At 52.7% G+C, this 57,671-nt stretch carries 42 protein-coding genes (2 of these 42 cut by a window edge); 14 read left to right on the top strand and 28 right to left on the bottom strand.

What is annotated here, in order from left to right:
* The 3 genes from LX87_RS02305 to LX87_RS02295 form a co-directional block, all read right to left on the bottom strand.
* A protein-coding gene (locus LX87_RS02305) for an NAD-dependent epimerase/dehydratase family protein (protein WP_111626550.1) crosses the window boundary here: on the bottom strand, positions 1-109 show its 5' end (the start). Its footprint begins 596 nt before the window's first position; 109 of the gene's 705 nt are visible here — the first part of the coding sequence; it begins with the start codon at positions 107-109; its stop codon lies beyond the left edge, outside the window.
* Positions 106-681, bottom strand: coding sequence for a TetR/AcrR family transcriptional regulator (locus LX87_RS02300; protein WP_111626549.1), 576 nt, complete (start codon positions 679-681; stop codon positions 106-108). Before LX87_RS02300 ends, LX87_RS02305 begins: the two co-directional genes overlap by 4 nt.
* A gap of 547 nt (positions 682-1,228) precedes the next feature.
* Positions 1,229-1,552 carry a thioredoxin family protein gene (locus LX87_RS02295; RefSeq protein WP_111626548.1) on the bottom strand — a complete coding sequence of 108 codons (324 nt, stop codon included), beginning with the start codon at positions 1,550-1,552 and terminating at the stop codon, positions 1,229-1,231.
* 198 nt (positions 1,553-1,750) lie between these two features.
* Here LX87_RS02295 and LX87_RS02290 point away from each other — a divergent pair, with 198 nt between their 5' ends.
* Complete coding sequence (locus LX87_RS02290; protein WP_111626547.1) at positions 1,751-2,971, top strand: PAS domain-containing sensor histidine kinase; 1,221 nt, start codon at positions 1,751-1,753, stop codon at positions 2,969-2,971.
* Positions 2,949-4,004 carry a response regulator gene (locus tag LX87_RS02285; protein WP_111626546.1) on the top strand — a complete coding sequence of 352 codons (1,056 nt, stop codon included), beginning with the start codon at positions 2,949-2,951 and terminating at the stop codon, positions 4,002-4,004. Before LX87_RS02290 ends, LX87_RS02285 begins: the two co-directional genes overlap by 23 nt.
* 68 nt (positions 4,005-4,072) lie before the next feature.
* Here the strand turns inward: LX87_RS02285 and LX87_RS02280 are convergent, their stop codons facing one another.
* From LX87_RS02280 to LX87_RS02235, 10 genes are all read right to left on the bottom strand, one after another.
* On the bottom strand, positions 4,073-4,975 hold the full coding sequence (locus LX87_RS02280; protein WP_229310520.1) for an SMP-30/gluconolactonase/LRE family protein: 903 nt from the start codon (positions 4,973-4,975) through the stop codon (positions 4,073-4,075).
* 63 nt (positions 4,976-5,038) lie between these two features.
* Entirely contained in the window at positions 5,039-6,145 is a 1,107-nt protein-coding gene (locus tag LX87_RS02275) for a bile acid:sodium symporter family protein (protein ID WP_211325262.1), read from the bottom strand.
* A 118-nt stretch (positions 6,146-6,263) separates the two neighbouring features.
* Positions 6,264-7,544: an amidohydrolase/deacetylase family metallohydrolase gene (locus tag LX87_RS02270; RefSeq protein WP_111626543.1), complete on the bottom strand. Its 1,281-nt coding sequence runs from the start codon at positions 7,542-7,544 to the stop codon at positions 6,264-6,266.
* 33 nt (positions 7,545-7,577) lie between these two features.
* Positions 7,578-9,041 carry a PQQ-dependent sugar dehydrogenase gene (locus LX87_RS02265; RefSeq protein ID WP_111626542.1) on the bottom strand — a complete coding sequence of 488 codons (1,464 nt, stop codon included), beginning with the start codon at positions 9,039-9,041 and terminating at the stop codon, positions 7,578-7,580.
* A complete protein-coding gene (locus LX87_RS02260; protein WP_111626541.1) occupies positions 9,038-9,478 on the bottom strand; it encodes a c-type cytochrome in 441 nt (146 codons plus the stop codon). The genes LX87_RS02265 and LX87_RS02260 overlap by 4 nt, the downstream gene beginning before the upstream one ends.
* Before the next feature lie 94 nt (positions 9,479-9,572).
* Entirely contained in the window at positions 9,573-11,321 is a 1,749-nt protein-coding gene (locus LX87_RS02255; protein WP_111626540.1) for a PQQ-dependent sugar dehydrogenase, read from the bottom strand.
* A 35-nt stretch (positions 11,322-11,356) separates the two neighbouring features.
* Positions 11,357-12,613, bottom strand: a complete 1,257-nt coding sequence (locus LX87_RS02250) for an amidohydrolase/deacetylase family metallohydrolase (RefSeq protein WP_111626539.1) — start codon at positions 12,611-12,613, stop codon at positions 11,357-11,359.
* A 4-nt stretch (positions 12,614-12,617) separates the two neighbouring features.
* Positions 12,618-13,838 carry an aminotransferase class V-fold PLP-dependent enzyme gene (locus LX87_RS02245; RefSeq protein WP_111626538.1) on the bottom strand — a complete coding sequence of 407 codons (1,221 nt, stop codon included), beginning with the start codon at positions 13,836-13,838 and terminating at the stop codon, positions 12,618-12,620.
* Between the two features lie 70 nt (positions 13,839-13,908).
* Positions 13,909-14,373 carry a RidA family protein gene (locus LX87_RS02240; RefSeq protein WP_111626537.1) on the bottom strand — a complete coding sequence of 155 codons (465 nt, stop codon included), beginning with the start codon at positions 14,371-14,373 and terminating at the stop codon, positions 13,909-13,911.
* A 123-nt stretch (positions 14,374-14,496) separates the two neighbouring features.
* A complete protein-coding gene (locus tag LX87_RS02235) occupies positions 14,497-15,621 on the bottom strand; it encodes a FecR family protein (RefSeq protein ID WP_111626536.1) in 1,125 nt (374 codons plus the stop codon).
* A gap of 600 nt (positions 15,622-16,221) precedes the next feature.
* Between LX87_RS02235 and LX87_RS02225 the strand changes: the two genes are divergently transcribed.
* Positions 16,222-16,971: a ThuA domain-containing protein gene (locus tag LX87_RS02225; protein ID WP_111626534.1), complete on the top strand. Its 750-nt coding sequence runs from the start codon at positions 16,222-16,224 to the stop codon at positions 16,969-16,971.
* A gap of 35 nt (positions 16,972-17,006) precedes the next feature.
* Positions 17,007-18,236, top strand: coding sequence for a heparan-alpha-glucosaminide N-acetyltransferase domain-containing protein (locus tag LX87_RS02220; protein WP_111626533.1), 1,230 nt, complete (start codon positions 17,007-17,009; stop codon positions 18,234-18,236).
* Positions 18,237-18,314: 78 nt separating this feature from the next.
* Here the strand turns inward: LX87_RS02220 and LX87_RS02215 are convergent, their stop codons facing one another.
* Entirely contained in the window at positions 18,315-19,940 is a 1,626-nt protein-coding gene (locus tag LX87_RS02215) for a S8 family peptidase (RefSeq protein ID WP_111626532.1), read from the bottom strand.
* A 345-nt stretch (positions 19,941-20,285) separates the two neighbouring features.
* Here LX87_RS02215 and LX87_RS02210 point away from each other — a divergent pair, with 345 nt between their 5' ends.
* The 5 genes from LX87_RS02210 to LX87_RS02185 all read left to right on the top strand — a co-directional run bounded on the left by LX87_RS02210 (position 20,286) and on the right by LX87_RS02185 (position 24,480).
* Positions 20,286-20,636 carry a nuclear transport factor 2 family protein gene (locus LX87_RS02210; RefSeq protein ID WP_111626531.1) on the top strand — a complete coding sequence of 117 codons (351 nt, stop codon included), beginning with the start codon at positions 20,286-20,288 and terminating at the stop codon, positions 20,634-20,636.
* Between the two features lie 26 nt (positions 20,637-20,662).
* Positions 20,663-21,142, top strand: a complete 480-nt coding sequence (locus LX87_RS02205) for a DoxX family protein (RefSeq protein ID WP_111626530.1) — start codon at positions 20,663-20,665, stop codon at positions 21,140-21,142.
* 284 nt (positions 21,143-21,426) lie between these two features.
* Positions 21,427-21,939, top strand: a complete 513-nt coding sequence (locus LX87_RS02200; RefSeq protein WP_310587878.1) for a Crp/Fnr family transcriptional regulator — start codon at positions 21,427-21,429, stop codon at positions 21,937-21,939.
* A 186-nt stretch (positions 21,940-22,125) separates the two neighbouring features.
* Complete coding sequence (locus LX87_RS02195; RefSeq protein WP_111627449.1) at positions 22,126-22,317, top strand: cold-shock protein; 192 nt, start codon at positions 22,126-22,128, stop codon at positions 22,315-22,317.
* Positions 22,318-22,581: 264 nt separating this feature from the next.
* Positions 22,582-24,480 carry a histidinol-phosphatase gene (locus tag LX87_RS02185; protein WP_229310519.1) on the top strand — a complete coding sequence of 633 codons (1,899 nt, stop codon included), beginning with the start codon at positions 22,582-22,584 and terminating at the stop codon, positions 24,478-24,480.
* A gap of 48 nt (positions 24,481-24,528) precedes the next feature.
* Here the strand turns inward: LX87_RS02185 and LX87_RS02180 are convergent, their stop codons facing one another.
* A complete protein-coding gene (locus LX87_RS02180; protein ID WP_111626526.1) occupies positions 24,529-24,936 on the bottom strand; it encodes a DUF4332 domain-containing protein in 408 nt (135 codons plus the stop codon).
* 218 nt (positions 24,937-25,154) lie between these two features.
* On the opposite strand from LX87_RS02180, the gene LX87_RS02175 reads away from it, so the two are divergent.
* Positions 25,155-26,561, top strand: a complete 1,407-nt coding sequence (locus LX87_RS02175) for a cellulase family glycosylhydrolase (RefSeq protein WP_111626525.1) — start codon at positions 25,155-25,157, stop codon at positions 26,559-26,561.
* An 85-nt stretch (positions 26,562-26,646) separates the two neighbouring features.
* Here LX87_RS02175 and LX87_RS02170 read toward each other — a convergent pair whose 3' ends face one another.
* On the bottom strand, positions 26,647-27,771 hold the full coding sequence (locus LX87_RS02170) for a hypothetical protein (protein ID WP_146624414.1): 1,125 nt from the start codon (positions 27,769-27,771) through the stop codon (positions 26,647-26,649).
* Between the two features lie 384 nt (positions 27,772-28,155).
* Here LX87_RS02170 and LX87_RS02165 point away from each other — a divergent pair, with 384 nt between their 5' ends.
* From LX87_RS02165 to LX87_RS02155, 3 genes are read left to right on the top strand one after another with little or no spacing between them, the layout of a single operon-like run.
* A complete protein-coding gene (locus LX87_RS02165) occupies positions 28,156-29,601 on the top strand; it encodes a type I restriction-modification system subunit M (protein ID WP_111626523.1) in 1,446 nt (481 codons plus the stop codon).
* A gap of 20 nt (positions 29,602-29,621) precedes the next feature.
* Positions 29,622-31,151 (top strand): restriction endonuclease subunit S, encoded by a 1,530-nt coding sequence (locus tag LX87_RS02160; protein ID WP_170139292.1) that lies wholly within the window; start codon positions 29,622-29,624, stop codon positions 31,149-31,151.
* Entirely contained in the window at positions 31,148-32,626 is a 1,479-nt protein-coding gene (locus tag LX87_RS02155; protein ID WP_111626521.1) for a restriction system-associated AAA family ATPase, read from the top strand. Before LX87_RS02160 ends, LX87_RS02155 begins: the two co-directional genes overlap by 4 nt.
* Before the next feature lie 103 nt (positions 32,627-32,729).
* Here LX87_RS02155 and LX87_RS02150 read toward each other — a convergent pair whose 3' ends face one another.
* The 9 genes from LX87_RS02150 to LX87_RS02110 form a co-directional block, all read right to left on the bottom strand.
* A complete protein-coding gene (locus tag LX87_RS02150) occupies positions 32,730-33,854 on the bottom strand; it encodes a hypothetical protein (RefSeq protein WP_111626520.1) in 1,125 nt (374 codons plus the stop codon).
* A 296-nt stretch (positions 33,855-34,150) separates the two neighbouring features.
* Positions 34,151-36,085, bottom strand: a complete 1,935-nt coding sequence (locus tag LX87_RS02145; RefSeq protein ID WP_229310518.1) for a glycoside hydrolase family 2 protein — start codon at positions 36,083-36,085, stop codon at positions 34,151-34,153.
* Positions 36,086-36,143: 58 nt separating this feature from the next.
* On the bottom strand, positions 36,144-38,636 hold the full coding sequence (locus tag LX87_RS02140) for a glutaminase family protein (RefSeq protein ID WP_111626519.1): 2,493 nt from the start codon (positions 38,634-38,636) through the stop codon (positions 36,144-36,146).
* Positions 38,637-38,663: 27 nt separating this feature from the next.
* On the bottom strand, positions 38,664-39,761 hold the full coding sequence (locus LX87_RS02135; RefSeq protein ID WP_111626518.1) for a family 43 glycosylhydrolase: 1,098 nt from the start codon (positions 39,759-39,761) through the stop codon (positions 38,664-38,666).
* 23 nt (positions 39,762-39,784) lie between these two features.
* The gene (locus LX87_RS02130; protein ID WP_111626517.1) at positions 39,785-40,483 is read right to left on the bottom strand and encodes a DUF3823 domain-containing protein; all 699 of its coding nucleotides are present in this window, start codon (positions 40,481-40,483) and stop codon (positions 39,785-39,787) included.
* 12 nt (positions 40,484-40,495) lie between these two features.
* Complete coding sequence (locus LX87_RS02125; protein WP_111626516.1) at positions 40,496-42,370, bottom strand: RagB/SusD family nutrient uptake outer membrane protein; 1,875 nt, start codon at positions 42,368-42,370, stop codon at positions 40,496-40,498.
* Positions 42,371-42,388: 18 nt separating this feature from the next.
* Positions 42,389-45,901, bottom strand: a complete 3,513-nt coding sequence (locus tag LX87_RS02120; protein WP_229310517.1) for a SusC/RagA family TonB-linked outer membrane protein — start codon at positions 45,899-45,901, stop codon at positions 42,389-42,391.
* Positions 45,902-45,915: 14 nt separating this feature from the next.
* Positions 45,916-46,929 (bottom strand): FecR family protein, encoded by a 1,014-nt coding sequence (locus LX87_RS02115; RefSeq protein WP_111626515.1) that lies wholly within the window; start codon positions 46,927-46,929, stop codon positions 45,916-45,918.
* Positions 46,930-46,986: 57 nt separating this feature from the next.
* A complete protein-coding gene (locus LX87_RS02110; protein WP_111626514.1) occupies positions 46,987-47,643 on the bottom strand; it encodes an RNA polymerase sigma-70 factor in 657 nt (218 codons plus the stop codon).
* Positions 47,644-48,074: 431 nt separating this feature from the next.
* Between LX87_RS02110 and LX87_RS02105 the strand changes: the two genes are divergently transcribed.
* On the top strand, positions 48,075-50,462 hold the full coding sequence (locus LX87_RS02105) for a M1 family metallopeptidase (RefSeq protein ID WP_374755108.1): 2,388 nt from the start codon (positions 48,075-48,077) through the stop codon (positions 50,460-50,462).
* A 149-nt stretch (positions 50,463-50,611) separates the two neighbouring features.
* Here LX87_RS02105 and LX87_RS02100 read toward each other — a convergent pair whose 3' ends face one another.
* The 3 genes from LX87_RS02100 to LX87_RS02090 form a co-directional block, all read right to left on the bottom strand.
* Positions 50,612-53,923, bottom strand: a complete 3,312-nt coding sequence (locus LX87_RS02100) for a VCBS repeat-containing protein (RefSeq protein WP_170139291.1) — start codon at positions 53,921-53,923, stop codon at positions 50,612-50,614.
* A 70-nt stretch (positions 53,924-53,993) separates the two neighbouring features.
* Positions 53,994-55,559, bottom strand: coding sequence for a RagB/SusD family nutrient uptake outer membrane protein (locus LX87_RS02095; protein ID WP_111626511.1), 1,566 nt, complete (start codon positions 55,557-55,559; stop codon positions 53,994-53,996).
* 31 nt (positions 55,560-55,590) lie between these two features.
* On the bottom strand, positions 55,591-57,671 hold the 3' portion of the coding sequence (locus tag LX87_RS02090; RefSeq protein WP_111626510.1) for a SusC/RagA family TonB-linked outer membrane protein. It continues 979 nt past the right edge of the window; only the last 2,081 of its 3,060 coding nucleotides appear in the window; its start codon lies beyond the right edge, outside the window; its stop codon occupies positions 55,591-55,593.

The following is a 57,671-nucleotide window of genomic DNA, read 5'->3' as shown; positions in this document are numbered from 1 at the left end:
TAAGCAGGACGGCTTCGACCGCCGGATGTTGCAGGCATTCGTGCATCACCCCCTCACCGACCATACCGGTTGCGCCGGTAATAATTGCTCGTATTCCCGTTGTTGTCATGGTAGTTCAGGGTTTGCGACCGTTGCCCAGGTCAATTCAAAAACGTCGTCAATTAGTTTACGTTGCTCATCAGGCGATACCGTTTTCTCCACCAGATACTGGTGAATTCCGCTAATCTGGCTGGCGGTCAGGGTAGCAATCAGGTCTACGGGCAGTGGTTTGAGCCAATTCGCGTTCCGGGCTTCCTGAAGCAACTCCATATGCACTTCACTTTGTCGGCGGCTTTCTTCTTCCGAAACCAGATTCAGGTGCGGGGAAAACCGAAACTGCTGAATAAAATAAAAAGCGTCGCCGTTGTGCAGCGCCCATTCAACCGACCCGACGAAAAGCCGCCTGAATTTTTCCTTACTGGTGGAAGCCGTATTGATTTGACGTACCAGAAACTGATTCAATTCGCCCCTGATGGATGTATACAGGGCAACGACTAAATCATCTTTGGTTTTAAAATAGTGGAAAAGGGTTCCGTTGGAAACGCCTGCTTCGCTGGCAATTTTGCTGGTGGGCGTTCCGTGAAAACCATACGTTACAAAAAGCCGCAGGGCCGTTGCTAAAATCTTTTCGGGTTTGTCCATCGGGTCTGATTGACTAATCGCTCCACAATGTAACTAAAATTGTTACTCAAAAGGCAAATTTTAGTTACATAAAGTTAAAAGTCTTTTAAGTCGTTTTAACTGATCGCATCACCGTTTGCCGAATACAAGGCCCGTTACGGTATTCTGTACGCATAAAACGAAACAGGAGCAATGGGGTACATTGCTCCTGTTTCGTATAAAATCTGCGCACTAATCGTCGGATTGGTTGAAATGCAACAAAATCACAATCCTGCTTTGACGATTCTAATTCAATTCTAATCTTTTCTTAAGCTCATTCTTAAGTTTCAGTCTTTAATTGCTACTTATTACCACAGAGTAATCTGCCATAGAAATTGGTAACAAGTCCCTTGACTGACAAAAACTGAGCTAACTGATAGATTATGTGTTGAGTGCGTTTGAGTAAGATGGTAGCTGGGAACCCTGCCGGAGCGATTAGACCTCTGGCAGGGTTTTGTTTTCCAGCGCCTTTACAACGTTTCCGGCCCATAGGTCAAAACAGGCACGACAACGATTATGAGAAGCTATTTTACCACTCTGCCGCTTCCCGTAGACGCTCGGTTAAGAGCTGCATTAAGTCCTGGAAATCCAGCAGGCCATTATGCCGCCAGATCTCGTTACCCTGTTTCAACAGGATAAACGACGGGAGTTGTTGCACCCCGAAGCTTCGAACCACCTCAGGATGAACAACCTGGTCTACACGGGTAATCCGAACGACATCTCCCAGTTCAGCAGCGACCCGTTCCAACAGACGGTTGACCACGACTTGCTGCGTGAGCGAATCCGGTACGAATACCAGCAAAACCGCAGTTTTAGCGGGGACGATGAGTGGCCGAAAAAAAATCGTTTCCATAAAACAGTTTATTAGTGTACGGTTGGGCGAATGCCAGTCCCGTAACGCTGTGTAAAATTGCACCTTTCAGAAGCCATTCAATATGACATCCATTGGCCCATTACCTGATATTTATCAGGCATCACCTACTTTTTCAGGCGTACTTTGCGGACAAATTCCGGTATACACTTTTCTTTGTAGCAAATCGGAAAACGCTGTATGATTACAAACCTTTTTCCCGCTGTTTTTGCCAATGCAACCATCGGCATCATTCTCTCCGATAGTCACGGACGCATGATCTCGGTGAGTCAGTTTGCGCAGAAACTGTTTGGGTATACCGAAGCTGAAATGGTAGGGCAAACTATTGAGATGCTGGTGCCCGAGACGCTCATTAACCTCCATAAAAATCTACGTAAGTCGTTTAATGACCACCCGGAAGTGCGTCCGATGGGGCACGGTCGTGGCGACCTGTACGCCAAACGCAAAGACGGTTCATTGTTCCCGGCCGAAATCAGCCTGAGCTATTTCCACCAGGATCAGGTACTTTACATTGTGGCCTACATCATTGATAAAACGTACAAGGTAGAAGCCGAACGGGCGCTCATCGAGCAGAAAAACCGTATCGAGCAACTAAACGCCGAACTGGAACAGAAAGTAGCCGACCGCACCAATGCGCTGATGGTGACACTGCACCAACTGGAGCTGTCGAAGGATGAACTCTCCAAAGCCCTGGCAACCGAGCGCGAACTGGGCGAGCTCAAATCCCGGTTTGTGTCAATGGCATCGCACGAATTCCGGACCCCCCTGAGCGCCATCCTGACCTCTGCCGATTTGCTGAATAAATACACCACCACCGAGCAGCAGGAGAAACGCAACCGCCACATCCAGCGCATCAAAGCGTCGGTTAACCATCTCAACGACATCCTCGAAGAGTTTCTGTCGGTGGGCAAGCTGGAAGAAGGTAAAATTGAAGCCTCATATTCGTTATTCGACCTCAGCGACCTGGTGACCAGCATCGTTGCCGACATACAGGGAATGCTGAAACCAGGGCAGACCATTCAGCTCGAACAGGATTGCCCCGGAAAAGTCTGGCTTGATAAATCGCTTATCCGTAAAATCGTCGTCAACCTTCTCTCAAACGCCATCAAATACTCCGACGAAAACAAACCCATCCGGCTCACAACCTGGTGCCGCGATGAGGGCGTCCGGATTTCGATTCAGGATCAGGGTATCGGCATGTCCGAAGACGATCAAAAGCACTTGTTTGAACGGTTTTACCGGGCCAAAAACGCCACCGCCATTCAGGGTACGGGGTTGGGATTGCACATTGTTGCCCAATACCTCGCGTTGCTAAACGGTACCATTGATTTTCGGAGTCAGCTTAATCAGGGAACCACTGTAACCATCTCCTTCCGTTATGAAAATAATCCTGCTCATTGAAGATAATCCCGACATCCGGGAAAATACCGCCGAAATTCTGGAACTCGCCAACTACCGCGTTCTGACGGCAGAGAATGGGAAAATTGGTGTTGAAAAAGCCCTGGAAACCAAACCGGATCTGGTGATTTGCGACATCATGATGCCGGTACTCGACGGCTACGGGGTACTCCACATTTTCAATAAAAATCCGGACTTGGCAGACGTTCCCTTTATTTTTCTGACCGCCAAAACCGAGCGGGCTGACTTCCGCCGGGGCATGGAAATGGGCGCCGACGACTACCTGACCAAACCATTCGAGGAAATTGAATTGCTGAATGCTGTGGAGGGGCGGCTTAAACGCTTTAATCAGATGCGACCGGCCTACGAGCCAACGAAAGACGGTTTGGGACAATTTCTGGACGATGCCCACACCCTAACCGGCATCGATTCGCTTCTGGTGGACCGTAAGGGACACCTCATCAAGAAAAAGCAATTTGTGTATTCGGAGGGCGACGAACCGACGCGGCTGTATTTCGTCCAGGCAGGTCGCGTCAAAACGTTCAAAACCAATCCGGATGGCAAGGAATTCATTACGGGTTTATATTTGCCGGGCGATTTTTTCGGTTACGTAAGCCTGCTGGAACAAACCGACCAGACCGACTCGGCAGTTGCGTTGGAAGACACCGAGCTGGTGTATATCCCGAAGGAAACCTTTATCGACCTGGTTTCTCGCGACAGTGAGGTTGCCCGGCGGTTTGTTCAGCTACTGGCCAACCGAATCACGGACCGCGAGGAGCAACTGCTGGCAATGGCCTACAACTCGCTGCGTCGGCGGGTGGCCGATACGCTGCTCCGTCTGCACAACAGTCTGCAAAGCAACGACAATCAGCCGGTTATTCATTTCTCGCGCGATGATCTGGCCGCGATGGTCGGCACGGCCACCGAATCACTGATCCGGACGCTGAGCGAGTTTAAAAGTGACGGATTGATTGATATCAGCGGTACCAGCATCCGGATACTCCAGCCCGAAAAACTGAAGCGTGCACGGTGGTAACTCCTCGCTGCCATCCAACAAAAAAGCCCACGGTTTACACGGTGGGCTTTTTTGTTCGTCAGAGTATATTATTTCTTCTGTATTTTCCACTCCCGACCCGGCTTATCAACCCGGAAGCTTTCAAGATTGCCCTGATCCTGGAGCGTGACGTAGGCAGTGCGACCGTCTTTGCCACCAAAACAGATGTTTGTGGGCCGTTTGCCGATTAACTGCACTTCCTGTATCACCTTGCCCTCGGGCGAAACTTTAGCAATTGTTCCCTTGCCAAACCGGGTGATGTACAGATTACCGTCCACGTCGCAGCGCATACCATCCATACCGAAGTCCGGGAACTCGATCAGCAGGCGTTTGTTACTCACCTGACCGCTGGCCGACAAGTCGTATACCCAGACCTTCCGCTGGTTGGACTCATTGACATACAGCCGCTTGTCGTCGGGACTCACTTCAATACCGTTCGTTGTGCCCATGTTAGCTTCCAGCAGCGTTACCTTGCCGTCGGTGTCGATGCGCCAGATGTTGCCCGTGTTGTTTTTCCAGCTTGGATCACTCGCATACAGCCGGTCTTTGCCGTCGATGGCAATGTCGTTGGGCTGGTTCATACGCGGTTCATTGGCAAAAACGCTCACGTTTTTGGTACCCGCAGCCACTTTCAGGATGTTGTGTTTGGGGTAGTCGGCAATAAACATATCGCCCTTTTTGTTAAAGCGAATGCCGTTGCCAACGCTGCCTTCGGGGAGTTCAACAAACACACTGGCTTCACCGCCCGGGGTGATCTGCCCGATGGTGCCCTGCTTAGCAAAATTGACGGCGTAAACCGTCCCGGACTTATCCACCGCCGGACCTTCAACACCGGACGTAAAACCGTTGGCGGGCGTAAAAACGGCGGATTTAAATAGATCTTCGGCGTTATGAGACGACATCAGAACCAAACCGGTTAGTGAGGTGGCAATGGCAAGCGTAACTTTATTCATTCGCATAGGCTTAATTAAAATTCTGCCCCACAGGATGCGGGGCAGAACATATGTTGTAGGGAATTAATGACGTCGGTATTCCATTTCCGTAACGGCTTCCCGCTCCTCTTTCGGCATACGGCTGTGCCACCAGGATGCCAGAATGGAACCTGTAATGTTCATCAACGGTCCAAAGATGGCCGGAGCCAGACCCACTGTGGCCAGTTTGCCCATTTCTTTAGCAATGCCGGAAGCTAGCCCACCGTTCTGCATTCCGACCTCAATCGCCATCGTGCGGCAATCGCGCTCGTTCATTCTAAAGAGACGGCCGGACCAGTAGCCCAGGATATACCCCGACAGATTATGAATCAGCACCAGACCCAGCAGCAGCGGTCCGATGGTCAGTAGGCTATCCCGGCCCGCTGCGGTGATGATGACAATGATAAACGCAATGCCGAACATCGATACAAACGGCATCAGATTGTCCAGCCAGGCAGCCTTACCGCTGAGAAACTTGTTAAACAGCAGCCCCGCACCGATAGGAATGATCACCATCTTGGCGATGTCAATCATCATGTCCAGGGTGTCGATTTCGACGAAGGCCCCCGCCAGCAGTTTCATCAGAACCGGCGTAATAAAAGGAGCCAGCATGGTTGATACGGCGGTAATGGTAATCGACAGGGCCAGATTAGCTTTGGCCAGATACGAAATTACGTTGGAGGCCATGCCGTTGGGCGAGCAACCGATCAGAATAATACCGGCAGCAATCTCGGGTGGCAGTCCGCTGACGCTGGCCAGCAAATAGCCGATGCTGGGCATGATAATAAAGTGGCTGATTACCCCAATCAAAACGCCTTTCGGCATCCGGATAACGCCCACAAAATCGTCGAAGCTCATGGACGTTCCCATTCCGAACATAATGAGCTGAATTAGCGGGGTAATTAACGAACTAAATTTAAAGTTTCCGGCGGAAACGAAGTACTGTGGGTAATACAAAGCCGTTGTAACAGCTGCAAAGATGACGACGGTATACGAAAAGCCTTTCAGGTTTTTATAGCCCCGAAAGCCAATTGAAACGGCCAGAAAGAAGGCAATCAGGAAAGGGCCAGCCATTGGCAGATTGCCGCTGACCATGAGGGCCAATGCTACCAGCAGACAAACCCCCGCCAGTCCCAGAATTAGTTTATACATGGTAATTTCTCAGAAGGTTTAGGAAATACATTCCCAAATATAAGAGTTTTATGACATGGGGCCTAGGGCTTCGGAGGTGGGTTGACCGACGCGTTCCAAAGCCCTGGACTCCCTGCCATTATTGCGGACGCTGACGAACGATAACCGGGTCAGCAATGCCGTTCAGGTCGTATACAATCCGGCCTTTGCGGATGGTCATCTCACAAGTCAGCTTTTGTTTTCCTTCAATTTTATGACCCGTGTAATCGAAGAAGCCGAAATGGCCCACATCCCGAACCGCAAATTTACCATCCACCAGATCCAGCACCGCCACATCGGCTTCGGTACCTTCTGTCAGGCTGCCCAGTTCGGACCGTTTGATGGCCTGCGCCGGTGCCCAGGTGCTGGCTTTGATGACACTTTTCAAGTCCATGCCCATTGCCAGAAATTTCGACATCACGTTCAGCATGTCTTTCATGGCGTTGTTCATGCTACCCGTGTGAATATCCGTGCTGATCGTGTTCGGAAAGAAACCTTCTTTCAGGGCCGGAATGGCCTGCGAGAACGCAAAGCTGATACCGCCGTAGCCTACGTCGAAAATGATGCCCTTTTTCTGAGCTTCCCACACAAACGGTTTTACTTTGCTGGTAGCTACGTCTACGATAGGCTCCCGGGTGCCTAACTGCCCAAAGCAGTGGGTGAAAATGTCGCCCGGACGCAGGTGTTTCAGGTACAGTTCCTGAATGGAAAGCGTTGGCTGGCTGCCACCGAAGTCGATCATAACGGGTTTGTTAGCCAGCTTTCCGGCTTCGACAGCCCGGTCGGTCGGCGTCCAGTTATAGCCGTTGAAGTGCGCCAGTTTAACGCCCACCACCAGCTCGGGGTATTTCTTCGCCATGTCTGCCGTGGCTTTCGGGTCCATGTCCTCAATGTTCTGCTCGAACTTGCCACCCCGCATGCCGCTTCCAACAATGTTGAGCAGAGCCAGCACCCGCGTTTGGGAGGCATCGATGGTTTGCTTCTTGAACGCTTCGAAATCGCGCCAGCCGGAGCAACCCGCATCAACAATGGTCGTTACCCCGTTGCGGAACGTAAAAACGTCGGGCGGCAGGGCGTTCGGGCCGTTGCTGTACGTCTGGTTCATGTTGGTCCCAAAAAAGACGTGCGTGTGAATGTCAATCAGGCCCGGCGTCACGTATAAGCCCTTGGCGTTGACCACCTGCCGGGCACCGGTTGCGTCGATGGATTTAGCCACCTTGGCAATCTTTCCGTCCTGAATGGCGACATCCATAACGGCGTCGATGTTATTTTTCGGGTCAATGACGTGACCGTTCTTGATCACAATGTGGTAGGGCTGCGCCAGCGCCAGTTCACTGAAGGCTACGCAGAGTGCAAACGCAAAAAGAAATAGTTTCTTCATGGGTATTGGGTTAGTTTAATGAAAGCATAGTGCTCATTTCCGGGCTTCTTTCCTGCGGCTTTTCTTCGCCATTTTTGAATCTGCTGGCAGCGTAATTTTCCAGATGTTTCCGCCTTTACCACCATACTCGATGATGTACACGGTATTATCCACCAGCACCGCGTCGGTCGGCTCCGTAAAACCATCGACAAGGCGGGTGGTCTTAACCGTATAATTATCGGTGGTTTTGTTGTAGGTCATATCCAGGTGCAGCAGGTCGCGGCCCTGTTTTTTCAGCGGGTGAACAAGGGTCGAATTCCGGCGCGGCCCCGAATACCGGATCACAAAACCGTCGCCCTTGAAATCGTCGGCCAGTGCTTTTTTGGTGTCGAAAAACAAACCCAGTGGCGAACTGTGCGCGTTAAACGTGCCAACGCCCACGCCCGTTGAATCGCCGTCCATCACCAGACCGGTGGCGCGGTCACGGTATTCGTTGGCGTCCGGCCCCATGTTCAGCACCGGGCCGGTAAACTTGACACCCGCCGGTTTTTTCGGAAAATCCGGGTCATTGCGAAAATACCGCATCAGCCACGCGTGGGCAAACTTGCTCATGAACGGATCTTTCTCCGGGTCGGGCTGCCAGTCGGGATACTGCTGCGGGTTGTCGATACCGCCCCCCATCACCCACGGAAAACCGTAGTGATGCCCCTTCCGTACCCAGAACATATCTTCGGCGTGGTCGTAGTCGCCCGAATTAGAGACCGCAAACAGATTCCCGTTGCCATCGAATGCCATGTCGTAGGCGTTGCGGATGCCTTCGGCATAGATGTAACCGTCGGCTTTCAACTTGGCTTCGTCGTCGGGCAGTTCCAGATTTTTGACATTCACCGGAAACCGGAAGATTTTGGCCGTCAGGGCATTGTCGCGGGCGTTCGGGTACACACCGCCGTTGTCCTGCACTTCGCCGTGGTCGGTCCGGGCGCCGGTATTGACGTAGATATACTTTCCGTCAGGGCTGATTTCCAGAGCGTTCCAGCCGTGGTCGAAGGTCGTTTTGTTGGTTCCGTATTCAACGGTATTAAACACCACTGTCATCTCCGGCTTGTTGCCCGACGCCAGGTCGTAGCGCACCATCCGGCCTTTCGTGCCCTTGTTGTTGTTGACACTGATGTTACCGGCCAGAAAGAGCGTGTTTTTCAGAAAAGCCGCTCCCTGCAAGCGTGTAATACCGTGATCGGCTGCCGAAAACACTTTCTCGGCCACCGGCGGCTGGTCGTTCATTTTGACCCGAAACACATCGCCGGTAAACGTGGTGTAGTACAGATCGCCGGTTACCGGGTGCTGAATCAGCCGGACGGCTTCGGGTCCAACGGCCAGAAAATGCTCCACTTTGATGTCGGGCCGCAGGGCCGTGGGCGGAATCGGAGCGTCGGAGCCTTGCGCGTAGAGCAGTACCGGACAGCAGAGGGCCGTTGCCAGTACGCCGATTTGTTTCCGTAAAGAGGTTATGAATTTCATTTATGGTCGGTCTTGGGAGCGGATAATTTACGAAGATAAGCCACTAACTGCCAGCGCTGCTCTTCCGAAAAAACGTCTTGAAAGGGTGGCATGTTTCCCCGCCCGTTCGACAGCTTCCAGAACAGCGCGCCGTCGGTTTGGCCCTTTACGTCCGGGTCGTGAAAATTGGCAGGTTTGGCCCCCAGCGACCGGCCCGCAGCCCCATCGCCCAGCCCGGTTTCGCCGTGGCAGGATGAGCAGAACTCCATGAACAGTTCCTCCCCCTGCGCCAGCGTCAGCGGCTCGGTTGGGTAGTGGCTTTTCAGCGTATCGGCCCAGGTCGGCGCTTTCCAGCGGTCCTGTTTGGGCTCATCCGGCTTCAGATTAGCCGTGAAACCCATTACTCCGAGACAAACCAACGCAAAAAAACCGGCAATCAGTAAGGTATAGGCACGCATTTACAAATCAGATTAAGCGTAAGAAAGTCCGTGTACGGTTGATAATTGCCCCCGGTTCGAACCGGGGGCAATTGATCGGATCATTTACTTTTCTTTATTTCTTGTCTTTAATTGCTTTCCGGACGGTGCCGACTTCCTCGGCGGTAATGGCGCTGGCCGAATTGCCAAAGTTCTGCCGGATGAACGTCAGTACCTCGGCGATTTCGCCGTCCTTCAGGAAATCATGCTGCGGCATCACGTTGTTGTACGACTGACCTTTTACTTCAATCGGCCCCTCCAGCCCTTTCAGCAGAACTTCAATCAGGCGTTTTTTGTCGCCCACTACCCATTCCGATTCCGACAGGGGCGGAAAGCGCTGCGAATCGCCCAAACCGTTCCGCTGGTGACACGCCCGGCAATAAATTCCGTAGATTTTGCTGCCCAGTACGGGTTTGTCTTTATCCAGATTGTCCTTCACTTCGTCGGGCGTCCGGATGTGCGACATGGTTTTGCGTTTTTCCATCTGCGCCAGTTGCGCTGGGCCAAACTTCTTCTTGTCGCCTTTGTACGTTATTTTCCAGATTTTTCCTTTTTCGGTTTCGGCCAGGTACAGCGAGCCGTCGGGGCCCATCGCAATCCCCATGGGCCGGTACACCGCATCGCTCACGTTTACGATGGGATCAACGCCCGCAAAACCGTCGGCAAAAACCTCCCAATTTGAGGAAGGAACGCCTTTTTTGGACGGAACAAACGCAATGAAATACCCGGCCTGCGGATAGGGTGCCCGGTTGGTCGAACCGTGGAAGGCAATGAACGAACCGTTTTTGTACCGATCCGGAAACTGGTTGCCCTGGTAGAAAAGGATGTCGTTCGGTGCCCAGTGTCCCGGAAAACCGATAATGGGCTTCTCGTACGGACCTCCTTTGCCCACGTCTTCCCCGTCGCCACCGTACTCCGGATTCAGGACTTTTTTGCCCAGCATCTGGTCGTAATAGACGTACGGCCAGCCGCCATCCGTTCCCTCCTTAATCCGCAGAAATTCTTCCGAAGGCAATACCGCACTCTGCCAGGGCGAGTAAACACCGGCCCAGAGCATCAGCAGGTCGTCGCGACCGTGTTGCAGGGCGTACAGCGTCTGGTCGGCATGGTTCCAGTCCATCGCCACAACGCTCCGTAACCCGGTGGCATACCGGCGACCGTCTTTCTGGGTCTGCCCGATTTTGTTGGCGTCGAACTGCCAGATGCCGCCGTGATCTTCCAGCATCGCACAGGGCGTCATCCCCGGCGAACTCGGAATCCGGTTCCGCTCCTGGCAGGCGTTGGAAGGTGCGCCATAGGCGACGTAAATATGGCCTTTGTTGTCGAAGGTCAGCGGTTTGGCAATGTGTTCGTGCATCCCGTGCGGATGGTCGTCCTCCACAATGATTTCTTCGGGACTTTCCGGCACGAGTTTACCCGGCGTCAGTTTGTAGCGGTATACGAACAGTTCGGAGCTGAAATACAGGTAACCGTTGTGAATTCGCATCCCGGTCCCGTACGCCCGCTCACGGGCATGACCGCCAAACCGCTTGATAATGTCGGCCCGGCCATCGCCGTTGGTGTCACGCAGGGCAATTACCGACTCCCCCGGCTCCCGGACAAACCGGGCTTTTACGTATATATCACCGTTGGAGTTGACGGCTAGGTGCCTCGCCCGGCCGGGCAGACTATCCACCACAACCGTGGCTTCGAAGCCTTCGGGCAGGAACAGGCCGCCGTTTTTCGCCGTCTGAACCGGCAGATTGTTGGCCGTCTCATCGTGGGGAACAAAACCGACGACTGTCAGTAAAGCCAGCGCAAGGCTTTTTTTATAAAAGTTTGACATTCAAAAGATTCAGAAAGCTACAGTGAGAATTAGGATCAATTTTGACTTACCACAATCGGGTTCGCGATTCCGTTAAGATCGTACACAATTCTGCCACCTTTGATGGTCATTTCACACTCGAATTTTTTCTTACCTTCCATCCGGTAGCCGGTTTTATCGTAGAACCCGAAATTGCCTTCCCGCATGTTCAGAATGGCCACATCCGCAATAGCTCCAACCGACATATGGCCTAGAATTTCACGTTTGATGACCTGCGCCGGGGTCCACGTGCTGGCTTTGATCACATCCGCAACGGGAACGCCCATAACGACAAACTTGGACATCACGCTCAGCATGTCTTTCATCGAACCGTTCATACTGCCCGTGTGCAAGTCGGTACTGATCGTGGTCGGATAAAAACCGGCTTTGATGGCCGGAATGGCCTGCGTGTAATTGAAGCTGGCTCCGCCGTATCCCACGTCGAAAACAATGCCTTTTTTGCGGGCTTCCCAGACAAACGGTTTTACTTTCCCGCTGGCTTCGTCCACAATCGTTTCCCGAACATTGTTATCCAGCAGGGTATACGTATGCGTGAAAATGTCGCCAGCGCGTAGGTGTTTCATGAACAGTTCTTCCAGCGACAACGGCGGGTTGTGCATCCCGAAATCGACCATCACCGGCATATTCGCCAGTTTTCCGGCTTGTACGGCCCGATCGACGGGTGTCCAGGTGCCGCCCATATAGTGCGCCACTTTAAACCCGACCACATCGTTGGGGTTTCCCAGCGCCATGGCGGCCGCCATTTTGGGGTCCATATCGGTCGTGTCCTGTTCCCAGTCGCCCCCCCGCATACCTTCACCGACAATGTTCAGCAGCGACAGGACGCGGGTTTTCGATGAAAGAATAATGTTTTTCTTGAACGTCGGAAACGACTGCCAGCCCGCACCACCGGCATCAACGATGGTGGTTATGCCCACCCGAAACGTAAAACCGTCGGGCACGACGGCCGTCAGACCGTTGCTGAGGTAGTGGTTGGGTTCGGTGCCGAAATAAACGTGGCCGTGCAGGTCGATCAGACCGGGCGTGACGTACATGCCTTTGGCATTGACGACCTGTTTGCCCTGACGTGCGTCAATATTTTTAGCCACCAGCGCAATTTTGCCGTTGTTGATGGCCACATCCATCACCTCATTGATGTTGTTTTTCGGGTCGATGACCTGACCGCCTTTGATGACGATGCTGTACGTTTGGGCCTGCACCAGACTGCTGATGACACAGGCGATGAAAAGAGCGAAAAGTGATTTTTTTTGCATACTCTTACACGGCGGCTTTGGATAGTTCTTCTTTCAATCGGCTGGCTACGATTTTCTCCTGTCCGGGTTTGAGCATCCAGGTAGTCAGGCTAACACCGTTTTGTTCGCCAACAATCTCAATCGACGGATCACCATTGCGCAGGTTCTCCTGAAGAGATTTTGCCGTCAGATTCACTTTGGCAGGTTCCCAGGTAATCCGGAGGGTCGGCGTATGGTTACCCAGTTCGGGCCGGAAGGTTTCGGTTTTGACCCCGTTCACTTTTTTAACGGTATCGGAAATGTGCGCTACGCGGTCTTCCCACATCTGCCATTCTTTCTTCTGATCCAGCTTGACGAACCGATCAAGGGCTACGTACATACCCAGCACCTCCTCCTTGTTTACTTTCATGCCACGGCCAATGGTTGAGCCGCGGGGGGGCATACTCAGCCGGGCCGCGTCGATCAGGTGTTTCTTACCCATCAGCAAACCGGCGCTTTGCGGGCCACGCATGGCTTTTCCGCCCGAGACGCAAACCAGGTCAAAGCCCATATCGTTGAACTTCCAGAGGTTTTCGACTGGCGGCACGTCGGCGGCAATGTCGATCATCGTCGGGATGTTATGTTTTTTGGCCAGATTCAACCACTCCTGGTGCATGATTTTGCCTTTGTCCGACTGAATGTTCAGAAACCACATCAGGGCCGTTTTCTCGTTGATCGCCTTCTCCACGTCCTCAACGGTTTCTACAAACACTATTTTGCAACCGGTGTTTGTCAGCGCATGGGAGTAGCCGACATTGTGGCCTTTCTGAATAATCACTTCTGATTTCATGCCTGTTCCTTCCAGCAGCGGCAGGGCTTCCACTTTTTTCTGATCCATTCCGGTCAGAACACCCGCCAGCCCCAGCGTCATGGCCGAGAAGCAACCCGCCGTTACAACCGCCGATTCGGCATGGGTGATGGCGGCAATTTTTGCACCGACTTTGGTTTGCACCTCGTCGAGCATCATAAACTCTTTCGAAGCCGCCTGGATGGTTTCCATCACCTCGTCCGGCATCAGCGAACCCGTCATGGCGGTATAGGTTCCGGCGGCATTGATAAACGTCCGGATGCCGAGTTCCTTGGCCAGATTCCGGGGTGCCACAACGGTAGATGCCAACGCCGACTGAAGGGGAACGGCACTGCCTACCAAACCGCCCAGCAGCGGCATGGTTGATAATCGCTTGAGTATACTTCTTCTACTGATCATGTGAAGGGTTAGCTAAAAATGAGGACAACTCCCTCCCACGGTTACCGGGGAGGGAGTATGGAAACTCGGCTTAGATGTAGGCAATGCAATCCATTTCGACCAGCGAGTCGCCCGGAACACCACCATACACCGCTACGGTTGTCCGTACCGGCGGTTTGCTGCCAAACCGGCCTTTATAGACTTCGTTCATGCCTTTATAGTCGTTCAGATCGTGCAGGTACACGTTTACTTTCAGAACTTTCTCCATCGACGAACCGGCTTTTTTCAGTTCTTTTTCCAGTTCTTTCAGCACCTCATCCGTATGAACTTTGATGTCACCTTCCTTGTGGTAGCCTTTGCCAGCCACAAAAACCAGATTGCCCATCTTGGTAGAGCCAGAAAATAGCGGTACATCCTGTTCAGTAACGACGTTGAAGGCTTCCTTCTGCGGAGCAGCGACACTTGCTTCAGCTTTGGAGGCAGCCATACCAAGGCCCGTTACACCAGCTACAGAAGCGAAGAGTCGTTTTAAAAGGGATCGGCGTTGTGGTTTCATTAGAAAATTAAAGAATAGATGGATGAATAATAAACTTGTAATGTAAATTGTGAATTTCGGCTTTTTATACTCATTACCAGCCTACTTTTTAATAAAATCGCCTGGTAATCTGACACTTGTGCTTTAATTCTCACAACCTTTGCTGTCGATGATGATGTGGGCATCCAGTTGTTCGTACCGGGCGCTGATTGTATTACAGATTAAATCCAGTTTTTCAAAAAGCGGCTCATCGTCCAGCGAAGCCGTCAGATAGCAGGACTTCATTACTTCTTCATCGAAAACAATCTTGATTCCGTACGATTTTTCGAGGGTCGCAAACACCTCGGCAATGGGCGTTCCTTTAAAACGGAACGGCTGATTCTGGGCTGTTCCGTGCAGCAGGGCCGGTTCTTCAACCACACTCTTGATAATGCGCGTACTGGTTGGCGAAAAAACAATCTGCTGGTTGGGCGTCAGAACAATTCCTTCGAGCTTTGTATCTTCTTTATGCTGCGTTAAAGCGGTCTCGTTTCGGGCAAAAACCGACACTTTTCCGGTTTTAACTACCACTTTAACCTCCTTATCGTTTTCAAACGCCTGCACGGTAAAACTGGTCCCCAAAACTTTCGTTACGAGCCCTTTGGAATACACATAAAATGGCTTCGATGGATCTTTATGTACTTCAAAAAATGCTTCACCTGTCAGGTATACTTCACGGATACTTTCCTGAAAATTTTTCGGATAACTGATCCGCCCTCCCGACTTTAACAACAACGTACTCCCATCGGGCAGGCTTACTAAACGGGGTTTTATATCCTGATTACCTATCTCGATTAACGGCCTGGATGTCTGCGTTATCAATTCATTATAGGTTACGTCAACTTTGGTGCAGGGAGGATGAATACTATACCGCCAGAAAAGGCCGAGTATCACCAGAATACTGGCGGCAATTCCGTACTGCCAGGGTGCAAACCGAAGCCGCTTCACCACCGGCTCATGCTGGGTGTCGATTGATTGATGCAATCGCTGAATTTCGTACTGAATCTCCCGGTCTGAAATCGAAATCCGGTCATCAGGCGTTTGCGAGTAGGCATTATTGAGCGTGTTCAGCAGGTAGTAAGCTTTATCGACCAGTTCCTTTTTATCCGGATTTTCAACCAGCCAACCTTTCCAGAAATTGCTTGCAATGGGGTCATTAAACAGTTTCCAACGTTGAAAAGACAGATCTATCGCTAATTCTTCAGGCTCAAAATTCCGGTAATCCTGCATACGAAACGGTAATGCTTTGCTATTTGCCAGTAAAGATGCAAGACTGTGCGGCCAATACCCTATTTTCCAAAATTATATTTTGGTTCTCTTGAAAAAGCAGCTTATCAATCCAATCATCACCTACCTCTCTGGACTTGTATCCCGAAAAACAAATCCGTTTAAATACACTCTCTAAGGCGCCGACTAGATAACGAATTTCATCTTCTATCAATCAATTTATAAATTTCACGTTTGGCGAACGTACCAGCCAAAAGCCTCTAAAATCTACCTATAAGTTTGCAACGGGTTAGACGAAAAATTTAAAATAAGGCCCACTACCGCATCTACTAAAGAAAGTTATTGTGTTTTTTAGAATTTAAATGGTATACTTTTTCTGCAATGTACCTTTGCACAACGCGCCTATTCACTTAGTCCATTAGTTATGTTAACAAATAAACGATTACCTTACCGCCCATTTATTTGTAGAGGTATTTACCTTCAAAGTTTAAAGACAGGTTATATAACGTCACTTATGACATAAATTAACCAGAACGTTTACGTAACGAAAGCTCCTTACCTGTGAAAATACGACACTTAATTTCCGTAGTAATTTATAGTCTGATGGCGTTTACGCTTCTCATTCATACGGCGTGTGGTCAGAACAAAAAACCGGCTTTTCGGGTCCTGGCAATGGCCGAAAAAGGCGGGGGTGTCCACGCGCCTTTTGTGGCTGCGGCCAAAGAATGGCTTCAGAAGGTGGCTACGGAACAAAATTTCACTATTGATTACATCGAAAATACGGAGCCTATTAACGACGCCTTCCTGTCTAACTATCAGGTATTCATCCAACTGAATTACCCACCTTATAGGTGGACTGATGTGGCTAAGGCGGCTTTTAAAAAATACATCCGTGAGGGTAAAGGGGGCGGCTGGATCGGTTTTCACCACGCCACACTACTGGGCGAATTTGACGGGTATCCGATGTGGCCCTGGTTCTCGGAGTTTATGGGCGGCATCCGGTACAAGAATTATATTCCCGGTTTTGCCAAAGCGACGGTTCATGTAGAGGCCAAAGCGCACCCGGCCCTGAAAGGACTACCGCCCACCTTCGAAGTGGAAAAGGAAGAGTGGTATACCTACAACAAAAACCCGCGCCCAAACGTCAGGGTACTGGCAACCGTCGATGAATCGACTTATGAGCCCGACTCCGACATCAAAATGGGGGGCGACCATCCCGTCATCTGGTCGAATGAGAAAATGAAAGCCCGGAATATATACATCTTTATGGGCCATCATCCCGATTTGTTCAAAAACGAAGCCTTCAAAACCATCTTCCGAAATGCCATTCTCTGGGCGTCGGGCCACCAATAAACCTATCTCCATCACCCGCTGACCTAACTTTGACGATGACCAACAAGACCGAAACCGCATCCCCTGCAACCAACACCTTGAGCACTCCGAATCCGACGCGGGTTGACGCCATCGATATTCTACGGGCGCTGACGATGGTGCTGATGATTTTTGTTAATGATCTCTGGTCACTGGAAAACATTCCGGCCTGGCTTGAACACGTACCGAGCGGGGTAGACGGCATCGGTCTGTCCGATGTGGTTTTCCCGGCCTTTCTGTTCATCGTCGGTATGTCGCTGCCTTTTGCCATTGATAACCGGCGCAAAAAGGGCGATACGGACCGCCAACTGGTTGGACACGTGCTGCTTCGGTCGCTGGCGTTGCTAACGATGGGCGTTTTTCTGGTCAACGGTGAATCCATCCATGCAGCCGCAACGGGAATGTCACGGCTTTTGTGGAGCGTCCTTTCGTGTCTGTCGTTCATTCTGATCTGGAATTTATACCCGAAATCGGCCCCGAAAACCCTGGTCATGGGCTTGAAAACCGTTGGCTGGCTCACGCTGCTGACGCTGGCGTTTCTGTATCGCGGTGGGGAAGACGGCCAACTGACGCGCTTTGAAACGCACTGGTGGGGTATTCTGGGGCTAATTGGGTGGTCGTATCTGGCGGCTGCCCTGGTAACGGTTTTCGCCCGGAACCGGATCGGCATCCTGATCGCGGCCTGGGCCGGTTTTGCCCTGTTAAGCCTGATTGCACACGCGGACCTGCTTCCCGATGCCGTCAATTTTATTCCGGGAGCCATCCGCAACGGAACGCTGGTGGGCCTGAGCCTGGGCGGTGTGGTGATTGCTACCTTATTCCGGTATTACCGCAAAAAAGCCGATAACCGGCAGATGACGCTTCTTTTCCTCGCAACAGCGATTGTCCTGATCGGTTTATCGATGCTGACCCGACCGTATTGGGGATTGGCCAAATTGGGCGAAACGCCTGCCTGGCTGTTTCTGTGCAGTGCTTTTACGCTGCTCGCTTTTACGCTTATTTACTGGATTGCGGATGTGTGGGGCCAAAGCCGCTGGTTCAACTTCATCAAACCCGCCGGTACAGACACGCTGCTCTGCTACCTGATTCCCTATTTTGCCTACGCTACGACTCATTTTCTGGGCATCCATCTGCCACAACTTCTGCTGACGGGCGGTATTGGCCTGTTGAAGTCCTTTCTGTTTGCACTGCTCTGCGTCTGGATAACGCGTCTGCTGGGCAAAGCCGGAATCCGACTGAAGCTGTAACTACGGTTTTCGCTCAAACAAAAAAGGAGCACATAGCCTGATTCGCTAGTGCTCCTTTTACTAGTACTATTGAAACCGTCAGCCTTTTTTCTCAGCAGACGCAGCTTCTTCGGCCTGCGCCAGTTTGACGGCTTCGTACAGATTCACAATGGCTCCGGTTTTCGACAACTCCGTAAAATCCACCAGTTCGTCGGATTCGGGACGCAGCACCTTCCGATTCTGCACCACCGCCGATTTTTCGATGATTCGTTTCAGGTCCGCATACGTCAGTTTCGGAAAGTACGACTTCAACACCGCAGCAATACCGGTGACGACCGGAGCCGCCATGCTCGTACCGCTCAGGTTGTCGTAACCGTTCTTCGGCGTGGTCGAGTAAATTGACATACCGGGTGCAAACACATCCACGGTTTTACGGCCATAATTCGAGAAGGATGCTACCAGATGTTCGTCATTTTTCGCCGTAACGGCCCCCACCGTGATCAGATTCGGAATGGCCGAACCGTCCATAAACCGATCGGCCGGGAAGCTGGCCGTGGTGTCCAGCAATTTGTTGTCGTTACCGGCGGCATGAACCAGCAGAACACCTTTCGAGAGCGCATACCGCATGGCGTCGTCAACGGCTTTGCGCTGGGGCGATACGTCTTTACCGAAACTCATGTTAATGATTTGTGCCCCGTTATTAACCGCATACCGAATCGCATTGGCCACATCCTTGTCGCGTTCGTCGCCATCCGGAACGGCCCGAATGGCCATGATCTTCACCTGGTCGGCCACGCCCAGTACGCCGACGTTGTTGGTGCGGTCGGCGGCAATGATACCGGCAACGTGGGTGCCGTGCAGGGGGTCCGGTCCGGTTATGTCCGGGTTTCCGTAATTGGTTTGGGTCAGATCATCGGGGTTATCGCCAACAATAGAACGGCTTTCAAAATCCGGGTTATAGGCGTACTCGGCTTTGGCTTTGAGGTCTTCCAGTCCACGGGTTAGTTCATCCTGAATATCCTCGGCCTGCGCAAAGCCCTGAGCGGCTGTCATTTCATACAGGGCTGCGGCTGCTTTTTTCACAAAGTCGTTGTCCGTAGCCGGATTACGCAGGGTGGCCGTATCGAGTTTGGAAACGCCCAGCGCATTTTTCAACCCGCTGATGATGGTAACCAACTGGTTGCTAAAACTGCTATAGGATTGATATTGCTCTTGATATTCAGCACGTTTCTTCTCGACATCCTTTCTGTATTTTACAAACAGGTCGTATTCCTTCTGCTGGGCCGGTTTCAGTTCCGACCGCTTTTTACCCTCGTACAGCGGACGCAGCCGGACGTACTGCCGGGTTACTTCGGCGGTTTCGTACTGAACGTTGCGACCGTCTTTTCCACCAATAAAATTCCAGCCGTGTACATCATCAACGTAGCCGTTTTTATCGTCGTCAATACCGTTGCCGGGAATCTCTTTCGGGTTGGTCCACAAAATTCGTTTTAAATCCTCATGGGTAGAGTCGATGCCCCCGTCGATGACGGCAACAATGACCGGCGTCGGTTTGCGGTTGTTGAGCAGTTCGCGATAGGTTCGGTCGGTGCTAATCCCCCAAACACTGTCGGTCTTTGCATCCAGATGAAACCATTGGGAAGATTGAGCCAGGCTCAGGCTAGAACCGGCCAGGGTGATTGTATACAGACTCAGGAGTCGAAATACAAACGTTTTAAACGCCATAAAAAGAAATTTATCAGTTAACGATCTGTTAACAACCGAAATCAAATCTGTGTTCGTGTTGGTAACAGCCTATTATAACGAATCATGGGCAGATTGCCGTATGTTTCATTAAAAATTAGATTCTAATCTGGCAAATTCACCCAGTTGAGGGGATAAAAGCCTCTTTTCCAGAAAGCTGTAAAGGAGCCCAAAATTCTGCACTCCGCTTTTTTTAGCCGAAAGGCTTGTCCGTTGCCCGCTAAACTTAATCTAGTTCAATCATTTTTCTTAATCTACTTCATCGTTCCGGGCGGTGGGGCGGTGGTAGTTTTGCATCGATCAATAAATCACAAACCAACAAATACAATGGACAACTACTTAGAAAAACTCCTGAATCTGAACCGGTTGGTTCAGAACGGACACATTCTTCATGCTTTCGACACGTACTACCACGACGAGGTGGTGATGCAGGAAAACGAACAGGAGCCGACAGCTGGAAAAGCCGCCAATTTCGAGCGTGAAGCCGATTTTGAAGCCAAGGTTTCCAACTTTTCGGCGATTCCATTAAAAAGCGCTGCCTACGGTAATCATTCCTTTGTCGAGTGGCAGTACGACTATCACCATAGCGAGTGGGGCCATAAGCAGTATAAGCAGGTTTCGGTACAGGAGTGGAAGGACGGTCAGATCATCCGCGAAAAATTTTACTACGCCAATTAACAGAACCCATCCAAAAAGCACACGGTATGAGCACATTAAGTGTACCGGAGGAGCACCCTCCTTTCCCCTTGCGCTGGATAACGGCCACCAATAACGAGACGGCTCCGTTCGTTATCCGCACGGTTCTGGGAGCAATTTTGTTCCCGCACGGCGCTCAGAAACTTCTCGGCTGGTTCGGGGGCTACGGTTTCGAAGGCACCATGCGTTTCTTTACAGATGTTATGAAGTTGCCTTACCCGCTAGCCCTCGGCGTTATACTGATTGAATTCTTTATCCCTTTCTTCCTGCTGCTCGGCCTGACAACCCGGGTTGCGGCCCTGCTGGTCGGTATTCTGTTCACGGGCATCATCCTGATGGCGCATCTTCCTTTCGGCTTTTTCATGAATTGGGATGGCAATCAGGCGAGCGAAGGCTTCGAATACCACCTGCTTGTGCTGGGCATGGCTGGTTCGTTGCTGATCTCGGGCGGAGGCAGGTTTTCGGCTGACCACCGATTGTCAAAATAATGGCAGAACGGCTTCGGCCGGGTCAAATGATTCTGTAAACAACAAATACGATCTACTCCACATCCACATCATGCAGGCGTTTCATGAACGGCAATTTGGTGCATGAAGCGCGTAACTTCCAGACTTTTGTTTGTTACCTTAGCAAACAAAACGGGCAATCCGGTGGGGCCGGATTGCCCTTGTCTGATCGTATGCAACCGTTCGATACCGTATCAGCCCACGCGCGAATAGTTAGCCACGTTGAAAAGCTTATTTCTCTGACCGATGAAGAAAAGGCTTATTTTTTGAGCATTCTTAAACCACGGGTGCTGCGCCGAAAGCAGTTTTTGGTCCAGATGGGCGAGGTTTGCCGGTTCGAATCGTTTGTTACCAACGGTTGCCTGCGGGCATTTGCTATCGATCCCAAAGGCCAGGAACACAATGTGCTGTTTGCCCTGGAAGACTGGTGGATTTCCGATTTTCAAAGCCTGCTGACCGAACAGCCCGCCACTTTATACGTGGAAGCTCTGGAAGAAACGCAGGTACTGCAAATCGAAAAAAAGGACCTGGACAACTTGTTTATCCAGATACCGGCATTTGAACGATTTTTCCGGATTAAGTTGCAAAATGCCTTCATCGCGTTTCAAAACCGCATTTTTTCGACCATCAGCCAGACCGCCGAAGAACGGTATCTGGCTTTTTGTCAGCGGTATCCGCACATTGAGCAACGGGTTCCGCAGTATATGATCGCTTCGTACCTGGGCTTTACCCCCGAGTTTTTAAGCAAGATCCGCCGGGAGCTCGCTACGCGCCATTAATTTTCTTTTTGTCGGCCCAACAATCAATTTTTAAAGCGGGCGCTCACGAATAAACTTGTTCTACAGAAACCATCGGAGCGGGTGACAGCATGAGTGGGCGTTCCGGCGTTTTTCAAAATAAATAATGAAAATCATGCGGCCATGCCACAATTTTTTATTAATTTTGACTTTCTAAATTCAATTCTAATGCAAACAGGAACTGTTAAATTTTTCAATGAACTCAAAGGTTACGGGTTCATTACCCCTTCGGACTCAGACAAAGATATCTTTGTTCACGTATCAGGTTTGATCGATGAAATTCGCGAGAATGACAAAGTTCAATTCGAAGTAGAACAAGGTAAAAAAGGTCAGAACGCCGTTAACGTAGAAGTTATTTAATCGGAAGATATAATAATGAAGCGATGAAAGAACATGCCTCCTGGTATGTTCTTTTTTGTTTATAGGAATTGCAGAAAGCCGTACCGAAATACTTCGGTACGGCTTTCTGCTGGATAAGAATCCAGCCTTTGGGGATGGCATACCGTAAACTTTCGGTTAAGTCTGCGATCATTCGGTTAGAAACCGTCTTTTCGTCGCTTTTCCGTTTGCACCTCCTTTTAGTCCATTATGCGACTTGGTATACTTTCTCTACTTCTTCTATTGATGGCCCCGTTCGCTCAGGCCCAGAACTGGTACAAAGGCAACCTGCATACCCACTCGCTCTGGAGTGACGGCGACGATTATCCCGAAATGATCATGGACTGGTACAAAGCCAATGGCTATCATTTCATTGGCCTGTCGGACCATAACACGTTTCAGGAAGGCGAACGGTGGATCAAAGTACCCCGTGCGCCCGAACGTCGGCGGGGGTTTGAACGGTATCTGCGAACATTCGGCCCCGACTGGGTGAAGTACCAAACCGGCCCCAACGACTCCCTCAAAGTGCGCCTGAAACCTCTGAGCGAATACCGTAGCTACTTTGAAGAACCCGGCAAGTTCCTGATTCTGAAAAGCGAAGAGGTTTCGACCGGCTACCAGGGCAAACCCATTCACATCAACATGACCAATGTGCAGAACCTGCTGCGCCCCCTGCCGGGCAACAGTGTGGCCGAGGTGATGCAGAACAACATCGACGCTGTGGTGGCGCAACGGCGGCAGACCGGGCAACCAATGTTTCCGCACATCAACCATCCTAATTTTCATTACGCCATTACGGCCAGCGACCTGATGCAACTGCGGCACGAACGGTTTTTTGAAGTGTTCAACGGCCACCCGCAGGTGCATAATTACGGCGACAGCACCCGTGAAGGCACCGAGTCCATGTGGGACAAAATTAACCTGCATTTTCTCAAACAGGGCCGTCCGCTTATGCTCGGGCTGGCTACCGACGACAGCCATAATTACCACTTTTTCGGACCTACGTTCAGCAATTCGGGTCGGGCCTGGGTTATGGTCAACGCCCCTGATCTGAAGCCCAATACCATCATTGAAGCCCTGGAAGCTGGACGGTTTTACGCCACGACCGGCATCACGCTCGAAAGCCTCACGCAAACGGCTAGTACGCTGGCGTTCAAAATCAAAGCGGAGCCGGATGTGAACTATAAAATTCAGTTTATCGGTATCCGCAAAGGTGGTGAAAAAGCAGAAATCCTCCGCGAAGTGACAGGCACGGAAGCCCGGTATGATATAACCGATGAATGGCTGGTCCGCGCCAAAATTATCTCGAACAAACCCAAATACAATCCCTTTGAACCGGGTGATGTCGAAACCGGCTGGACGCAACCCATCGCCCGGTTACAGACCCCGCAGCCGCTCGCCAGTGTGGTGCCCCTGCCCAATGGCCACGCCCATAATGATTACGAACAATCCCGGCCGCTCTGGGATGCCCTCGACCACGGCTTTACGAGCGTAGAAGCGGATGTTTACGTGCAGAACGACACCCTGTATGTTGCCCACAACCGCCCGGCTTTCTGGAATGCGGATCGAACGCTCGAAAATCTGTACTTACGTCCGCTGGCTGAGCGAATTAGGCAGAATAAGGGCAAAGTCTATCCGAATTATAATGGACCGGTGTACCTGATGATCGACTTCAAAACCGGCGCCGACAGTACCTACCGAGCCCTGGAGAACCTGTTGCAGCGGTATCGTTCCATCCTGACATCCTGCCGGGGAAACCGTTGTCAGCCGGGTGCTGTAACGGTTTTTATCTCCGGAAACCGCCCGATTGAAACGCTGAAAAAGGCCAAGGAACGGTTAGCTGGTCTCGACGGTCGGCCCGCCGATCTGGGCAAGGGCATCAGCCCGGAACTGATGCCGGTCGTGAGCGATTCATACGGTAATCAACTCAACTGGCGTGGACAAGGACCGATGCCCGATGACCAGTTTCAGAAGTTGAAACAATTGGTTCAGCGGGTACATAAAGAAGGAAAGAAGTTACGGCTTTGGGCCTGCCCGGAAGACCCGGCGGTCTGGGCTAAATTACGGGAAGCCGGTGCCGATTTCCTCAGCACCGACCAACTGGAACTCGTGCGGGATTTTTTGTTAACCAAAGGGAAGCCTTAACGGAGAAGCCTTCACCTAATACTAAAATCCGTATTGGTTTTTGATCAATTAATATTCCAAACCGGCGGGCAATTCCTTGGCCGTGTGGATAAAGCTGGTGATTTGATCCAGGGATGGCGGGCGCGGAGTCAGTTGCCGGACCTGATTAATTTCATTGACTTTCGCATACAGGTTTTCAGGCGAGCGATGCGACAATTCCCTGACCGTATCGACCCCGGCTTCTTCGAGAAGGTCACTGTAAACGCTGCCAATACCGCTGATGCGGGCCAGGTCTGCCCGGTTGGCCAGCGCCAGAATAACGCTGGCATCCACCCCGGCTACCGAAGCCAGTTGTTTCCGACCGGCGGGGGTTCTGGACGCAGCCAGCAACGCATCGCTGTTGGTTAGCCCTTGTGCTTTGAAAACATTCAGTACGGCATCGGTGATGCCTTTAAGTTCGCTAATGGGTAAGCTCATGTGGTTACTTGGTTTAAAATGGTCTGTTATTGGGACGACATTTCTTTGAGAAAGTAACGGGATAGACCCTGTGGCCGGTTTATCCTACCGTCAAGACCGTGAAACCATTTAAACCAGCGTACCCGAATTGCCATAAAATTGTAATTTGATCGGGTAAACCGGGCTTTTTACACGTCAAACAAGAAAATTCAGACCAAAACTGACTGACAATCTCCTTTATGAAAATCCATTTTCTGACGGTTCTTTTCCTGACCTGGCTTACCGGAGGTCTTTGGGCTCAGCCTATCCGCCTGCACCCCGACAACCCGCATTACTTCAGCTACAAAGGCAAACCAACGGTTTTGATTACATCGGGCGAGCATTACGGCTCCGTCCTGAATCTGGATTTTGATTTCATCACGTACCTCAACACACTTCAGAAAGATGGCCTGAACCTGACCCGAACGTTTACCGGCGCCTATCGTGAGGCTCCCGGCGATTTCGGGATCGAGCACAATACAATGGCGCCGGAAGCCGGACGGTATAGCTGCCCCTGGCCCCGCAGTGAGCAGGCCGGGTATGCGCTGGGCGGCAACAAATTTGATCTTTCGCGTTGGGACGAAGTGTATTTCAAGCGGCTCAAAGAGTTTGTGTCAGCCGCCGAACAACGCGGTATTATCGTCGAACTGGCGCTTTTCTGTCCGTTTTACGAGGAAAAAATGTGGACGATCAGTCCCATGAATGCCGCCAACAACATCAACACTGTTGGAAAAGTCGGGCGGAATGATGTCTATACGCTTGACAAAAACGGCGGGCTACTCGCTTTTCAGGAAGCCCTCGTCCGGAAAATCGTGACGGAGCTGAACGGTTTCGGTAACGTGCTGTTCGAAATTTGTAACGAACCGTATTTTGGCGGAGTCCAGATGAACTGGCAGCACCACATTGCCGACATTATTGTTGAAACGGAGAAAAACCTGCCTAACCAACACCTGATTACGCAGAACATCGCCAACGGTTCGGCTAAAATTGAAAAGCCGCATCCGGCGGTATCGGTGTTTAATTTTCACTACGCCACACCCCCGAAAGCCGTTCCGCTGAATTACGGTCTGAATAAAGTGATTGGTGACAACGAAACCGGCTTTCGGGGCATGGCCGATTCGACCTACCGCAAAGAGGGCTGGGAGTTTCTGCTGGCCGGGGGCGGTTTATACAACAATCTGGATTACTCCTTTACGAGCGTAACTCCCAATGGCACTTACAAACCGGGGGCCAAATCGCCGGGTGGCGGTAGCCCGGCGCTTCGGCAGCAATTGAGTTACTTGAAAGCGTTTATGGCTGATCTGGACTTTATCCGAATGCAGCCGGATCCGGCCATTGTGAGCGGTTTGTTACCCGCGGGGGTACGGGTTCATGCGCTTAGCGAAGCCGGTAAACAATACGCTTTATATATCTATAACGGTAATCATCCGAAAGAAACACAGTCGATGAACGTCATGCTGAATCTACCCGCCGGACGGTATAAAGTTACCTACGTTGAGCCGGAAACCGGTCGAAAACAGCATAAAAAGCTTCGGCATCCGGGCGGTTCGGCCACGTTAACAACGCCCGCTTTCGGGGTTGATCTGGCCATTTTGCTTAAAAAGTAACCGATATCCCATCGGGCTCACAGATGGGATATCGGTTACTTCAGGCATTGCCTGGGCTTTTCATCAACCCGAACCTGTTTGTCAATCAGTTAATCAGGACTTTTTTAGCATACGAAAAGTTTCCCGCGCGCATCTGGACAATCCGTAAGCCGGACGAAACCAGTCCCGTCGGGGAGACTTGTAAGAGATACTTGTTAGCGCCCACCTGCTCGACCTGCCGCAGACTGGGCAGCCCCCGCACATCCACCAGACCAAACACCGGATCGGGCGCATTGGTCTCCACCTGCAAACGACCCTGATCCAGCACCACCACCTGAAAGTAGAACCCCTCAGTATCATAACCCACCGCCACAATCTTCGAGTACGCATACGTGCCATCCCGATCTACCTGCCGTAAACGGTAGTAGTTGGTGCCCTTCAAGGGAGCCGGGTCGGAAAAGCCGTAGGTTTGCAGCCGTTCGGAGAAACCTTTGGAGGACACGCGTCCGATGGCTTCGAAGGCCCGCGCATCCGGGCTGCGTTCGATGGTGAAGTAGTCGCTGTTTTGTTCGTAGGAGGTTTGCCAGCCCAGGCGTACCTGGTTAGCCACGCTGGTGCCGCCAAAATCCACCAGACGAACGGGCAAACCCGCGTCATCCCATCCAAAATTTGTAATGAAAATAAATTGTCTTTTGGGGTCTTCCCAATCCGGCCCGGCAAAGTACTGAATGGTTACTTCCGTAACGGGTGTGCTGAAACTGATGGAATTAGTTGCGTAATCTTCGACACTATTTGTACCCAGAATGGCATTACCGGTAACGGTATTGGTCGAAGCAGTGCCAATCGTTGGTGTAACCGGTGTTCCGAGATTACCCCCGATAACTGTCACCAGATCCTGATATTGACTGTCCCCATCAATCCGGTCAATGTCAAGCAGGTTAAAGCTAAGGTTACTGACCGGCTGCGAAAAGGTTACTCTTAAGGAAACCGAGTTACCATTTGTCGGAAAGTTATTATTCAGCTCTAATCCTCTGGCAGTAGGCCGTGGGTAATCGGTGTAAAAAGACTCCACCATTCCTGATAGGGTCACCGTAGCATCTACCGGGATATTACCAATATTTGTGAAGGTATAAGAATACTCTCCTTCCGGGTAATCCCCCCAATCCAGATCCTGGCTCCAGCCCGATAGGCAGACCAGTAACATACTAGTCACAAGTACGAATCGTTTCATTGTTTATAAAGTTTATTTGTGTGTACACGCAATATATTATGTAAAAAATAAATACACAAACAGGAGGCAGGAACCTCGACCGGAAAAATGCTATAACTTATCCAGAGGGCCACCAAACCGGGCGCGCTATCTGGTTAATGAAACGATTAAATCCGCTATAAGTTCTAAGCTAAAACCTGCTATAAGGCGCTACCTGGCGATTCAGGCCCGCTTGCATCGCCAATTTTCTTCCAGTTAAACCCGCTCTCAGGCGCATTAATGGCTTTTTTGCTGATTCAAAAATTTATTGGTTGACCAACTAATTATTTTCACCAACTTCTTTGCTTTTCTGTCATTAACGCCCAAATTTACTCCCAGCGAGCCATAAACGAGGAGCATACTCTCATGGATAACCTTACCACCGATATCGTTGCCAAGCTTTGGAACCTATGCAATGTACTCAAAGACGATGGCGTGACCTATCATCAATATGTTACCGAACTGACGTATCTGCTCTTTCTCAAAATGGCGAAGGAAACCGGAACGGAGGAACAGATTCCGGATGGGTACCGGTGGGATAACCTGATTAATAAACCGAAATTGGAGCGGCTGGAAGCCTACAAGATCACGCTTATCCACCTGGAAACACATGGCGCGCAGATTGTCAGGGAAATTTTCAGCAATGCGAGTTCTTCCATCAAAAAACCGGCAACCCTTTCCAAACTGGTGGAAGGCATCGATAAACTGGCTTGGTATAACGCCGAACGCGAGGACCTGGGCAATATCTACGAAGGACTGCTCGAAAAGAACGCCAGCGAAAAAAAGTCCGGAGCAGGCCAGTATTTTACCGCCCGCTCGTTGATTGACAGCCTGGTTACGGTTATGAAACCCACCCTTGACGACATTATTCAGGACCCGGCTGCCGGTACGGGAGGTTTTCTGATTGCCGCTAATCAGTACATTCGCCAACACAGCCAGCCCGAACACTGGAACGATAAACAACAGGATAAATACCGTCGCAACACCTTTTATGGCATGGAGCACGTGCATGATACGCATCGGCTGGCTCTGATGAACCTGTTTCTTCACGGTATTGACTATAATCCCGCTGCGGGCGGTATTCACTACGGCGATACGCTTTCGCCGGATGGCCAGAAACTGCCCCCCGCTACCCTGATTCTCTCCAACCCGCCTTTTGGCAGCAAGAAAGGGGGCGGTGTTCCGGAGCGTACGGACCTGCCCTATCCGACCAGCAACAAGCAATTCTGTTTTTTACAGCACATTTATCTGCGGCTTAAACCGGGAGGACGAGCCGCCGTTGTGTTACCCGATAACGCGCTTTTTGAAGGAAATGTCGGGAAGCAGATTCGGGCTGATCTGATGGAAAAGTGTAACCTGCATACCATTTTAAGGCTCCCAACCGGCATCTTTTACGCCCAAGGCGTGAAAACCTGTGTTATTTTTTTCACGAGAGGACAAACCGATCAAGGCAATACCAACGAAATCTGGGTGTATGATTTGCGGGCAAATATGCCGCAATACGGGAAGCGCACCCACCTCACCCGGGAACATTTTTCGGAGTTTGAGGCTGCTTTCGGCAACGATCCGTGGGGCGGCCCGGAGGCTCTGGCCCAACGTCAGGATCAGGGCGTTACAAACCGTTTCCGCTGCTTTAGCCGAAAATGGATTAGTCAGAATAACGACAATCTGGATATTTCCTGGCTAAAGGATGAAAGCGAAGAACTGCCCGAGCCCGGCGTACTGGCCCGGGACTTAATTGATGAACTGGAGGGCGCACTGGCCGAATTACGCGGCATTATGGAAGAACTCGGAGAGGAGGTGGAAGCATGAACGAATTACCGCCGGGCTGGATGAAAGTAAATCTTGGGCTAATCAACCAGTTTTCGTCGCAAACGCTTTTACCGGCCCGACAGCCAGACCAGTATTTTGAATTATACAGTGTACCAGCCTTTTCCAACCAGAAACCCGAGTTGCTGCCGGGAGCCGAAATTGGCTCAATCAAGCAGTTTGTTGAACCCAATGATATTCTGATCTGCAAGATCAATCCGCGTATTAACCGGGTCTGGCAAGTCATGCCCAAAGGCCAGGTTGAGCAGATTGCTTCCTCCGAATGGATTGTGATGCGGTCGGCGGGTTTATCGTCCGACTTTTTACAGTATTACTTCAGCAGCCCGGCTTTCCGAGACCTGCTTTGCCGGGTTGTAACGGGCGTTGGCGGGTCGCTTTCCCGGGCGCAACCGAAGCGCGTAGCCGCTTTTCCCGTCCTGATTGCTCCGCTCAACGAACAAAAACGCATCGCCGACAAGATCAGGACGATTCTGGCAAGAATTGAGACCTGCCGCGAGCGTCTTGACCGTGTCATTACGCTGGCGAAGCAATTGCGCCAGGCCATTCTTTCTGCCGCCATATCCGGCCGGCTCACGGAAAAATGGCGTGGCAAAAACCGTTCAGACTGGACACTCGAGCGGGCGGCTGCGGTTTGTGAAAAAGTACAAAACGGCGGCACCCCCCGGGAAGGCTTCGTAGCCCAATCAAAAATACCGTTCCTGAAAGTATACAACATTGTTAACCAGGCCGTCGATTTTAATTACAAACCACAGTTTATTGCGCAGTCGGCTCACGAAAAGGCCCTGAAAAAATCACAGGCGTTACCCGGCGATGTGTTGATGAACATTGTTGGACCGCCCCTTGGTAAAGTGGCGATAATACCCGATACGTATCCCGAATGGAACATTAATCAGGCCCTAACGCTTTTCCGGCCCGGCAAGCGCATCACAACCGGATGGCTATATTACCTGCTTTGCAAAGGTGATAACCTGGATGCCATCATACACGAAACCCGCGGATCGGCGGGGCAGCTGAATATTTCGCTTTCCCAATGCCGTAATTTTCTGTTTCCGGTCCCGCCAATGGCCGAACAGCAGGAAATCGTGCGCCGGGTCGATGCCCTTTTTGCTTACGTAGACGCGATTGAAGCCCGCTGCCAGACGGCCCGCGCGCAACTTGACCGCTTACCCGCAGCCACCCTTGACCGCGCCTTTCGGGGCGAGTTGGTTCCCCATAATCCGGACGATGAACCGGCCCTGCTCCTGCTTAAACGCCTGCAAGCCGCCCAAACCGAACCGGCCGCTAAACCGAAATCGCCCAAGCCCAACAAGAAAACCAAAATGACCGAGCTTTCGCCCGAAACGGTTCTGGAATCCATTCGACTCCTGCCGGATGAGCAGTTTACGTTCGACGAGCTGCGCAGTCAGATAGCAGCCGATTATGATACGCTGAAAGAGGTTGTATTTACGCTTCTGTTGGAAAAGCAGCCTGCCCTGAAGCAGGTTTTTGATCCTGAAAGACAGGCTATGAAATTTATCCGGGTAAAGCCATGAGACTATTACGTATTCACATTATTTCGGCCGACACCTGCGGGGGGCTACTCGACGGGCTCGATCTTACTTTGCGCAGTCATATGGATGAACAAACAAACTTCTCTCCACTTTGCCTGATTGGAGCAAATGGTACCGGCAAGTCCCAGTTTTTGCAGGTGCTGGCCGAAATGTTCCAACTGGTCTTCCACGCCGTAGTACATCAGGAAGAACGTCTGGAAGGCAATACCAGCCTGTTGTTTGAGGCAGAATATCTGATCAAGCCCCGGGACAATGGGCTTCCGGTGCATGTCCGCATCGCCAGACAGGGCCAAAACAGAAGGCGGCCGGTGATCACGATTCAGAAAAAAGTAGCCAATAGCTGGATGAACTGTGAATTAGACGCAGCCGAAACGCAGGAATTACTGCCGCGCAAAGTAGTCGGCTATACCTCGGGAGAAAACGAAACAATGAGCCTCCCCTTCCTGCTGAGCCGCAGCGGCTATGCGGAAGAAGTACGGGAAAGTGCCATCCATCAAACCCAGCCAACCGGAGCCGCTATTCAGGATACGCGTCTGATGCTCATTGATTACGGAACGCACCTGGAAGTGCTGGTTGCCAATCTGTTGCTGGGCAGTGATGAACAGCGAACATCGCTTCTCCAATTTGCCCACCTGGACGAGCTTCATTCCTTCCGCTGCATTATTCAGTTGGCCCACAGTGCTGCCCCCAGAGCGCCTGAGCGATCGCGATCCCATTCGAGACGAAAGGGCATCCAGCTTACCGACGAGCTCGAAGGCTACCTCGATAAGCTGCAAAAATGCGCAACCTGTTATCAATACGACGATAAAACGGAAACCTACACCTTCGATTTTCTGGTTACGCCGGAAACGAAAACGGCTTTCCGTTTCTTTTGGAAAAGCGCATTCGATCTGTATTCGGCGTTTCATAAGCTGGCTATGCTTAATGATCTGGTGATTCCCAAACACGCGCGGGAACGGTTTACCAAAGAAACCAAAGCGCGTCGGTTTGCTTCCCGGCTACCCGAACCTCAGGAGGAAGATAAAGTGTTTCGCTTTGAACGCGTCAACTTCCAGGCCAGGAATCGGGCGGCTATTGTCGATTATGTTTCCCTTTCGGACGGTGAACATCAACTGGCGCAACTTCTGGGGACATTCAGCATGATTTCATTCCCGAACGTCCTCTTTCTGCTGGACGAACCCGAATCACATTTTAATCCGACCTGGCGCCGGAAATTCATTGACCGGCTCCGGGCCCTTCCCACCCTCGACGGCAGACGCACCACTAACTCGGTGGCATCGCAGCAGGATTGTTTGATCACAACGCACTCACCCTATCTTCCATCCGACTTACCGAAAGAAAACGTCTTTATTTTTAGCCGCGCTGCCGATACCCGAAAAGTATCCGTCAAGAATCCCGAAATTGAAACCTACGGTTTACCGTTTGACGCAATCCTCAAAGCCTATTTTGACGTATAGCCCGGGGCCGAGACCGGCCACCCATACATCGTCGTTCGCAAAAACACCCTATCGGCAAAGCCAATAGGGTGTCCGTTATACACAAATAAACTTTATTGTTTCCTCACATAATCAGGACTTTTTTGGAGTAGGCGAAATGGCCCGTGCGCATCTGAACGATCTTCAACCCTGACGTAGCCAGACCCGCTGAAGCTGTATGCAGGATATACCGGTTTGCCCCGACCTGCTCGACCTGCCGCAGACTGGGCAGCCCCCGCACATCCACCAGACCAAACACCGGATCGGGCGCATTGGTCTCCACCTGCAAACGACCCTGATCCAGCACCACCACCTGAAAGTAGAACCCTTCAGCATCATAACTCACCGCCACAATCTTCGAGTACGCATACGTGCCATCCCGATCCACCTGCCGTAAACGGTAGTAGTTGGTGCCCTTCAAGGGAGCCGGGTCGGAAAAGCCGTAGGTTTGCAGCCGCTCGGAGAAACCTTTGGAGGACACACGTCCAATGGCTTCGAAAGCCCGCGCATCGCGGCTGCGTTCGATGGTGAAGTAGTCGCTGTTTTGTTCGTAGGAAGTTTGCCAGCCCAGCCGCACCTGGTGATCGACGGTGATGCCGCCAAAGTCCACCAGACGAACCGGCAGAACGTCAGCATCCCAATTGAAATTACCGATGTAGATTTCCTGCGTTTCGGGATCGATAAAAGCCGGCCCCGCAATATACTGAATGGTAATTTGATTAACAGGGCCGGTAAAACTAACCGTGTTTTCTCCCATCATGTCGGTGCTGTTGATGCCCAGAATCGAGTTCCCGGTAACCGTGTTGGTCGACGTCGTTCCGATGGTCGGACTAACCGTACTCCCGGCATTGGTTCCGTTTACCACAACCAGGTCCTGGTATCTGCTATCACCATCCGTGAAATCAATATCATACAGCGAAAAGCTGAGGTTATTGACGGGTTGTGAAAAGATTATCGTTACCGTCACGGAGTTCCCACTCGTGGAATAGTCGGCTGCAAGCCGTAAGCCCAGCGGGCGCCCATTCGGTTCCCGAAAAGCCAGTGCTGATGTATTTCCTGATACGCCAACACCTACATTTACAGCCGGATCCCCTACGTTTAGAAAGGTGTGGCTGAGCGAACCATCCGGATAGTTATTCCAGATCAGATCCTGCGCCCGCACATTCATATGCGCCAGCAACAGAGCGGAGAAAAGTAAAAATCGTATCATGGCATGGTATTGTTTGTATTTACAAGCAAGTAATCATTTATTTTTCGAATACACAAGCGAAAGCATAAGTTTTGTTCTGAGCTGCCTCAATCCAAAACAGTTACCTCTTGATAACCAGGCAAATAACTGCACTGAGAAGATAGTAACCTCAGGTCAGGAAATGATTGAACGGGCTGATTACAGGCAGGAACAAAAAAACAGGAGCCACCCCAACCGGAATGGCTCCTGAATACCCGATACCTGATAAAATAAATCAACGAGGCTGTCTAACAGCCGCATGGAATAACAAACCGGCCTTATTTGAATAAAGGCGCGTGAATTTCGCGAAGTGTCTCGATGGGTATCTTAATCACTTCCCGGTCGTAGGTCAGCAAACCGTTGACCTCCCCTTCCACATCGGTGGTTTGGGTGTACACAGCTGCCGAAACACCGTTCTTCTGATACATCTCCACCATCTTACCGTATTTAGTCCGGTAGGCTTTCAGCACAGCGTCTTTGTCGTGGTACGTCTGATACCCCCAGTTGCGCTTGTTAGGATCCCAGAGGTGGCCGGTGACCGGCCAACCGATTCCGCCAAATTCCCCGACGACAATCACCCGGTCTTTTTTGGCTTCCGGCACATGCGGCACTTCATGGTACGTATGAATGTCGTAGAAATCACCCGCTCCCAGATCGGTCCAGCCACTGGCGGCATTCACCAGACGGCTTGGATCTAACGCTTTAACCCAATTAGCCAGCCGAACGTTGTCGTACTGTCCCCAGCCTTCGTTGTGGACCACCCACGTAACAATGCTCGGGTGGTTGTGCAGGCGGTTCATCATCCGGCGCAATTCCAGTTCAAACTGCTCCTTGCCCTTCGACCGGCGCAGGGGCTCCACACTTTCCGAGGGATGCATATCCTGCCCATCCACAAAACCCGAAGGCATATCCTGCCACACCAGCATACCCAGCCGGTCACAATGGTAATAATACCGGGCGGGTTCTACTTTGATGTGCTTCCGCAGCATGTTAAAGCCGGATTTTTTCAAAAAATCCAGTTCAAAAATCATGGCATCGTCCGACGGGGGCGTCAGCAAACTGCCCGGCCACCAGCCCTGATCGAGCGGGCCGTTCTGGAACACCACTTTGTTGTTCAGCAGCAGCATCGGCTGACCGGCAATCTGACCCGGCCCCATCGATATTTTCCGCATCGCAAAATAACTCGTCACGGCATCCGCAGGGTTGCCCGTCACCTGAGCTTTCGCGTAAGCCGACCGCTCGGCTTCGTTATGGCGCGGACGGTTCCGGTTTTCGGTACCCGCAAACGGGTCGGTCACCGTCACCAGTTCGGCTTTCAGATTATACAGAAACGGGCTGTCGGGCGTCCACAGCTTCGGGTTGCTGATGGGCACATACGCTGCCCGACCCGACCGAACCACCAGACTTGACACGGTTTGCGTACCGTCCAGAGCCGTTAGCCGAATGGCGCTCGTGGGGCTCGTAATGGGTTTATTCAGCAGTACTTCCACCCGAATCCGGCTGGAATCCAGTTCCGGCGTAATGCGAACCTCTTCAATGTAGTTGGACTTCGGAACGGGTTCGAGCCAGACGGTTTGCCAGATGCCCGATACCGGCGTGTACCAGATACCGTTGGGGTTGAACACCTGCTTGCCGCGCGGCTGCTCGTCATTGGAAGTCGGGTCGGTCACGCCCAGGACAACCTGATTCTGACCCGATTTCAGAAAATCGGTAATATCAAACTCAAACGGGTCTGAACCGCCCGTGTGCGAACCGACCAGACCGCCGTTCACCCACAGGTTGCACTCATAATCCACCGCGCCGAAGTGCAGCAGCACCCGCTGCCCGTTCCAGGCGGCCGGAATCGTGATGTTTCGACGGTACCAGAGTCGCTGGTCGGGCGTCAGCGATTTGGTCACTTTCGACAGCGTCGATTCTACGGCGAACGGAACCAGAATCTGACCGTCGAACTTCGTGGGCTGCCCTTCGGTTTTGGGCCGGATGGCGTATTCCCACATCCCATTGAGATTCTGCCAGTTGGGTCGCACCATTTGCGGACGCGGATATTCGCGCCAGGCATTTTCGGGCGTTACCTGCTTTTCCCAACGGCTCATGATGGCGGCTTTTTGCGGCCCCGGCGCGGGCGTTTGCGCCAGAACAGGTGCCAGCAGGGAGGTACTCACTAGAAAGCCGTACGAAAGAAGCGCGGCTGCACGTCGAATCAGTTGTTTCATGGGTCTTGGGGGAAAATAACCCCATCAGATTTTTAGCTCTGACGGGGTTGGCATTGAACTACTTGGCTAGTCTTTTTTCCAGCAATTTAATAAAATAGCCTCCTACTACACTACGGGCCTGAAAACCAACCTGCTTACCGTCGGTGGTTTCGTGCCAGTCGCTCAGCGGCACCCGGCTGGTGGTTTTGTCGGCGTACTCATAAACCGGTTGCACCAGTTTTTCAAAGTCGGCCTGATTATCAGCAATGGTGGCCGTCCAGAGAATCCAGTCGGATTTGGTATACGTTTTCCGGCTGTCGAGCGGCAAACCGTAGCGTTGTTGTTTGGTCAGGTAGTATTTGATTTCTTTCTGAGCGACTTCCTTCGGGAAAATATTCAGGTCCAGCAGCTTGTCCCACACCAGATTGTATTTCTGGCTCCAGCTTCCCTGCGGCTTGTCGAACGTCAGGGCGTAGTGGTCGCCGTCCTGCGCCATTTGCGTCCATTTCTGCGCCAGTTCCTTTGCCAGTTGCAGGTGTTGCTGACCAACATCGGTTTGGCCGAGCTGATTCGCCAGTTGACCGTAAGCTGCAATGCCCATGATGGCCTTAATGCTCAGGTTGGCGTTGCGGGCCAGGTGACCGGCAAAATCGTCGGTGCAAAGCTGGTTGGCGGGATCAAAGCCGTCTTTTTTCAGGTATTCTACCCAGGTGCTCAGCGTTTGCCAGTGCTGTTTGGCATAGTCGGCGTTCCCTTCCACTTTGGCAATCGCTGCGGTTAAAATCAGCATGTTCCCGCTTTCTTCCACCGGCATATCTTCGCCATAGGTTTGGCCATTCGCCAGCGGATACGTGCCTACGTCGTGGGCCGCGAACGGTTTGGTCCATCTACCGCTTTCGGAATACTGAAAAATCGGTTCCATCATGCCTTTCAACAGAGTCGGGTTGTACATCAGAAACTGCGGGGCCGACGGATACGTAATATCCACTGTTCCGATGGAGCCATTGCTGAAGTTTTCTTTCGAGAAGAACAGCACTTCCCCTTTTGGCCCAACCACGGCTTTGTGGGCCGCAACGGCCTGGCGGTAGGCCAGTTGGCACAAATCGGCGTAGGCTTTTCCGCCCGCTTTCTCGGCATCAGCGTACAACTGCTCGTCAAACTGACGGCATTTCTGCATCAACGATTCGTAATCGTTTTCGGCATTGGCAAGCATTTTTTCGGCGGTCATGCTTTCGTCGCGACGCCACCAGCCGCGCAGGTTCTGCCCGAAGAACTGGACCGAATAAATATCATCGTAACCCACCGTGACGTGGCTCGTTTTGGCCGTGCCACCCACCGACCCCAGCGATTGCACCACCGCCATCGTCCGGTTTTCAGCCGTTGCAGGCTGGCTCGCGTCGGTTAGTTTACTGCCCGTCGCAAACGCTTTCAGCAACGTCGCGGGCTGCCCAAATCCCGTTTGGGTTGAAGCAGCCGTAGGTACCGCCAGCAGGGCATAGCCCCAGTCAATCCGAACATCATCGCCTTTTTTGCCCAATATTTTCTGTTCCGTCGTGCCCATCGACAACACCGTCAGTTTATCAGCCGAAGACCGTTTCCCGATGACCTGCTGCATGGGTTGATGGGTGCTCAGCAAACCGGAAGCCGCCGTATAAACCTGTACGGTATGCGGTTTCCCATCCGTCGAGCGGGCGGAATACGTAATGTACGAAGCAGGCCGGGTAGCGACATCCAGGTTGTCCAGCAGCATCGGCGTCGTAAAGGTTACGGTCAGATCAACGGGACCGGCGCTAAAACTGTATTCCGTCTGCGTGGCTTTCACCTGAACGCTTTTCTGATTGGCCAGCGACACCACTGCGCCCGCGCTCACCTGCCGTTCATCCACCAGCCCGGCGTCGATGTAAGCGCCCCCGCCCGTGTTTTTACACGTAACGGCAATCACGTTCTGGCCTTTTTTCAGGGTCGCTTTAGCCGCCGGAGCAATCGCGAACGTCTGGTAACCGCCAATGTAGCCCGGTCCGGTATCGTATGCTTTCACACCATTGATATATACCACCGCGTCGTTGTCGTAACTCAGGTAGAGCACCAGCTTTTCAAAATTCAGATCGGTCAGCGTAAACGTGCGCCGAAACCAGACATCTTTCGTTTTCCACTCCACAGCCGGTTTTACGGGGTTACTCGTGGCACCGTCGCCGATGGGCGCTTTGCCGCTCTGCCAGCCTGTGGCTTTAAAATCCGGTTTTTCCCAGCCAGCCGCCGGGGTTTCAAAGGTATACACCAGCGGGTACGCTTCGGTCTGGGCCGTGGAGGCAACGGGTTTCAGCGTGGTCATCGGAGCGCCCATAAACCGGTAGGTCTTCCCGTCGACGCGAACCAGACCGTCGAGCGGATGGTTTTTGCCGGTCCAGTGGCGGGTGGGCGAATCCGTCAGTTTATCGTTGAACGACCAGATGCTGGTATACGGATCAATCGTAATCAGCGGATAAGCCGGAGGCCGCTGGGCCAGACCGATCCGCGAAAACGCGGTGATCAGGAAAGAAACAAAAAGAAGTTGACTGAAACGGTTTTGCATTCGGTTAATAGATTGGTTGGGAATAATTTACTTGAGATCGGGAAGCCAGAAATCGAACGGCTGATCCCGCTCGCTGACCAGCGTGCCGTTTTGAATAACCAGGGGTGCCACCTGAATGGACGAACGGCGGAGCGAATACGGCAACACCCCGTCCTGGTCCAGTGCAGCTTCCGAGTGCGATTTACGACCGGGATGCGTAAAATAAAAGATAAAAGCTTTATCGCCCACCACAACCACATCGCCGTGGGCACCGCTGGGCGTGTCTTCCGGTCGGTTACCGGGTTTGTCGAGGATCATGCCCTGCTTTTCCCAGGTCGTGCAGTCGTTGGAGCGGTACACCCGCATACCGGCCCATTCGTCGGTCAGCATCCAGTACCAGCCGCCAAACCGGAAGGCTTTGGGGCCTTCGTGCGCTTTGCCACCGATGGCCGGTTCGGGCGACACCCGCCAGTGTTCCAGATCACGGCTTTCGGCCATCATCGTAACGCTGCCGCGCGTCTGATCTTTGTACCACATCCGCCATTGCCCGGTCGGCAACTGAAGCAGCGTTGCGTCGATAACATCATCGGAGGAAAGCGTTACGAAGTTCTTAAACTGCCAGTCCCAGAGGTTCTTGCCGGTATAATGCGCCATCTTTGGCTTGCCGCCCCAGTGGTTGCGGACACCCGGAATATAAACCACAAACAGATGGTATTGCCCGTTATGAAAAACAATATCGGGCGCCCAGAACGTATTCATGCCGCGCTCGATATCCAACTTTAGCGTACCCCGGTATTCCCAGCTCTGGCCGTTATTCTGTGAGGAAGCCACGCCAATGGCGGTGCCGTAGCAGTAGGCCACATCGGCGGCATCGACATTGGCCCGGCGTTGCGTATACAGCATCCACCACGCTTTTTCTTCCAGATTCCAGACCACGACCGGATCGGCCGCACCATCAAAAATGGGGTCACGGTAGAGGGGTGCCGGGGCTTTGTGAAGAGGTGTAGATATAGTCTTTTGTGCTTTCGAAGGAGGCAGAACAAAGAAGGTAACCAGACAGAACCAGAGAAACGCGGAAGCTACGGAATAAACGGGTTTAGGTCGATTAGCAAGAAGATTTGTGTCAATCCGTTTACCTGGTAGCATCCGCGTTTGGGTTCTGTTACTGATTAAAATTGTACCTTTTGAACCGGTGAGAAAATCATATCTTCCACACCCGCTATTTTGACGCCTATTCGCGCAAAACCGTAATTCTGCCCCGTAATCGTGGGCGCATCCAGCACCAGCGAAACGGCGTTGAGGTCTTTGATGGCGCTTCCGACCAGATCGGTGGTGCTGAGACTGGTCCGGGCATCCACAAACTGTGTTTTGCTTACGTATAAAGAAACCCGTTCAATAGTTTTACCGCTCGCGCCGGTGATAATTTGCTCCAGCTTGCAGGTTGCCGTCAGTTTTCGGGCATTCACCGTAAACGTCGGATTCCGGACCATATAGTACGGCTCCACCTCAATGTCGCGCTGCTGGCTGCCGTTCAGATTGACCATAACCGTATCCGAACTGGTTTCCGCGTTTTTCAGCGACCGGAACGGCCCCTGAGCTGCCGGGATGATGAGTCGGTAGTTGGCGTTGAACAGCAGCGCCGAATACGAGCCATCCTGATCGACCGTGACGGTAATCGGGATGCGTTTCTGCCAGCCGGGTTCCCAGAGTTCAAACGTGACGTTGTTGTATTCGACGTTGATGGGTTCGCCTTTGTACACAATCCGGCCTTCCAGTTTGGACTTCGGTTCGTCGTAGTTATCAAACTCGCAGGAAGCCAAACCCGTTGCCAAAGTTAGTCCCATCAAATAAGGAAAGAAACGTTTCATGGTGTTATCGGCTTACTGGTTGGGGTTACGGACAATTTTAGGGTTGTTGTTGCGAATCTCGTCGCTGATAAACGAATAATAATTCCCCAGCCGGAAGCGGTCGGCGTTGGTCACCTGGCTGGGCAGCACTTTCCGGAAAACCCACTTGCCGTTGTTTGGGCTGGCGGGGTCGTAGAGCTTGTAGGGCCACAATCCGAAGGGCCGGGTGCTGGGGTTGGTGGCTTTACCGGGATCGGTGGTCAGATCGGTGCTGGCTCCGTTCCAGACCAGGTGGGCAATGCGCCAGCGTTTGTAATCCCACAACTGGTGGCCTTCAAAAGCCAGTTCCACTTTCCGTTCGTGCACAATCCGGTCGAAGGTAATTTCATTGGCCGTCAGGGCTTTGGTCAAACCGGCGCGTTCACGAACCTGATTCATGTAATCGGCCGCAACGGTTTTCTGTCCGAGTTCAAAGGCGGCTTCGGCGGCATTCAGCAGCACCTCGGCGTAGCGGTAGCGAATCCACCAGACTTCACTCTGCGTTCCGATCTGACCCGAACCCACCGTGGGGTCCTGGTATTTTCGGACGTAAAAACCGGTCTGGGCGCTAAACTCCAGATTATCAATTGGTCCATCAAACCCAACCACCTGTTCTTCGGCGGTTTTACCCGGCAACACTTTCTTGCCGCCCAGGGCGTCCGAGGTGACTACCGTGCCGTTGCCGAGGAGATAGCCCGCCCAGATGTCAACGGTTTTGCCCTTAAACTGGCTGCCGGGCAGGATGATGGTTCCGCCCAGCCGAGCATCCCGACCCGCAAAAATATCCTGCGGATTGGTGTAATAAATCGGTTGGCCGGTGGCGGTGGTAATGGCAAACGGCGCAAACGTATTGTCGAGTTTTTCGAACGACTGCACCAGGTTCAGCGAGGGGTTTAGCCGACCGCCCTGTTGCTCTTCTGCCGACGACCGGGGCTGGTTCGACAGCGTCCAGCCGACGATTTTGCCGCTTTTCAATTTGAAATCCTCCACAAAAATCACCTCCGGGTTGTTGCCTTTGTCGGTGAAAAGGGCGGCAAAGTTGGCCTGCAAATCCGGCTGTTTTTTGTAAAGCGAATACTTCCCGCTGGTGATAATCTCCTGAGCCGCTTTCAAAGCCGTCTGGTAGTACGCCGTTGCTTTATCAGCCGGAATGCCGACTTCGCCACCGGGCAGCGACACCTGCGGAGTGGTGGGGCCGTATTTGGCAATCGAACCGGCGTACAAAGCGGCACGGGCTTGCATCGCCAAAGCCGCGGCTTTGCTGGCCCGGGATTTGGAATTGGCATCGTCCGGCAGCGTGGCTTTGATCGCTTCCATTTCGCTGATAACGAAATCGTAAATTTCCGACTCCTTTGAGCGGGCTTTTTGCAGATAGCTCGGATCACCGCTGAAATCGTACTGCATCGGCTCCAGCACGAGCGGTACACCGCCCATCCGCTTCACGAGTTCGAAGTAAACGGCGGCCCGCAGAAACCGGGCTTCGGCCAGAAACCGGGCCCGGTCGGCGGCATCGAGACTGGTGGCGGCTTCACTTTTCTGGATAAACAGGTTTAGCTCCCGGATGTAACCGTAATCCCAGTAATTCCAGTCACCGTAGGCGTAATCCTGGTTTTTATGCCGTCCGTACTGGCCAAATTCCGACGCAAAGGCTTCGTCAAAGTTGGTAAAATCCGACCAGTTCTTAATCGACTGGTAATCCGGATACCGTCCGTACAAATCGGCCAATACCGTCAGAACAAGGTTTTTGTCTTTCCAGACCTGGTCGTTCAGGAGAATGTTGGTGGGGGCGCGGTCCAGAAAGTCGTCGTCTTTGCAAGCACCCGTCGAGAGCAGCGCGCCAAGAGTCAGCACATACACATATTTTTTCATCGCTGGAGATGGTTACGTTCAGAAAGAAAGATTAAGACCTACGTTAACAAACTTGTTCTGAGGGTATTGCAGACCATTTTCATCCATCACTTCCGGTTCAACGCCCAGCCGTTTTACATTGTCGAACGAAAGGAGGTTGAAGGTGTTGACGTAAAACCGGGCCCGCTGAATTTTTACCCGGTCGAGCCACGCTTTCGGCAGTGAATACCCTACTTCCATCGTGCGCAGCCGCAGATACCGCACGTTGGTCAGCCAGAACGTGGAGTTGCGGTTGTAGTTGCTGTGGCCGCCGTCGTTGAACCGTAGGGCCGGGTATTTGCCGGGAATCCACTCGCTGTCCGGATTGAAAATATCGGCCCGGTGCCAGCGGTCATCATAGAACTGGGCCAGCAGGTTCCCCGTATTCTGGTACGGCCAGCGCATTTCCCAACCCTGGTTGTAAGAATACATCGTACCACCGGAGAAATCGACTTTCAGATCGAAGCCTTTGTAAGCCGCCGACAGGTTAAACCCAAAGTTGACCGCCGGATTGCGATCACGGGCGTAGCCAATGGGCCGTACGTCGTAGTCGTCGATGCGGCCGTCGCCGTTGACGTCGTTATAAATCAGGTCGCCCGGCAGCAGGGTTTTGTTGCCCTGACCGTCGATGTTGACCGGATATTCGTTGATTTGCTGCTGCGACTGAAACTGACCGATTACTTCGTACCCCCAGTAGGTGCCGCTCCAGCGGTTTTCCTGCGAGGTCCGGTAATGATCCCAGGAGTTGCCCCAGGTCGGTCGGTAGGATTGCAGGAACCGGCTGCGCGAGTACGAAACGTTACCGCCGACCGAAAACGTCAGTTCTTTCACTTTCCCGTTGTACGAAAGCGACGCTTCTCCGCCGACCTGGGCATCGCTGTTCACGTTTTCATCCGGCAGCGAATATCCCAACTCATTGGGAACCAGCACGTCATACTTCCGCCCCCGCAAACCCGAACGCTTCCGGTAGAAATAATCGAACGTTCCGGACAACCGACCGTTGTAGAGCGCGTAATCCAGACCCACATCCGTCATTTTACTCGTAAACCACGAGATGTTGGTGATGGGAACACCCCGGTCGCGCGATCCTTTGATGACGTTACCATCCAGAATAACCGTAGACGAACCGTAGTTGTAGCCCGGAATGTAGTCGTATGCCCCAATACCGATGTCGTCGTCACCCAGTTCACCATACGATCCGCGCAGCTTGATTTCCGACAACGCGTTCCAGTTCAGGGATTTGAAAAAGTTTTCTTCGGTAATCCGCCAGCCCGCTGAGATCGACGGAAAGAAGCCCCAGCGTTTGCCGGGTGCAAATTTCCACGAAGCATCCTGACGACCCGCCAGTTCGAGCAGATACCGTCCGCCGTAATCATAGGTAAACCGCCCGACATACCCAACCCGTGCCTGATCCTCATCAACATCGGCAAAGTCCTGGGCATCCATGTCCGCAAATTGCAGCACCGGCAGTACATTCGTTTTCGGAACCGCGTGCTGGAACGTGTACAGACGACGGCGCTGGATGCGTTCGGCCACAAACGTACCGCCGACGGTGTGTTTGCCAAACGTGTTGTTATAGCTCAGTTGCCCCTGCAATACCTGCTCCAGAATCTTTTCGGTCCGGCGTTCGCGCCAGGGGTTCGAGCTTCCGCCGGTCCGGACATACTGGTCCGTCTGGGCGTTGTAGGTGTAGGCGTCGTAAGTATACTCGTGGCCGTTCACCAGCCGGTCGGCAAAGTAATACGAATACATCCCCTTGGCCGTCAAGCCCTTGATGGGCAGTTGATACTCGGCATTGAAGTTGGTTTGCAGCACCCGCCAGTCTTCGGTCCAGTAGCCGGATTTCTCTTTGTTGAGCAGCCCCCAGTTGGTATCGTTGTGGCCAATGTCGTTCAGGTACGCCGGATTGTCATTGGCAAAAGGCCGTTCGGTGGGCCGGTTGCGGAAGAGGGCAAAACGCGGTCCCCAGTAATCATCGACCCCCGGAACGCCGGGATTGTCGCGGCTTTCAATCCGGCCATTGATCTGAACGCCCACTTTCAGGCGGTTGCTGATCTGGGCGTCTACGTTCGACTGAATGTTGGTTCGCCCGAAGGTAAATTCCCGACCCAGCACCGAATTCTGGAACAACCGGGTGGCCGAGAGGTAATACGTAATTTTGTCCGAACCGCCGGTGGCGTTGACGTTGAGGGAATACTGGGGCGAATTGGGTTTGATGATAAACTTATACCAGTCGAAGCTTTGGTATCCTTTTTCGGTTCCGGCGCGCCATTTCTCAAGTTCTTCGGGTGTAATGTTGGTTTTCCCGGTCTGGTTGATATCGGCATCGGCTTTTCCGGCCATCCACTCGTAGGCATTCACGGTTTCGGGGAACCGCGCCCAGTTCTGCCAGCCGTAATAAGAATCAATGTTGACCGTGTTGCGGCTGCCGGATTTCCCCCGTTTGGTCGTTATGATCACTACGCCGTTGGCGGCCCGCGAACCGTATACCGAAGCACTGGCATCTTTCAAAACCGTGATGCTCTCAATGTCGTTGGGCGAAATGTTGTTGAACTGCCCGGCATCTTTCTGAATACCGTCGATGACAAACAGCGGATTACCGAGGTTTCGGATCTGGATGTTGGCGCTGGAACCGGGCCGACCGTCGGCCATCCGGAACGAAACGCCCGGAATCTTACCGGCCAGAGCCGCACTAACCGTCGTGGTATGTACACGGTCGAGGTCCTTGCTCGTGATGCCGGAAATAGCGCCCGTCAGCGATTCCTTTTTTTGCGTTCCGTAGCCCACCACCACCACCTCGTTCAACGACTGGTCGGTCGGGGTTAGGTCGAGGTTCAGGACCGTTTGGGTTCCTACCAGCACTTCGCGGGTTTCGAAACCGATAAAGCTAAACATCAGAACCGCATTCTGGTCCGGCACGTCGACCCGGAAATTACCGTTGGCGTCGGTGGTCGTTCCGCGCTGGGAGCCTTTTACCACCACGCTCACCCCCGGCAGCGCCTGGTTGTTGGAAGCGTCGCGCACGGTACCGCGCACCGGTTGATCTTTGGGTTGCTGTGCCAACGTGGAGGTTGGCGTAATCATGGACAAAGAGCCTGCTGCATCAGTGGGTCCGGCGGGTACGCTGGTCGGAGCGGCCTGAATGGGTTCAATAGAGATGATTTTAGCGTCCGACCGGTTCACTACAATAATGTACGACCGGTCTTTTACTTTTTTATACGTCAAACCAAACGGCGGCAGGACTTTTTCGAGTGCATTCTCAACGGTTTCGGCGGCAGGCACGCTCGTTGCCGGAACGGAGAGTTTTTCGACCATCCGGTTTTCAAACAGGATATTAACCCGGTATTTGTTTTTGAAACCGGTTAATACCGTACGCAACGAGTAATGATCAGGGGCGTGGGTGGCCTTGTTGACCTGATTTCCCGCCCGGGCCAGCATCTGAGCGTGCGCAAGCCCGTACTGCCCATTCACAACGATACTGACGGAAAGCCAGAAGCGTAGAACTTTTTTCATGGGATAGATTGGTGTTAAGGTTTAAGATTTTTTTCGGAGAAAACGACCCGGTTTTTGTGTCGTACGACGTTGATCCGCATCAGTTCTTTCAGCACATCCAGCAACTCATCCACCGTATCGGCATTGAAACTGCCGGTGATAATCCGTTCCGCCAGTTCCGTTCCCTGGATGTCGACGTTCAGACCGTAATTTTCTTTGATCAGGTCGGCCACTTCGCGCAGGGACGTATTTTCAAACACAAACAGGTGGTCTTTCCAGGCGTTGTATTTTTTCGGATGAATTTCAGGCCGGATTGACAGGCGGCCTTTGGCATCGAGCGTGGCCTGCTCACCGGGTCGCAACACCAGCGGCCGAACCCGTGCATGGGCCGGAGCCGGATAGGAAAGCTGCACCTTCCCTTTCATGAGCATCACCCGCGTGGCGCGTTCGCGGGCAAAAACAACAAATTCGGTTCCCAACACCTCTACATTTAGCTGCCGCTGGGTCCTGACCACAAACCGGCGGTGGTCCACGGTATGCGTGACCGAAAACTCGGCTTCGCCGGTCAGAAACACCTCCCGGTCTTTTCGTCCAATCGCAAGCCGGGGCACCCGCAGTGTAGAGTTGGCATTGAGTACGACACTGCTGCCATCGGCGAGTTGAAACCGCTTAATTTCGCCAAAGCTGGTGGTATACGTCTCGTATAACAGCGGTTCGCGCAGCAGCCAGGCCCCCAGAAAAACCAGCAACAGCGACGAAGCGGCCACCATCCAGGGCGAGAACAGCCGACGCCCCGGCGCAGTGGGCAGAACCGCCGATTGCGGGCGGGGCTGCTTTTCAGCTTCATCCATGTAATGACGGTATTGCGTCAAAGCCGCGTTGGTATCAACAAGGTATTGCGGATGTTCGGATTCCCACTCAAACAGCGCCTGGTAAAACAAAGATTCGTTGTCGGGATTTTTCAGCCAGTCCTCGATGAGCTTCACCTGTAAGGGCGTAGCTCGTCCGGCGTGGTATTCCCGCAATAGTGATTTAGTGACCTCTTGCATGATTCTCTGATCAGTTGTATCGGAAGCAATTCCGGAAAGACCCCATAAAAGCCGTGTTTATTGGCAAAGCAGCAGCGCAACGACCCAAAGCCGTTCTTCCTTCAGGACGGCCCGGAGCATGGCCAGTGCCTTGCTCATGTGCGTTTCGACTGTCTTGACGTTGATGTTCAGCTCGTCGGCAATTTCTCCGTATTTTTTGCCTTCAAACCGGCTCAGCAGAAAGGCCCGTTTGCATTGGGGAGATAACTTGTCGATGGCCTGCTCAACCTTGCGGTGCAGTTCGTCGTACTGGACAATTTCGGAAGGGGAAGGCTGATAATCAGCGAGATCTACGGCCTGGGCATCGGTATTCTGCCGGGATTTGGACAGTTCCCAGCGCAGGTAATTCAGGGTCCGGTAGCGCACGGCCCGAAACAGGTAGGCCTGATAGGAGGTGGTAATGGTGAGATAAAGCTTTTCTTTCCAGAAATTATAAAAAATCTCCGATACAATATCTTCCGCAACCTCTTTGGAATAGACATACCGAATGGTGTGGCTGCACATGGCTCCGTAATATTTACGGAACAACAACTCACAGCCCTGGCGTGGGTCCGTGGCAAAGAGGTGGTTCAGATGCCAGTCCAACTGGCCCTCCGTCGGCGCTGCCGGGCTTGGGTGCGCTCCGTACACCGACGGATCAGAAACTCCGGTTGAATTACGTAAGGGTTGTTGCATAGAAATCGCAGAAACTGCCGAATTCCGGCCTGCTTTAATAGACAAGTAGACCACCTTATACCCTGAGTCCGAATTTAACTTTTTTGATATTTTTTTTAAAGTGACCCAGAAAACAATTTCTTAGCCACGTTTTTCAGAATTAATGGGTCTACTGGCCGATTCGTGCAAAATCGGTTGCCGGGCTGCCCATCACCATCAATGCCCTAATAGCAACTTTATGACAGGGCTCCGCGCCATTCTGACCAATCAGAAACCGGGCAAGGATTATAAAACATTATGGCGATTTCAGGATAAGGCCGACTAGCTATCCACGCGACTTAAAATCCTTCCTATCAACCGAATAATATACAAAATTTGGTATCCGACGGCTTTCACGTTATCTTTCGTCTTCACTTCCATTACGTTAAAATAGCTTCGATCAACAAATGAGAATGAGAATTTCCGTGCTAATTGCGGTATTTGTCGGCCTGTCTGCCATAAGCCGGGCGCAGGCACCGTCCTCCCCCAATTACAAGGCCAACGACCGGTTTGAACAGCTCGGTCCCCAATTGCCCACGCCCAATACGTTCCGCACGGCTTCGGGTTCACCCGGCCGGGATTTTTTCCAGAACCGCGCCGACTACGACATTAAGGTTGAACTCGACGATGCTAACCAGAAAATCATCGGATCGGAAACCATCACCTACTTTAATAACTCACCCGACGAACTGAAATATATCTGGCTGCAACTGGACCAGAACCTGTTCGAAAAGAACTCAACGGCTAACCTAACCACGCAGTCGGTGGTTTCGGGCAATGGAACTAGTCTGGCCCGGCTGCACAACCTGAACAACGCCGAATCCGGTGCCCAGATTAATCCCCAAAAAGAATACGGTCATAAAATAACCGCCGTTCGGAATGCCGCCGGAAAACCGTTGAAGTACACCATCAACGGAACCATGATGCGCATCGACCTGCCCACACCGTTGAAAACGGGGCAGAACTTCTCATTTGGCGTTGACTGGAACTATAACATCACCGCGTATTACGGTCGCAGCGGGTACGAGTATTTTCCGGAAGATGGCAACCGGAATTATTTCATCGCGCACTGGTTTCCGCGTTTGTGCGCCTACGACGACGTGAACGGCTGGCAAAACAAGCAGTTTCTGGGTCAGGGCGAGTTTACGCTCATTTTCGGTAACTATAAAGTAGCCATCACCGCGCCCAATGACCATATTGTAGGCTCCACCGGCGAATGCCTGAACTACAAGCAGGTGCTGACGCCGACGCAATTCCAGCGTCTGCAAAAAGCATCTACCTCGAAAACACCGGTCAAAATTGTGACGCAGGCCGAAGCCGAAGCCGCCGAAAAAGGCAAACCCACCGGCAAGAAAACCTGGATTTATAAAGCCGACAACGTACGGGATTTTGCTTTTGCCTCCTCGCGCAAATTCATCTGGGATGCCATGCAAACCGACGTCTACGGCGATGGCAAGAAAATCTGGAGCATGTCCTTTTACCCCAAAGAAGGCAACCCATTGTGGGAACAATACTCGACCCGGGCGGTTGAGCATACGCTGAAATCGTACGGAAACCGCACCTTCAAATACCCGTATCCGGTGGCTATTTCCTGTCATGCGACGCGTTACGGCGGCATGGAATACCCGATGATTAGCTTCAACGGCGGTCGGCCCGAACCGGATGGCACCTACTCGGAAGCCACCAAAGCGGGCATGATCGGGGTGATTATTCACGAAGTGGGCCACAACTTTTTCCCGATGATCGTCAACTCCGACGAGCGGCAATGGACCTGGATGGACGAAGGATTGAACAGTTTTTGTCAGTATCTGGCCGAAAAAGAGTGGGACTATAACTTCCCCAGTGGCTACGGCGAACCATACCAGATTATTGATTACATGAAGTCGGACCCGGCTTTGCTGTCGCCCATCATGACCTCGTCGGACAACATCCTGCAATTTGGCCCCAATGCCTACGACAAACCGGCTGTTGCCCTGAACATTCTGCGGGAAACCGTCATGGGTCGCGAACTGTTCGATTACGCTTTCAAAGAATACGCCAACCGCTGGAAATTTAAGAACCCCACCCCCGCCGACTTCTTCCGCACGATGGAAGATGCCTCGGGCGTTGATCTGGACTGGTTCTGGAAAGGCTGGTTCTACGGCGTCGAGCCCGTCGATCAGGATTTGGTGGAAGTGAACTGGTTTACGGTCAACACCCAGAACCCCGAAGTCGAAAAAGCCCTGGCCCGTGCTGAAGCCGAGGCTAAAGCCAAGACCATGAGCAAGATTCGCGATGCCGCTACCAAAGATCAAACCGTGGTGGCCCAGGACTCGACCATGAAGGATTTCTATAACCGCTACGACCCCTATACCGTCACCGATGCCGACCGCCAGCGTTATCAGGCGTACCTGGCTACGCTGAGCGAGGAGGAACGGAAGCTGCTGGAGTCGAAGAACAACTTCTACACGCTGACGCTGAAGAACAAAGGCGGTTTGCCCATGCCGGTGATTGTCCGGATGCAGTTTGAGGACGGTACGGATTCGGTGGCTCGTTTTCCGGCCGAAATCTGGCGGTTCAACGATGCGCAGATTCAGAAGGTGATTGCCACCTCAAAGCGGGTGGTACAGTGGACGCTGGACCCCTTCCAGGAGATTGCCGACATTGACACCGACAATAACGCCTTTCCGCGTCAGGCCCAGCAGCCAACGCGTTTCCAGTTGTTCAGGCAGCAAAGCCGTCGTTCGTCCAACCCCATGCAGGAGCAGCGCCCGGCCACGCAGCCACCGGCTCGTCAGGGGGGCGCCAACAAGAACGAGTAGCGGAGTTAATCAACTGACTTCTTGAATTTTACCGAATGATGGCCAACGAATTGAGAGAAAGTTTTCTTAATTCGTTGGCCATCATCCTTTCTAAACAAATACCATTCACTGAAAGATAGCCGTGTTCAGGCACCAGATTGCGCCTGAACTTAGCGTTTTTGGTCGCTGTAGATTTTTAGAACGCCCTGATTCGCAGCGACCAGCACCAGCCGTTTGCGTCCACTCCTCAGACCAACTATACTCTTGCAATCGCCGTCCGCCAGAAAACCGCTTTGCGGAAAAAATATTGGCCGGAAATTTCCCTTGCCGTCGCCTTTCAGCACCAGACCCGTCAGGGCATCGTACTGGCCCGCCACCGACTCAACATCGTAGGCATTGCCCACCGCCAAAATGTCCAGATGGCCGTCTTGATCCACGTCATCCACCAGAAAGTCCTGAATGGGTGCCCACTGCGCCGGAGCCGGTAGCGGTTTCAGCCGGAACCCGTTGCCGGTATTTTCGAGCCATACACTTTGCTGCTGGCAGGCCCGCAAAACCGTACTGGCTTTCTGGCGTTCGGGGGGCAGCAGGTCTGTTAGCCGGGCCTGGGCGTACTGGGCGTAATTGGTGAACTGCTTTTTAATGAGGGGCAACTGGCGGCCCAGTTCATCGCGGGACGCAATGGGGTATTCGGTGCCGTCCAGATAGTAGGAAGCAATGGCGTCGATCCGTCCGTTGCCGTCGTAATCCCCCGCATACACACGCATGGGCTGGTCGGGTGACATCTGATAGCGGCTGTTCAATCCCAGGTTTCCGACCACAAAATCCAGATCGCCGTCGTGGTCAAAATCGCCGGAACGAATGCAGTTCCAGAAACCGTCTGAGTCTTTCAGCGCATCGACCGCCAGCGGTGTTAGCGTTCCCCGGTTGTTTTTAAAAACCGTAATCGGCATCAGTTCGCCCACCACCAGCAGGTCGGGCCACGAATCCCGGTCAATGTCCGCCCAGATTGCATCGGTCACCATGCCGACATTTCGCAGATTCGGTGCCCGTTCGGCGGTGGCATCCCGAAACCGTCCGCCTTCGTTGATCAGCAGGTAACTCTCGCCGGGCAGCGGATACTGCAACGCCTTGAGCCGCCCACCCCGAAACAGGTCCAGATCGCCGTCCTGATCAATATCCACCGCCCTGACGCACGAACCGCTGTGCCGGATGGCGGGTAGTCGGTCGGTGGCCGGGGTAAAGTTCCCCTTGCCGTCGTTGAGATACAGCCGATCCTGGTAGTATTCCGAACCGTCGTAATACTCATTGGAGCCGCTGACGATGTACAAATCGTTGTCGCCATCGCCGTCGGCATCGAACAGCAGCTCGCCAACATCCTCTTCGTCTTTGGGCCTTGATTCATCCGTGTAGCTTTTCTGGATAAACGTGCCCGAAGGTTGTTGAATCAGCAACTTACCGTAGTGCCGGAATGATCCGCCCACAAACACATCTTCCAGACCGTCGCCATTGACATCCCCGACGGCTAATTTGGGCCCCTGCTGTGAGAATTTATGCGGCAAAAGCGGCTCCTGATTGTAGTCCAGATACGATTCTTCCTGATGGACAAACTGAAGACCAGACGCTTGCGTCACGTCCGCCAATAGGGTTGGCTGCGGCTTTTCCGACTTTCGGACGGTTTTTTGGGCCTGCTGATAGTCCAGCGTCAAAACCCGGTCGATGGCCGGTTTACGAAGGGTCTGCGTTTTTCCGTCCGGCCAGATCACCGTTAGCGAATCGACGGTTTTGGCATCTCCCAGCCCAAAGTGAATCAGGTAATCACTGGAAGACTGGAAGCCGCGCGTAACGGTGTGGTGGTAGGTTTGGGTTAAGCCGTTGCCGAAAACCGTCACTTCCGCACCCAGACCAAACCGGTTTTGCGCCGGACCACTTAGTTTCAGTTGCAGATAATGGTGGTTGGCGGTGTTGTTTTGCAGGATATACGCATCCTGATTAATGTTATTCACGATCAAATCCAGATCACCGTCGCGGTCCAGATCGGCGTAGGCCGAACCATTGGAGAGCGAGGTTTCCGTACCGAACCAGTCGACTGTCATGTCGGCAAACGTCAGGTCGCGGTTGTTGCGAAAAAACCGGTTCGCTTTTTTGATGCTCGGCATTTTGGGTGCGCCCTGCCGCAGATACTGGTTGATTTCTTCGGGCGTCCGGTTGCCGTCGCGGGCAAAGGAGTTATTAAACGACACGAAATCCAGATCGGTAATGTCGCGCAGGTAGCCGTTGGTGATGACCAGATCCCGCCAGCCGTCGTTGTCCAGATCGGCCAGCAGGGGCGACCAGCTCCAGTCGGTAGCCGATACGCCAGCGAATTGCCCGATTTCCGAAAAAACCATCCGACCATCAGGTGCTTTTCCACCGTTGATCTGCACCATATTCCGCATAAACTGCGGGTGGTAGCCCTGCTGGATGGTGCTTTCAAACTGCTGATAATTGGCCGGACCCGCCATTTTTTTACGCTGCTCGTTGTCGGCGGGCAACATGTCGGCCACCACCAGATCCGTCAAACCGTCGTTGTTAATATCGGCGGCATCGCAGCCCATCGAAAACTGGCTGTGGTGTTTGAAATACGTTTTGCCGACCTCACTGAACGTTCCGTTCTGCTTATTGAGGTACAGAAAATCATTCGCCAGAAAGTCGTTGGCGACGTAAATATCCTCCCAGCCGTCGCCGTTGAAATCAGCGATGGTCAGCCCCAGGCCAAAACCGTCGTGCAGAATTCCCGCCGGTTTGGTGACTTCGGTAAACCGGGGTCCGTCCGTGCCTGAATCGTTGCGGAATAGTTTATCGTTGGCCAGTCCCGAACCGTCCGCAATGACTGGTGTTACCTGATTCGGATTGCGGATCAGGTTCGTGCTGGTCAGCAGGTATACGTCCAGATCACCGTCCTTGTCGTAGTCAAAAAATACGGCCTGATTGGTGTAACTGGTGTCGGCCAAACCGTAACGTTCGGCGCTTTCCTCAAAGCGAAAATTTCCCTTGTTGATGTACAACAGGTTTTTCCGGCGGTTGCCCGCGTAGTTCCCGGACTTGCATACGTAAATATCCAGCAAGCCGTCGGCGTTGACATCGGCCATCGTCACGCCCGTCGACCAGCCGCCGTTTTTCAGTCCAGCCTGGGTGGTCACATCCTCGAACGTTGGATGATCCGCCCCCGGTTTGGTGGTGTTGCGGTACATCCGGTCGCCAACCTGATTGCCGGTAAAGTACAGATCGGGCAGGTTGTCGTTGTCCAGATCACCAACGGCCACGCCCCCGCCGTTGTAAACGTAGTAGTAATCAACCAGGTTAAACGAATCATTTTCGGTTACGGTGTTGCGGAAACGGACGCCCGACTCCGAAGCGGACAGGGTCGTAAACAACGTCCGGGGCTTTTGCTCGCAGGCCAGCAGGCTCAGAAAGATCAACCCTGAAAATAGGTACTTCATAGAAGAAAGATCGCTAAAAAACGGCATCAAAAAAGGGCTCGTGAAAGCCCCTTTCTGATGCTGATTGCGGTTACCATCCCGGATTCTGCGTTACGTTCGGGTTGCCCTGAATTTCCTTCAGCGGCATCGGCAGTACGTAATCGCGGGCCTTGAGTGTGCGGCCCACGTTGTACTTGGTGATGTAGTGCTTAATGTGGTCGCCGAGGTAATCCGGCTGCCCGCCAAACTTGCTTTTCCGGCGTAATTCCGGGTACATCACCTGCTCGAAAACAAACTCCTGCTCCCGTTCCTTAATGATGGCATCGCGCAGCGCTGACTGGTTCAGGCCACTCAGGGGTGCCAGACCGGCCCGGACCCGCACCTTGTTGATACCCATGAGTTTGTCGCCCGAATTGCTCTCGTTACAGGCTTCGGAATGGCCCAGCAGAATGTCGGCCAGCCGCAGATAGATCGTATTCTTTTCGGTATTGTTATAGTTGATGCCCAACTCCACGAGCTTCCCGGCCCAGGCTTTCCCGAAAATCAACTGCGAAGGATCTTTTGGGTTGGCGTCGGCCTTCACTACACCGCCAAACCGGGACAGGTTGAAATCTGCATTCGGGCTCCACTTTACAATCGGGTACTGGCCGTCTACCTTGCCAAACCGGCCCGTCGGATACGATTCGATGAAGGTGGCATCAATGCGTTTGTCCTTCGGATCGTACGAAGCCCGGAACTCCTGCGTAGCACTCAGCCAGCTCCAGCCCGCACCGCCCAGCTCGCTGGGATAATCTTCGGGGTTGAAGTGCGCCGAATGCACGTTCCATTCGCTGGCGTTGGCACCGGCTGACACCTGCGCTTCGAAAAGCCGTTCGCCCTGATTCTCGTGCGCCAGGTCGAAGTTGTAGCCGAAGTTTTCGAATAATTGCAAACCGCTGTTGTTGATGATGTCCTCGGCGGTGGCTTTGGCGTCGGCCCATTTTTCGTCCCACAGCTGGGTTTTCATCAGAATGGCTTTGGCCGCCCATTTGGTGGCCCGCCCGGCGTCAGCACCCGTGTACGAAGCGGGCAACACCTCCGCAGCGGCTTTGGCGTCGGCGTAAATCTGGTCGATCACGGCGCGTTTGCCACCCGCGTTCGAGGGCAGTTCACTGATGCCTTTGGTCGATTTGACGGTCAGCGGAGGGTTGTCGAAATAGATCAGCAAACCGTAGTAGTAAAAGGCCCGCAGAAACTGCGCTTCCGCTTTCAGCCGTTTCACCAGCGCGTCGTTGGCGGGGTCCTGCATGGCGTCGGCAATTTCGATGGCGGCATTGGCCCGGTTGATGGAACGGTAACTGATCTGCCAGTACGCTTCGATGTACTCGTCGGCGGTGCTGACGTTACCCAGATTGTATTGCAGCGGCCCTTTTTCCCAGCCAATCTGGTCGCCCGTCAGACACTCAAACACGTAGCGGTCGTAGAAATAACCGGAATAACCGGAGTTTAGATCGTCGTAAATACCGTTGATGCCGAGTTGCAGTTCGTTGGCGGTTTTGTAAAAGGTATCGGGATTGATAAAATCGGGGGTTTCCTTTAAGTCCGAACAGCCCACGCCCGCAGCCAGGAACGACACCAGCAGCAGGGATTTGAGTCGGGTTGAATGTATCAGGTTCATGTGTCTTTTTACAATTGAAGGGTTAGCGGAATTACAGACCAAGGTTAACGCCCACCGTAAACATCCGGGCGCGCGGATAGGCATCGTAATCATCCCCCCGGTTGAGGTTGTTCTGGCCCTGGTTGTTCACCTCCGGATCGAAGCCTTTGTACTTGGTAATCAGGAACAGGTTCTGGCCGCTGGCGTAAATCCGGGCGCTGCGGATGTACTTGGTATTCAGCGGCAGATTGTAGCCCAGCGCCAGGTTTTGCAGCCGGATAAACGAACCGTCCTGAATGAAAAACGACGACCGGCGGAAGGAAATGAAATCCCGGCGACCATCGATCACGGGCCGACTCGCTCCCGGATTTTCGGGTGTCCAGGAATCGGTCAGGATGTTACCAATCTGGTTGATTTTCTGAACACCGTCGCCCATCTCCGACTGTTGCAGGTTGCGAACATCGTTGCCGTGAACACCGCGGAAGAAGATAGAGAAATCGAAGTTTTTAAACTTGACGCTCGAATTCAGGCCCCAGGTAAATTTCGGGTTCGGGTTGCCGATGTTTACATAGTCGTCGGCGGTGTATTTGCCGTCGCCGTTCACGTCCTCGTATTTGGGATAACCGGCACGGGCCGCGAAGCTTTTGCCTTCGTCGTCGGTCTGGAACAGGCCAACGTATTTGAAGCCCTTCCAGACGCCAATCGCGTTGCCTTCTTCGACCCAGCTACCGAAAACGCCCAGGTGGCCGCTCGTGCTGTTGGCGAAGAAGGGCGTGCTCTGACCCAGATCCAGAATCTCGTTGCGCAGGACCGAAATATTACCGCTCACGTCCCACTTCCAGTCAGAACCGTTGAGGATTTTGTAATTCGTCGAAAACTCGAAACCCTTGTTGGACAGCGAGCCGGAATTGAGCATGATCGTGCTGAAACCCGTGCTCTGCGGAATCGAAACGTCCAGTAGCAGGTCCGTGGTTTTGTTGTTGAACACGTCGAAGGTCATCGACAGACGGTTGTTCAGCAGCGATAGGTCCAGACCCAGGTTCAGCATGGCCGTGCTTTCCCATTTGAGGTCGGGGTTGGCAATCCGGTTCGGGCCGTAACCCGCCACCAGCGTACCACCCAGCACGTAGTTGTACGGCACCAGACCCGCCAGCGACCGGTACACCGGAATCTGCGAGTTCCCCGTTAAGCCGTAGCTGGCCCGGAATTTGAAATCATCGAACACCTTGCTCAACCCCGAATTCTGGAAGAACCCTTCGTTGACCACCCGCCAGCCCAAAGCCGCCGAGGGGAAATTGGCCCATTTGTTACTGGGCCCGAATTTGGACGAACCATCGCGCCGAACCGTAACCGTCAGCAAATACCGGTCTTTGAGGTTGTAGTTGACCCGGCCCAGAAACGATTCCAGCGTCCAGTCAAGCCGCCCGGAGTTAGGCACCTGCGGGCGACTCCCATTCTGCATGTTTACCGAAAATGGATCATCGGAGGGCAGTCCACGCGTGGAAGCCGAATTGAGTTTGTTGCTTTCCTTCTGATACGTGTACCCCAGCGTAACGTCCAGGTTGTGGCCCGGGCGGATTTGCTTGTTGTAACTGAGGATGTTTTCGTTCAGAATGCTGCTGACGTTGCGGTTGGCGCGCTCCAGTTGCCGCGCATACTGCCGACCTGTGTAGGTGTAGTTGTTGTAAAACGTAGTGCGCTCGGCGGTTACGACATCGGCCCCCAGACTGGTCCGGAATTTCAATCCCTCCAGAAGATTGATCGTTAAAGCCGTTGTTCCGAACAGGCGGTTGATGTTGTCCCGGTCGTAGCCTTCCTGGGCCTCGGCCAGCGGGTTGATGTTGAAACGCTGGTCGTAGCTGGGGTAGTTGTAATTGCCGTTCTGGTCGTAAATGGCCACGGTGGGGTCCAGCCCCAGGGCCGTAATGATAATCCCGCCCGGACCACCGCGATCAGTGGCGACGTTGCTGCTCCCCGTACGGTTATACGACCAGCTATTGCTCAGCGTGGCCCGCCCGTTCAGAAAATCATTATCCAGATTCAGGCGAAAGCCGTACCGCTTGAAGAACGTGTTTTTGACAATCCCCGGATTGCTCAGATAGTTGCCCACAAAGGCGTACCGCATTCCTTTCG

It is taken from the genome of Larkinella arboricola, assembly GCF_003259745.1.
Classification (GTDB): Bacteria; Bacteroidota; Bacteroidia; order Cytophagales; family Spirosomataceae; genus Larkinella; species Larkinella arboricola.
This window is presented reverse-complemented; position numbering and strand designations above follow the sequence as displayed.

Coding starts and splice junctions, on each gene's coding strand:
- LX87_RS02165 (WP_111626523.1), top strand. CDS start 28,156: ATGGATAACCTTACCACCGATATCGTTGCCAAGCTTTGGAACCTATGC.
- LX87_RS02150 (WP_111626520.1), bottom strand. CDS start 33,854: ATGATACGATTTTTACTTTTCTCCGCTCTGTTGCTGGCGCATATGAAT.
- LX87_RS02195 (WP_111627449.1), top strand. CDS start 22,126: ATGCAAACAGGAACTGTTAAATTTTTCAATGAACTCAAAGGTTACGGG.
- LX87_RS02135 (WP_111626518.1), bottom strand. CDS start 39,761: ATGCTACCAGGTAAACGGATTGACACAAATCTTCTTGCTAATCGACCT.
- LX87_RS02215 (WP_111626532.1), bottom strand. CDS start 19,940: ATGGCGTTTAAAACGTTTGTATTTCGACTCCTGAGTCTGTATACAATC.
- LX87_RS02250 (WP_111626539.1), bottom strand. CDS start 12,613: ATGCAAAAAAAATCACTTTTCGCTCTTTTCATCGCCTGTGTCATCAGC.
- LX87_RS02160 (WP_170139292.1), top strand. CDS start 29,622: ATGAAAGTAAATCTTGGGCTAATCAACCAGTTTTCGTCGCAAACGCTT.
- LX87_RS02180 (WP_111626526.1), bottom strand. CDS start 24,936: ATGAGCTTACCCATTAGCGAACTTAAAGGCATCACCGATGCCGTACTG.
- LX87_RS02235 (WP_111626536.1), bottom strand. CDS start 15,621: ATGCAGGATTACCGGAATTTTGAGCCTGAAGAATTAGCGATAGATCTG.
- LX87_RS02225 (WP_111626534.1), top strand. CDS start 16,222: ATGGCGTTTACGCTTCTCATTCATACGGCGTGTGGTCAGAACAAAAAA.
- LX87_RS02125 (WP_111626516.1), bottom strand. CDS start 42,370: ATGAAAAAATATGTGTATGTGCTGACTCTTGGCGCGCTGCTCTCGACG.
- LX87_RS02095 (WP_111626511.1), bottom strand. CDS start 55,559: ATGAACCTGATACATTCAACCCGACTCAAATCCCTGCTGCTGGTGTCG.
- LX87_RS02110 (WP_111626514.1), bottom strand. CDS start 47,643: ATGCAACAACCCTTACGTAATTCAACCGGAGTTTCTGATCCGTCGGTG.
- LX87_RS02170 (WP_146624414.1), bottom strand. CDS start 27,771: ATGAAACGATTCGTACTTGTGACTAGTATGTTACTGGTCTGCCTATCG.
- LX87_RS02265 (WP_111626542.1), bottom strand. CDS start 9,041: ATGAAATTCATAACCTCTTTACGGAAACAAATCGGCGTACTGGCAACG.
- LX87_RS02255 (WP_111626540.1), bottom strand. CDS start 11,321: ATGTCAAACTTTTATAAAAAAAGCCTTGCGCTGGCTTTACTGACAGTC.
- LX87_RS02295 (WP_111626548.1), bottom strand. CDS start 1,552: ATGGAAACGATTTTTTTTCGGCCACTCATCGTCCCCGCTAAAACTGCG.
- LX87_RS02275 (WP_211325262.1), bottom strand. CDS start 6,145: ATGTATAAACTAATTCTGGGACTGGCGGGGGTTTGTCTGCTGGTAGCA.
- LX87_RS02100 (WP_170139291.1), bottom strand. CDS start 53,923: ATGAAGTACCTATTTTCAGGGTTGATCTTTCTGAGCCTGCTGGCCTGC.
- LX87_RS02260 (WP_111626541.1), bottom strand. CDS start 9,478: ATGCGTGCCTATACCTTACTGATTGCCGGTTTTTTTGCGTTGGTTTGT.
- LX87_RS02185 (WP_229310519.1), top strand. CDS start 22,582: ATGGCCCCGTTCGCTCAGGCCCAGAACTGGTACAAAGGCAACCTGCAT.
- LX87_RS02145 (WP_229310518.1), bottom strand. CDS start 36,085: ATGAAACAACTGATTCGACGTGCAGCCGCGCTTCTTTCGTACGGCTTT.
- LX87_RS02140 (WP_111626519.1), bottom strand. CDS start 38,636: ATGCAAAACCGTTTCAGTCAACTTCTTTTTGTTTCTTTCCTGATCACC.
- LX87_RS02220 (WP_111626533.1), top strand. CDS start 17,007: ATGACCAACAAGACCGAAACCGCATCCCCTGCAACCAACACCTTGAGC.
- LX87_RS02240 (WP_111626537.1), bottom strand. CDS start 14,373: ATGAAACCACAACGCCGATCCCTTTTAAAACGACTCTTCGCTTCTGTA.
- LX87_RS02300 (WP_111626549.1), bottom strand. CDS start 681: ATGGACAAACCCGAAAAGATTTTAGCAACGGCCCTGCGGCTTTTTGTA.
- LX87_RS02105 (WP_374755108.1), top strand. CDS start 48,075: ATGAGAATTTCCGTGCTAATTGCGGTATTTGTCGGCCTGTCTGCCATA.
- LX87_RS02175 (WP_111626525.1), top strand. CDS start 25,155: ATGAAAATCCATTTTCTGACGGTTCTTTTCCTGACCTGGCTTACCGGA.
- LX87_RS02120 (WP_229310517.1), bottom strand. CDS start 45,901: ATGAAAAAAGTTCTACGCTTCTGGCTTTCCGTCAGTATCGTTGTGAAT.
- LX87_RS02280 (WP_229310520.1), bottom strand. CDS start 4,975: ATGAATAAAGTTACGCTTGCCATTGCCACCTCACTAACCGGTTTGGTT.
- LX87_RS02205 (WP_111626530.1), top strand. CDS start 20,663: ATGAGCACATTAAGTGTACCGGAGGAGCACCCTCCTTTCCCCTTGCGC.
- LX87_RS02155 (WP_111626521.1), top strand. CDS start 31,148: ATGAGACTATTACGTATTCACATTATTTCGGCCGACACCTGCGGGGGG.
- LX87_RS02290 (WP_111626547.1), top strand. CDS start 1,751: ATGATTACAAACCTTTTTCCCGCTGTTTTTGCCAATGCAACCATCGGC.
- LX87_RS02210 (WP_111626531.1), top strand. CDS start 20,286: ATGGACAACTACTTAGAAAAACTCCTGAATCTGAACCGGTTGGTTCAG.
- LX87_RS02285 (WP_111626546.1), top strand. CDS start 2,949: ATGAAAATAATCCTGCTCATTGAAGATAATCCCGACATCCGGGAAAAT.
- LX87_RS02115 (WP_111626515.1), bottom strand. CDS start 46,929: ATGCAAGAGGTCACTAAATCACTATTGCGGGAATACCACGCCGGACGA.
- LX87_RS02270 (WP_111626543.1), bottom strand. CDS start 7,544: ATGAAGAAACTATTTCTTTTTGCGTTTGCACTCTGCGTAGCCTTCAGT.
- LX87_RS02245 (WP_111626538.1), bottom strand. CDS start 13,838: ATGATCAGTAGAAGAAGTATACTCAAGCGATTATCAACCATGCCGCTG.
- LX87_RS02130 (WP_111626517.1), bottom strand. CDS start 40,483: ATGAAACGTTTCTTTCCTTATTTGATGGGACTAACTTTGGCAACGGGT.